This window comes from Thiofilum sp. (genome assembly GCF_016711335.1).
Classification (GTDB): Bacteria; Pseudomonadota; Gammaproteobacteria; order Thiotrichales; family Thiotrichaceae; genus Thiofilum.
In genome coordinates, this window is sequence record NZ_JADJTF010000001.1 from 3,046,919 (window position 1) to 3,104,589 (window position 57,671).

A 57,671-nucleotide genomic window follows, 5' to 3' on the forward strand; every position below is an offset into this window, starting at 1 on the left:
TCCCATAGGGCAAACTAAAACGCAGTATATCGATACCAATATCCACCCGTGCAATGTGAGCGCTCGCGGGCTTAGTTTCGTCGTCTAATTCTGCGCCTTCTGATTTCGTGCGTCCCATCACCTTTTGTTGCTCATCGACACTTTGCGCTTGCCATTTTTTCAGATCATGCACAAAGCGTTGCGCAAAAACAAAGCTACCCTCAGCACAAGCCCCCACTGCTTGAGGCAATAAAGTCACCTCATCACGTTCCTCGCGTTCCACAGGGTTTTCAATCCCATCGATAAATCCGGTCAAATCACGACGTTCATGAAAGCGAAACGCGCTACATTCATCTAATACCTTAATACCTTCCCAATCGCTCACCAAGGCATCGGCTAATTCAAAACATAAATCGGCACGGGTGCTACTGATGTGTACTAATAAATCCGCTGCTAAGGCGGGATGCGGAAAGTCGCCTTCAACGACAGGCATAGGTAAAAAATTATCAGGACCTAGTGAGTAAAGCTCCTGCCACAGTGCTTTACCAAAGGCTAAAGTCGTGGCAATGCCTGTCTCAGGTTGAGTACGAGCCAATAAATGGCGTTTAGCATAAAAAGCAGTGATCTGGTCTTGTAGAGCGCTTTTGCCTTTTTTAGTGACACGAATCATTAAAAAACGTGCGGCGGGATGATGTTCGCCTTGAATACCCGTTTGAGCTGGCATGTCGGTCTCCTAGTCATTGCATGCTAAAAAATGAATCTTAAGTGCTTAGCGTAGTAAGGCTGTCCAAGCAGCTACGCTCAGCAGTGAAAACAAGGTAGAGAGCACTACTGCTTGAGCAGTCTCGTGAGCGAAGCAATTATATTTAAGCGCAATCACATGTGCCAATGCACCCGTAGGGAGAGCGGTCAGTAATACAGCAGCTAAAAGCCAAGCCTTATCCTCAACACCCAATAGCTTAAATGTCAGATAGGTAATTAAGGGATGCAGGACTAATTTCACCGCTATTAACCAAGCCAGTTCGCCCTTATTCACTTGATTATGATGCAATTGCAAACCTGCTCCTAAACAAAACAACGCCACCGGAATCGCAGCGGGAGCGAGCATCCCTAATGCTTTATCCACCGTATTAGGCAAAGTGACATTAAAAATCGCACACAGCACCCCTAATACCGTTGAGACAAAAATAGGATTACGAATCAAGGCTCGATCTAAAATAGCCCAAACTTTGGTTAAACTTAAAGCACCCTGAGCTTGTGCCTCTATTAATAACTGCGCTCCGGCAATCAGCAATAAATTACCTGCCAAGATAATAGCAACCAATGCACCATGTGCGCTTTGTCCCAATACCCCCATAATTAGTGGTATACCCATATAGGCAAAATTTGCAAAGGTAGCCACCAAACCGCGTTGCACTAATGCATTAAAACCACGTACCTGAAAAAAGCTATAGCATCCTAGCACCGCTAAAACCGCTGTGACTAATGCCGCCACACTAAACGCGGCTAGACCCTGAATATTCAATAAGTGTTGAATATCTTGCTGACGTGAAGCATTAAATAAAAGAGCAGGGACGGCAAAGTAATACACAAAGGTATTGAGTGCGGGGAGCATTTTGCTATCTAAAACAGTACGTTTAGCTACATAGCCCAAACCCATTAAAATAAAAATAGGAATAATGGCATTCAGCCCAGAAAAGAAGCTAGCAGACATGAGCGCGTGTTTAGATAATGAGTGAGGCAGTATGTTACTGCATTTTTACTATAACTCAAACGGAGCACCACCTATGAAAGCACTGGCAATGATTGCCCATGATCAACAAAAACGCGCCTTATGCGATTGGGTTAAAACTCATCAAGCCCATTTTGTAGGGCGACGCATTGTAGCCACCGGAACGACCGCAAAACTCATCAAAGCCGAAAATCCAGCGCTAGATATTACGGGCATGAAAAGCGGACCTTTAGGGGGTGATCAACAGATTGGTGCTTTAATAGCTGAGGGGCAAATCGACGCGGTGTTTTTCTTTCAAGACCCCATGACCGCACAACCGCATGACGTGGATGTAAAAGCCTTGGTGCGTTTGGCTACGGTTTATGATGTGCCGATTGCTTGTAATGAGAGTACGGCAAATTATTTAATTACTAGCCCGTATTTTGATCATCCTGAAACAGCACCTCAACCCAAAAGTGTCGAGGTGCGTTATGGCAATTACTTAAAACGAGTAGCAGGGCAATTGCTACCCGCTTAAAGAACTGGTGTTATCGGTTCTAGCGGCGACCTTGAGGGGGAGTGTATGACTTCAGCCTTCCCAACACTGTGTTAGTAATGAAGATGGTGTGGGGGGGCGTAAAAAGATCATGGACTCATTCATACTCTCTTGAGGTTTTAGCTAATTTGGCTAATGTGGTTTTATCCCAGATATAACGCCAAGTAGCAACCATAGAACCATCTGGTGCTTGCCACTCTCCTGCCTCTGCTCGCTGAGCACCATAATGCTGGTAAATCTGTTGAGCCTTATGATTGGACTGCAACACCCATAAATACAAACCATTGTTAGCAGCGTGCGTTACGCAAGTACTCCACACCGCTTGTAGTAAAATACTACTCCAGCCTTGGCCTTGCGCACTGGAGCGTACATGCAGATTATCCAACAAACTGCCCCATTGCGGATCTTGTTGTAGATAGATACATACAAACCCCACTATCGAACCAGCTATATCTATAACCCATACCCGTTGATTGGTAACGGGTTGGGTTAGACGTTGCTGCCACAAAGCTTGACGATCTGCGGCTAAATCTTGGGCTAGATAATCAGCAGATAAATCAAAAGGGTAAGTAGCACGCCAACTGGCAGCATGCAAAGTTGCAATAGCGACTAAATCGTCAGCGTGGGCTAAACGCAATTGGTAAGAGGTAGACATACTTAACTCGTCGCTAGGTTTGAAATAACGGTTAAGCCCGACGTTTCCAGAGCGTCAATTGCGCAATACTATGCTGATATTTACGAGCCGTTTCACGAATCACAAACGGAATATCTTGCGGCTCACCAAAAGGTTCAAAGTGTGTTTTGAGGATGCGATGTAAACCATCTAAAGTCGTCAGATTTTCCCCACTTTCCTTATAGCCACCGATCCAGTGTTGTTTCTCGGTGTATTCCTCTAACCACGTATAAGGCGAGGTTAACGCTAACAAACCACCCGGTTTAATACGTTCGTGGATAGTGCTGAGAAATTTGGCCGGTTGGTATAAACGATCAATTAGGTTACCCGCAAACACCAAATCATAATCCTGATAAATGGGTTTGAGATTACACGCATCACCTTGTGAAAAGTTCACTCGGTCTGCGGTAGCTTCTAAATCTAAGGCTGCAAGGTTGGCTTGTCGAAGGATAGTTAACTCACCTTCTTGCTTAATCAAATAACGTAGTTGACCGTGTTGGCGTAGGTTAAGTGCATTGCGAATAAAGCGTGTGGAGAAATCTAAGGCATCCACATGAGGAATGGTTTTGGCCAGTTCAAAACTGCTACGTCCTACCGCACAACCAACATCAAGTGCTTTAGTAAATGGCATACCTTGTGCGAATTTGAGTATGGTAGCAATACAGGCTTGAGGATAATTGTTAACCCCAAAGTAGTTATCGCCGTAATGGAACTCTAGATATTGCGAAATGAATTCATCCGTTTCGTAACTATTAAAGGTTTGGGTAATAGCCTCACTCGATTCAACATAACGAAAGCCTGCATGTTGGAAAAAGTGGCGGCGGAAAGCATAACGGCTATCGCGTGTAGCTTCATTACCCGTCGAGATCCAACTACCGCCTTTAATGAGGTTATGTTTGCTATCAAAGGTAGGCACAGAAAAATCATCATACGCTGGATGTACTTGGAAGCCTGCAAATCCATCGATGGCGGTCTCCGTCCATTGCCAGACATTCCCCAACACATCGTAAAAATCACCTTGTCGAAACTGATTCACGGGGCAGGATGAGGCCCAATATTCCAGATTGATATTACCCGGTGCTTCCGTCCACGCCAGCTGATCTTGTTGTACCTGTGAATCGTATAGGCGATACCATTCCGCTTCGGTAGGTAAACGAATAGGTTTACCCGTGCGAGCGGTTAGCCAATTGCAAAATGCTTTTGCTTCTAAATAATTGACATCGACTGGCCAATCCCAAGGCATATCGATTTCTTGCAACATACTGCGATAACGGTAAGTGTCACCCTGCTTTACCCAAAATACTGGGTGAGTGGCAGCTTTGTATTGTCGCCATTGCCAACCTTCTTCCGTCCACCAGCTTTCAGATTGATAACCACCATCTTCAATAAAGGCTAAAAATTCCTGATTACTCACCAAAAACTTGCCTGCTTTGAAGCTAGGCACTTCCGTGATCAATGCGCCGTATTCATTATCCCAACCATAGGTAACTGCGGGTTGCTCACGCCCTTGTTTAACTGCGCCACTGGCTACCTCGATTAGCTGATTTTCAGGCGCTTTACCAGTAGAGGAGCAAATAGTCCACGCAGGATGTGGCCATACCGCCTGCAAAGGCAGTTGGCGAATTAGCACTGAAGAGGTTTCCAAATGGATACGTTCGTGTTCAATCCCCATCAAAATAATCCAGAACGGGTCTTGCCACTGTATCGGTAAAGATAAAGGCAGCTGACTGATCAAACCATCCACCAGTTGCCGCACTTGGGCGCGATAGTCCCTTACGCGCTGCACGGCTGGCCAGTCATAATGGCTTTCATTCAGATCGTCCCACGACATTTCATCTACACCGATAGCTAGCATGGATTCCAACTCGGCATCTAGGCGTTGCTCAATGATCTTAGATACGATCAGTTTGTTAATATAGAACGTGGCGGTATGCCCAAAATAGAAAATTAAAGGGTGACGCAAGGGTTCAGGGCGTTGGTAAAACACACTGTCGTCTTTGAGTACGGTAAATAATTGTTCGTATAAATCCCAGCTTGCATGAAAGTAGCGGCGAATTTCTTCACGTTTTTGTTCAATCTCACCGGAATCCAGCGCCGGAATTCTTAATGAAGCGATGCGGGACATTACCAACTCCTTGTAATTAAAAAACTATTTATACAAACATTAGCTTATCAACTCTCTGACACGTAGGGGCAGACCTACGTGTCTGCCCGCTATCTAACTCTTGTACTATCGTATTCGTGTGCCTAAAGCATTCCCTTACTTAAACACATCCTGCGTAAAGTTGTTATACCAACTATAAGCATAACTGGCATCAAACAAACGTTCTTGTGCAGTGGGATTCAAGGCTGAAGTTCCACCACTGCCTGCAATACTTTCAATCACTTTGCCATCATTCGACAAGCGATATACGCCTACCACCGAAATAGCATAATCCTTACCCACAAGACTATAGCAGCCATTTGAGAAAGAGGGACTCTCTGGCTCTAAACCATTGAGTAGTGCATGAATGGCTGAAGCACACACTTTCGCCTCAGAGTTAGCGGCAAAACCCGATTTAGGTAAAGAATCTGCCATACACGCATCGCCAATCACATGCACTTTAGGGTGGCGCGTCGATTCAAAGGTGAGCTTATTGACGGGACACCAACCCGTGCTATCCACTAAATCCGCATCAAAGGCGAGCTTGCCTGCTTTTTGGGGAGGAATGATATTGAGTACCGCAGCCGGAAAACGATCACCAAATTCAGTAATCGCGGTTTTAGTCGCCACTTCTAGTCCTACCACACCGGATGCTTGATCCGCAGAATGCCATTCGAGCAGTGCATTATCGGTTTTATAGCCATAGAGTTCAGTCCATGCTTTTTCAAACAGCGCTTGCTTGGTAAAGCTAGGCTTAGGGTCGAGTACTATTAGCTTAGAATTAGGCTTGTGTTGCTTGAGGTAATAAGCAATTTGGCTAGCACGCTCATAGGGTGCGGGCGGGCAACGATAAGGGTTAGGGGGGGCGGCTAATACGACCGTGCCACCATTGGGCATAGCCTGTAGTTGATCGCGCAATAATAAAGTTTGTGGTCCAGCTTTCCATGCGTGTGGGATTTGCTCACTCACCTCTAGGCTATAGCCATCAATCCGTTCATAGCGAAAATCAATACCGGGCGAGACTACACAACGATCATAGGGGTAACTAATCCCACCTTTAGTTCTGACTAACTGCGCTTCGTAGTCAATGGTAGTGACTTCATCAATCACTATTTTAACGCCATGTGCTTTTAAGCCCTCGTAGTTAAATTGCAATGATTCTAGTGTGCGTTCACCACTTAAGACTTCATTACTCATATAGCAAGTGGTGTAAATGGCATTCTTTTCAATTAAAGTCACATCTAAAGTTGCATCTAATAGACGCAAATACTTAGCGACCGTTGCACCCCCTGTACCTCCGCCGATTACCACTATGCGTTGTCCAGCGGCGCGTAAAATAGTAGGAAAGCCTAAGGTACTGAAAGCAGCACCTGCCGCTAAGGTTTTCAATAAGGTTCTACGTGTATGATTCATAACAATACCCCCTAACCGATCAAGCCGGGTAGAGGTCCCGGATTGCTGTCTTGATTACCAAAGCTATTAATATTCAGACCCATAAACCGAGCGACTGATACCAATACTTTATTATGTGGTGTGGCAGTAAACGGCAAACAACGCCCGCCTATAACTCCACCATTGCGCCCTCCGGCAATAATGAAAGGCATATCATCGTGGTTATGCCAGCCACCATTAGCTAGATCACTTCCTACAAAAATAATCGTATTATCTAAGAGCGTGCCATTGCTTTCAGGAATACTGGCGAGTTGCTCAATCAGCTTAGCGAGTTGATTGCTATACCATGCCTTGATTCTAATGAAATCCTCTCCACCGCCATGTGAAGCTTGGTGACAGGTTTGACCACTACCCGATTCGGTAATAATCGCTTCATTCACCGCATGCCCCCAAGTCAGGGTTACTACACGGGTGAGATCACAGGAGAGTGCATGTACCGCTATATCGCGCTGTAGGTCACTAATTATCCCCATGCGGCTAGCATCACGGTATTCGGGATTACTCCAAAAGCCGGTGCGCGTGACTTGAAATCCAGTGGGATTAAAGTTCCATGCCGCACAAGCGCCCACATTAGTATTCAGCTTTTGCTCTAATTCACGTATGGATTCTAAATGAGTATCGAGCTTAGCGCGTTCGACCGCACCTAATTGAGTGCGTAGTGCATTGAGTTCACTTAAGGACTTATCCATCACACTCAAGCGGCGTTGGGCAATAAAGTTATTGCTGGCATTAGAGCCAAATAGTGATTCAAATGCCGCCAAAGGATTAGGTTCAGGTGCGACCCTTAGGCCATTATTGTCGTAAGTGATCCCTGCACTGTCCCACACAGGCACAATATTGAGGTTTAAATGCGGTCTCACGGTTTGACTTTTAAACGCTTGTCCTAAGTAATAATCCAAACTGACCGCTCGATCCGAGCCACGTCCATCCGCTCCGGTGAGTAGCTTTAAGACTCCACCCTCGTGAGTAGAGCCTGAGCCTTTCATATCCACCCCGCGCAGGAATACGCACTGTTGGCGTACTCGCTCTAAAGGCGCGGTCATCGCAGGTAGAGTAAAAGTCGTTCCTGTCCCTTGTGGATGCCAATGTTCAGGGCGCATACCATCAGGGAAATACACGAAAATAGCCCGTCGTGGCGGTGTATCCGCATAAGCCATATTCGCATAAGGTAACATGGTTGTGCTAATGCCAGCCGCTGCTATCCATTTGAGGAAATCACGGCGTTGTTGCAAGTGAGTCATGTTCTTTCCCCTTAAGGTGCGCGACGTAAAGTAAAGTTAGGTGCATTCACAATACTAAGCAGCATGGTTTGTAAGTTATAACCATTGTCTTGATAGGTCTGGAGATAACTATTCAAAGCACAAGTGTCTGCTGAGGTTTCACGCCGCCCTGTCGCATAGCGATAGTATTGCCGTGCCACACATTGCGCAGCAGTAGGACTATCGGCTACTAAGGTACTCAAATGATTGAGGTCATTCACCGTGAGCGTTTCAGTAGGGGTATAGGTTTCCATACCGCGTAGAATGCCACTAGCATTGATAGCGTTGCCGTTTTCAAGGCTACGGAATTGACCTGCACCGTCATAGTTTTCAAAGTTAAAGCCCGGACCATCTAAGTATTGATGGCAACTAAAGCAGCTAGTCCCTGAATTACTATGGAATAAGAAACGCTGGCGTGTGGTCATGGTAGGGTCTGGATCGGGTGCTTGCACTATGCCCATATTCGCAGGCTCCGGTAGGTCATGACAGAGCACGCGCTCAAAGAAGAAGCGTCCACGCTTGAAGGGGTGCGATTCATTGCTATTAGCATAGCGAGCTAACACCGCACCTAAACTGAGTAAGCCTTTACGTGTGCCATTGGCTACAGGCGTTTTCATAAAGGTTTGATCGACAGGGCCTGTGACCTGATAAAAATCGGCTAGGGTTTTATTCGCCAGCACATAATCGGCTTGATATAGCTCACGGAAGGTTTGCGTCGAATCAAATACCACATAGTTAAAGAAATTAATTAACTCTTGTGACATGGCTAAGCGCACTGCATCGGTATAGGCGGGATAGACTGTGCTGTCTTTAGGCGGTAAGAAGTAGGGATTGGTTTTAAGGAGCCATTGACCGACGAAATTACCCACTTGTTGACGACTACGAGCCGCTGCTAATAAACGCGAGGCTTGGCTAATACGTTGTTGTGGAGTGTCTAAAGCATTTTGATCTGCTGCACTCATTAACTCCGCATCGGGCATAGTGCCCCAGAATAAGTAGGATAGATTAGAGGCAATCTCATAGGGTGTGAGCTTATAAGTACCATCGGCTTGTAAGACCCCTAGTTCGGAGCGATACAAGAAATGCGGTGACATCAGCATACCCATCACCGTTTTTTCTACCGCATCTCTAAACGCTACCCCACTAAAGTTAGCGGCATAGCTATCGACCTCAGCCGTAGAGAGGGGGCGCCTAAAGACTCGCTTACCAAAGGTTTGAATAAATTGGCGTCCGCACACTGCATCTTGTTGGGTGCAGGGCATAATCTGATTCCAGCTTTGTAATACCGCAGTCGAGGCAAGTTGCTCAGCTTGATTGAGATAAGACTCTAAGCGCAAGCTAGTGACTTGATTTTGTGCCGCATTATTATCAAAACCATCGACACGATTTTCCTCAGGCAATTTGTGTAAGAGATCAAGCTGTAAACCGAGTAAATCATTGACGGTGTTTTGATACTCTTGACGCGTGAGTAGTCTGAGGCTACGTGTGCCAGCCGGAGGTGTGCCTGCACACACTTGAGTGCCGCCCGAACCACCACTCCCTGCTGCGGGGGTGAGTACTTCGGTAATATAGCTCGCAATCGCTGAAGCGCAGCCAGTTTGGCACGCACCCGCATTCCCCGGTGGCATAGTGTCGTGAATAATGCGAGTAAGATCCGCTAATTGACTCGCTGTATACTTAGTCATCGGTAGATTCGTAAAGCCGCCGCGTCCGTCCGCACCGTGACAGCTAGCACAGCCTTGACGTTGGTATTGAGTCTGACCGTATTGCAATGCGGTTTGGAGATTAATAGTGGTAAGGCTGCTGGTGGTACTGCCTGCGGTATTAAATGCACTTACGCGATAGTCATAGCCCATACCCATACTGACATTAGTATCGGTATAAGCTTGGGTATTACTGCCTAACTCCACTAAAGTAGTCCAGTTATCAGCGCCTGTACTACTGCGTTCAATTCTAAAGCCAGTCTCATTATTGCTAGTGTCTTGCCAGCTTAAATTGACTTTGCTGTTATCGACCGCTGTGGTGGCTAAATTGCTTGGTGCTGTCGGTGCAATACTGGTATCACCCCCCGATCCACTACCTGAACCGCTACCGCCGCCAGAGCCAGAACCACCGCTGCTACTACCGCCTGCTTTTGAAGTGGCATCGGCTGCATAGTATTGAGCTAGCGCCCACAATATATCTTCACCGTATAAAGTCTTGAGCTGAATCATTTGATTCGCCATTTCAGTGGGTATATTGCTACTACGTCCGGCGTAATAGTCCTCTAAAGTGGCGTGCAAATAAGTCGCCCATTGCCCGTCTAAACGGGTACGGGTAGGTGTGGGGTTTTCACCTGTACCCACATGGCAGAATACACAATTCGATTCATGTACCGCTTTACCCCGATTCACTAGAGTCTGATTGGTGGTTTGCGGGGCGGCTTTGAAGGGAAGTTGTGCTAGGTATTGAGACATACGTTCAATGTCGGTGTCGGTATAACCTTTAGCAATGCGACTCATCACACTCGAAGCCCGTTCGCCCGTGCGATACGCTTTCATAGTGCGCACTAAATAGGTTTTATCTAAACCTGCAATCGAGGGAATGCCGGGGCCGGTGCTATAGCCTTGGGTGCCATGACAAGCCGCACAGTTATTGACTAACATCGCAGCACGAATATCAGTACGATCTTGACGCTTAGCACTCACGCTATTGGAGTAGGCAGAAGAAGCCGCGCTATTAGTCGCTTTTAAACGGTATTCATAGGTTTTGCCAATGGCTAAAGTGGTGTCTTTATAAGTCAGAGCATTAGCCTCCAGAGTCGCTAATATGCTCCAGTTGCCGCCTGCTTCACGCCGTTCTATTACAAAGTGATCTTCATTCGTGCTGTTATCTAACCAAGTAAACTCAGCCTCGGTATTATCTTTTAACACCACTTGTAAATGGCTAGGTGCTTTAGGGGGTAGTACTAAGGTATCGGCTTGACCGGAGCAGCGCGTGCCATTAATCGCTACATCAATAGGAATGAGATTTAAGCCGGTATGCGAGGCATTAAAGCCAAAAGAAATCGTGCCATTTTGGGCAATGATTTTATTGTAATCTACGTTTTTGACGGTGACTTTATCGCTGCTTTGACTAAATTGACCGTTCCAGCCTTGGGTCACGACTTGCTCAGTGGGCATAGTCCAAGTGGCTTGCCAGCCATTCCATGCTACCCCTGTGTTTTTAATGTCTACCGTTCCAGTAAAGCCATTATCCCATTGTGTTTGAATCTGATAATTCACACTGCAAGAAGGGGGCGGTGGAGGCGGTGGGTCAACTTGTCCGGCGCATTTCACCCCATTTAAGGCGACATTACCCGGAATATTATTCAGTCCCGTGTGTGAGCCATTAAAACCAAATTGCAGTTGTGCGCCCGCATTAATCGTTTTATTCCAGTCTACGGGTTTGACCGTGACTTTATCACCTGCTTGCTGATATTGACCATTCCATAGCCCCGTGATTTGTTGGCTGTTGGGCATATCCCAAGTCACAGACCAATTGCTAACTGCATCTCCGGTGTTTTTGATTTTAACATCGGCAGTAAAGCCATTAGTCCAAACACTAGGTAAGGTGTATTGCACTTCACACGCGACCACAGCGGGTTTGGGGGGCGGGGGATTGCCTTCACAGAGCACGCCATTGACAGAGACGTTAGTCGGGATTTGATTCGTGCCGCTGTGCGTGCCATTAAAGCCGACTTGAACGCTGGCGTTGTTGCCTACCGCGCCGTTCCAGCTCACGTTTTTGACGCTAATCGCTGCGCCGCTTTGAGTGTAAGAGCCGTTCCATAGCCCGGTAATGGTTTGACCGTTGAGCATATCCCATTTGGCTGTCCAACTCGTCCATGCATCGCCAGTGTTGGTGATGACGAGGTTGGCGCTAAAACCATTGTTCCATTGGTTAGGGACGGTGTAGCTGATTTTACAACTGGTCGCAGCCCATGAGGCCGAGCTAAAAAGGAGAGTAGATAACGCAACTAATCCGTAGAGTAGGTACTGCCGACAATAGTAGACCAGCCAAGCAACTAGGTTGCTTTGGTACTTATTTTTCATGTTTTTCCCTCGCGGAGACACTAACACACTCAGCCGAAGCTATAGGCACAGTGTAATTAGGGTTATCTGCTTTTTCAATAGCCATTTGTAGGAACATTCTATTAACTCTATGGATGGTAAGGCTCTGTTAGAGCGAGGGTAGGGCTAAATGGGTTATTAGTGGGCGTGTGGTTTTTGTAAGGGGGTATTGATGGGGTGTGCATGACTCTTAGGGTTGTAAACAGGTATCATAGCCACTTTGTTAATTGTGCTTTGATACTGTTATGCCCCAAAAGCTTGAACTGACTTGGGTTGGTAAAGACCAACGTCCGCAATTAGAGCCGCGTATTTTGTTAGAAGATGCTAGGTTTTCGTATCATGCGCCGCATCGGGTGACGGAGGCAGATAGCTTCGATAATAAGTTGATTTTTGGTGATAATTTATTGGCACTGCGGGCGTTGGAGGCGGAGTTTACGGGTAGGGTCAAATGTGTGTTTATTGATCCGCCGTATAATACGGGGAGTGCGTTTACGCATTATGATGATGGGTTGGAGCATTCGATTTGGTTGGGGTTGATGCGGGATCGGTTGGAGATTATTCGGCGGTTGTTGAGTGAGGACGGTTCGCTGTGGATTACGATTGATGACAATGAATGTCATTATTTGAAAGTACTCTGTGATGAGGTTTTCGGGCGGCAGAATTTTGTTGCTAATGTAATTTGGCAAAAGGTTTATGCACCAAAGAACGCAGCTCGCTTTTTTTCAGTTGATCACGATCACATCTTAGTTTTCTCTAAGGCTATAGGGGAACTTAGATTAAATCCCATGCCTCGTACAGAAAAGCAAAATAGCAATTACAAAAACTTAGACAATGATAGTCGTGGGTTATGGCGTTCAGATAATTTGCTGGCTAGCTTAACAGGAGGGCAACGTGGGGCACAATTCGCTAAATCAGGAGTTTCCAAAGATATTTATGATGTTATTGGTCCTACCGGAAAAGTATTTAGACCGCGTGCTGGTACAAGCTGGCGAGTTTCTAAAGAAAAATTTAAAGCATTAGACGAAGAGAATAGAATTTGGTGGGGCAAAGATGGAAATAGTAGCCCAGCTCTAAAACGTTTTTTAAATGAAACTAAGAATGGTCGTGTTCCGCAAACTTTTTGGTCTTTTGAGGAGGTGGGTCATACTCAAGATGCTAAAAAAGAGGTAACAGCATTTAATTCAAATGAAATTTTCTCTACACCTAAACCAGAATATTTAATTAAACGTATCTTAGAAGTAGCTACTAATCCCAACGACTTAGTACTTGACTCCTTCGCAGGCAGTGGAACAACGGGTGCAGTCGCTCACAAAATGGGACGCCGTTGGATCATGATCGAACTCGGCGACCACTGCCACACCCACATCATCCCGCGCCTACAAAAAGTCATTAACGGTACAGACCAAGGTGGCATCTCTAAAGCCGTCAACTGGCAAGGCGGGGGTGGTTTTCGCTACTACAAACTAGCACCCTCACTCCTACAACACGACCGCTGGGGCAATCTCACCATTAACCCCAGCTACAACGCCGCTATGCTCGCCGAAGCGTTGTGCAAACTGCACGGCTATACCTACGCACCTTCGGAAACATTGTTTTGGCAACACGGTTACGCGACCGAGCGCAGCTTTATTTACACCACCACCCAAACCCTCACCTTTGACCAACTCCAAGCTCTAGCAGAAGAAGTGGGCGAAGATCGAACCCTACTCATCATCGCCTCAGCATGGCGGGGTATTACAGGCGAAGAGGCAAGTACTCGCTGGCGTAATCTCACCTTAAAAAAAATCCCTCATAGCCTTCTCAATCTGTGTGAATGGGGCAAAGACGATTACAGTCTCAACATTGCCAATTTACCGTTGGCACAACCTAAACCCACCGCCATGACTCCTACGCCTAAACCGAAAAAGACCGCAGCACCGTTAGGGCAAGGTAGTTTATTTGCAGCAGATGAGGGCTAAATCATGAACCGCGAGCAAATCATTCAACAAATTAAGGGCACTTTATCGCTACGTGCTCCCCAAGCCGAATCACTGCAAAAATTGGCACTTGCTCTCGATCAAGCGCCCGCAATGCGCGATCACAGCCCTGACCGTGATTTAGTCGCCATACTCGACAGTCTTAAAACCCAGTTTCCGACTTTACAAGACTTTGAGCGTGAGTTTCCCTCGCTGTGTTTTGCTTTAGCCACAGGAGTGGGTAAGACGCGACTCATGGGGGCGTTTATTACCTATTTGCATTTAGGCTATGGCATTAATAATTTTTTCGTACTCGCACCCAATCTCACGATTTATAACAAACTGATTCAAGATTTCACCCCCAATACACCCAAGTACGTATTCAAAGGCATTGATCATTTCGCCATTAAACCACCAGAAATAGTGACGGGTGATAATTACGAGTACTTAGGTAAACAGCGTGATCTCATCAGCCCGATCCGCATTAATGTATTCAATATTTCCAAGATTAACTCTGAAGTACGTGGCGGCAAAGAGCCAAGAATCAAGCGCATGCGTGAAGTATTAGGGGATAGTTATTTTGATTATTTGGCTGCTTTAGATGATCTAGTCCTATTAATGGATGAATCGCACCGCTATCGAGCCACGGCGGGGGTGAAAGCGATTAATGAATTAAAGCCGATTTTTGGTTTAGAACTCACCGCGACTCCCTTTGTAGAAAGTACTAAAGGTGCTATCCCGTTTAAAAATGTGGTGATGGATTACCCCTTAGCGCGTGCCATGGAAGATGGTTTTGTTAAAGAGCCTGCGGTCGTGACCCAACGCAATTTTAACCCCCAAGACTACAGCGCTGAGGAATTAGAACGAATCAAATTAGAAGATGGGATTCGCTTACATGAATTGACTAAGGTCGAGTTGCTCAATTACTCGCGCGATTACAATAAGCCTTTAGTTAAACCGTTTATGTTGATTATTGCCCGTGATACCACCCACGCCAGTCAATTACTCCAAACCGTAGAAACCCTGATGGAGGGACGCTATAAAGGCAAAGTACTCCAAGTCGATAGCTCAAAATCGGGGGCGGAAGAAGAGCAAATGATCACGCGCCTATTAGCCGTAGAAAGCGTGGATGAGCCGACCGAGATTGTGATTCACGTCAATATGCTCAAAGAAGGTTGGGATGTTACCAATCTTTACACCATCGTCCCGCTACGGGCTGCGAATGCTCGCACCTTGATTGAACAATCCATTGGGCGCGGTCTGCGTCTACCGTATGGCAAGCGCACAGGTTGCGCCGAAGTCGATAGGCTTAATATCGTTGCACATGATCGTTTTCAGGAAATTATTGACGAAGCTAATCGCGGTGATTCGCCCTTACGCTTAAAACAAGTGATTTTAGAGCGCCCCGAAGATCAAGAGATTAAGGTTAATTATCAGATAACTTCTCATCTTGATAATGCGTTTGCTGATGCACCGAGTCATATAGATGCGGGAATACAAGAGACGATTAGTACTAATACAGAACCGCAGACTTCAGCGACTACCCCTAATGCGCTTAGTTCGCCAAGACCTACCTTATCTTATGCCAATGCTGCGGAAAAAGCGGTATTACAGAAAACCTTAGAAGTGAGTCAACACTACGCTACTCAACCGAGTACTGTCCCTAATACCCAAGCCTTATTAAAAGACGAAGTACAGCAAGCCATTGCTCAGCAAGTGCTGGAAGCATTAAAACCGGTGCAAAGTACCTTGTTTACTGAAGCCGATGCTTTGAATGTAGCGGAATTAGTCAATCGCGCAACTCAATTTGTGATTGACCAAACTATTGATATACCGCGTATTAGTGTTAGACCCACAGGCGAGGTTACTACGGGTGTGAATCCGTTTAAGGTGAGTTTTGAAAACTTACGGCTACAACCGAGTACGCGTGAGTTAGTAGGGCAGGAGTTACGTACTAATGAGCAATTTAAACTCACTACTGAGTCACACCAGCGCTTAACACGTCTAGAGGATTATATTGTGGGGGCGCTGATTAAGTTTGATGATATTGATTACTTCACCCAAAGCGAACTGCTTTATGGTTTAGCGACCCAAGCGGTCGAGTATTTTAAAAGCTATTTGACGGAAGACGATGCGTATATTGTCTTAAATCAGCACAGCAAAACGATTGCCCGTGAAATTCATGCTCAAATGCAACATCACGCATGGGAAAGAGCAGCAGGGTATGAGGTAGTAGTCAGTCGTGGCTTTACTCCTCTTAAACCTTGTAATTTTACTGCCAACCCTCATTATCCTGTGCGCTCTTATCGTGAAACAGTAAATGAAGTGAGTAAAATCAAACAAATGTTATTCAGTGGTTTTACGAAATGCCTTTACCCGCAACAGAAATTTGATTCGGATACTGAACGCCGTTTTGCGGTGATTTTAGAGCGTGATGCACTGAAATGGTTTAAACCCGTCAAGGGGCAATTTGATATTAGTTATAAACAGGGAGCGAAAATTGCCGAGTATATTCCCGATTTTGTGGCGGAAACCGAGCAGCACTTATTGATGATCGAAACTAAAGCGGCGAATGAATTGCAATCCCCTGAAGTACTCGCTAAAGCACAAGCTGCTAAAGAATGGTGTAAACATGCCTCAGACTATGCCAGCCAACATCAAGCTAAGGCATGGAAGTACTTAATCATTGCTCATGATCAAGTACAGGAGAATAAATACTTAGTCGATTATGTAAGCAGTAGTGAGTTCACAAACATCGAGGTATGAGCTACGGTTCAACATCTAACTATCTCATAAAAAATATACTACCCTCGATAATTTTAGGTTATTTTTAGGGCAGGCAAAAACAATAAAGGGAGTGTAGTAGTTATGTTTGATAGGCTCATGCAGCGTACCGATGGTCGTGTTGATCATACTGAAATGACCACGCTTACGTTATCCAACGATATTGGCAAAATGTCTGATCGTATCGGTGTTATGGCAGACCGCATTGGGGAGATGGCAGAACGTATAGTGAAAACACAGGAAATGCAGTCTCAGAACATGGAATTAATGCAGAAATCTATGCTAGAAACAATGCAGACTATGGTTAAGCAGATGGAGTTAAGCAATAAAATCATAGAGATAATGATTAACAGTGGGGTAAATGTTGCAGAGAAGTTACCTAATGGAAAGATGTTAACGCCTGAATCTTTATCGACCTTTGCATCAACCTCAACCTCTCTGTTTGCACACCCAGCAAGAAAATCGACAGCACAAGCCTGTGTTGGGGAGTGAGAATCTTCTCGGTAGGCGTTGCTCCTACCGTTTACAATACTTCAAAGCTAGCTAGTAGTGCATCCTCACTACTAGAGCGACTAACCCTAACCACATACTGCCCTTTTTCGACTACCCAAGCATGCTCCTCTACTGACCAAGAAGCTAAATCACGTTCCCCCAAGGTAAAACTCAATCGCTGAGTTTCGCCTACCTGTAATAGACGTGTTTTGGCAAAAGCCCGCAACTCACGCTCGGGTTTATCCATACTGAGCGCAGGCGCAGACACATAAAGCTGTACCACCTCTTTACCTGCATATGACCCCGTATTAGTCACCGCCACACTAATCGTCAGCGTGTCCTCAAACACCGCAGCACTCAATTGCAAATCACTATAAGTAAATTGCGTATAAGACAAACCAAAACCAAACGGATACGCCACCGCTACACCTTGAGTTTGATAATAGCGATAGCCCACATAAATCCCCTCACCATAATGCACAGTACGCGGCAAACCTTTAGAAATAGGGCCTACAAACTGCTCCACACCCTCAGGAATCACCTCGCCGGGGAAATAAGGCGCTGAAGGTACATCCTCATAACTCAAACTAAAAGTCACGGGCAATTTACCCGAAGGATTAATCACCCCAGTCAATACATCGGCTAATGCATGCCCCGACTCTTGCCCTCCTTGCCACGCTAATAACATCGCATCGACCTGATCACGCCAGCTAGCCATTTCAATCACATTACCAATATTCAACACGACAATAACTTTTTTACCTAGTGCATGATAAGCCGTACTGACCTCGTGAATGAGTTGTTGCTCAGCCTCAGTCAAATAAAAGTCACCTGCTAAAGTGCGATCTTGAAATTCACCCGAATTACGCCCCAAGGTAATTAATGCCAAATCAGTTTGTGCCGCCGTGCTAGCAATCACTTGGGGATCGAGTGTCATTTCAGGCAGTGGGGGCGGCAATTCAAAGAAAAATTGTTTAGGCGGGATTTTAGCCTGTTCAGCCACAATATAAGGTTGATACAGCGTTTCTAGGGCGGGATCTACCCTAAGCTGTTGTGCGCGTAGTCCTTCTACCAAAGAAACCACATAAGCCTTATTCACATCGCCGCTACCCGTACCGCCTGCAATCCACGTATAAGAACCTACTCCAAAAGCAGCGATACTAGGGCTAGTGTTCAGGGGCAAGGTATGTTCGTTTTTTAATAATACTATCCCCTCAGCAGCGGCTCGGTGGGCTATTTGAGCATGTGCTTTTAAATCGGGTTGATCAGAGTAAGCGTATTGTTGGGCTACAGGCGTTTTGAGCGATACCTTAAAAAAGCATGTGAGATTAGTGTCGAGTACTGATTCAGCTAAGCGTCCCTCTTGTACCGCTTTAAGGATAATAGCGCGTTGTTCGGGAGTGCCGGGCATGAGTAAATCATTCCCCGCCTGCATTTGTGCGGCTGCATCATTGCCCGCAAACCAGTCACTCATCACTAACCCATCAAACCCCCATTCATCCCGCAAAATCGTCTGTAATAATTCAGTATTTTCAGAGGCATAGCTGCCATTTACTTTATTATAAGCACTCATCACCGTCCAAGGCTGTGCTTCCTTAATGGCGATTTCAAACCCACGTAGATATAGCTCGCGCTGGGTACGCTCATCCATTTGTACATCGAGCACCATGCGGCTAGTTTCTTGATTATTAGCGATAAAGTGCTTAACGGAAGCTCCCACCCCAGCTTGTTGTAATCCTTGAACTAAAGCAGCGGCCATTTTGCCACTTAGATAGGGGTCTTCTGCGTAATATTCAAAGTTGCGCCCGCCTAGAGGGTTACGCTGCAAATTCATCCCCGGCGTCAGTAAAATATCAATGCCATATTCACGGGCTTCAGCACCCATTGCTTGTCCCACACGGCTAACGAGATCTATGTCCCAACTAGCCGCTAGGGTAGTGGCTACCGGAAAAGCAGTACAATAATAGGTGCGTTCTGAGTCGGGGCGTGTAGGGTTAATACGTACCCCCGCAGGGCCATCAGATAACACCATAGAGGGAATACCTAGCTCTGGAATAGCGCGGGTATTGCCTGCTGCACCAGAGACTTTTTCTTGATGCTCAGTGTTAAAGGCTCCGCTGAGGTTTAGCCCCATACCCACTAGCAGAGAAATCTTTTGCTCAAGCGTTAATGCCTGTAACCAAGCCGTGATAGTCGACTCAATAGGGTTTTTCATAAAATATTGTCTCCTAACGGCTTAAGCAAAAGTAATCGCACCTTACTGACGCATGCGCTTTAAATAACCGCTCTATCCCAGCGGTGCTAAATGACACGCTACTTGGCTACCTTGCACCTCGCGGAATTCGGGTAATTGCTCAGTGCATAGTTTTTGGGTAAAGCGACAGCGTGGATTAAAAGCACAACCCGTAGGCGGCTTTAAGGGCGAGGGTGGTTCACCTTGTAAATGAATCCGTTCACGTTTTTCCCCTACTCGTGCTTGTGGGGTAGCGGAAAACAAGGCTTGAGTATAGGGATGCTGCGGATGAGCAAAGATGGTCGCTTTGGGGGCGTGTTCCACCACCCGCCCGAAATACATCACCACCACTTGATCGGCAATCCGCTCTACCACCGACAAATCATGGGAAATAAACACATAGGCTAAGCCTAGTTCTTGCTGTAGCTCAGTCAGTAGATTCAGAATTTGCGCCCGTACTGACAAATCCAAAGCAGATACTGGCTCATCCAATACCACAATTTTAGGTTTGAGCATTAAAGCGCGGGCAATCGCAATGCGTTGGCGTTGCCCCCCTGAAAACATATGTGGATAGCGCTCGGCATATTCAGGGCGTAACCCCACACGCTCTAGCATAGTGGCTACGGCTTGACGGCGCTCTAGTTTGCTCATGTGGGTATTGAGCAATAGCGGTTCATCCAGCATTTGTTGAATGGTTTGGCGTGGATTGAGTGAACCATAAGGATTTTGAAACACGATCTGAATTGTGCGGCGTAATTCAGCACTAGGTTTTTGGCTAAAATTAACCGCTTTACCATCAATCCATAGCTCCCCCGCCGTTGGCGTTTCAATCAACGTCAAAGCACGCGCTAGGGTTGATTTACCACAACCGGATTCACCTACAATCGCTAGTGTTTCACCTGCTTGCAAACTAAAACTAACCCCATTTAAGGCGCGTACAATAGCTTTAGGTTGTGTCAAACCTTGGGAGACTGAGTAATAGCGACATAATTGTTGCGCCCGCAATACTTCGCTCATGGTCTAGTCTCCAAAGGATAAAAACAACGAATCCAGCCTTGTTGATAAGGTTCTAAGGTTGGCGTTTCTGTTTGGCAACGAGCTTGCTGAGAAGAGCAGCGTGGTGCAAATAAACATCCTTGCGGGCGATCCTGTTGTCCGGGCACTAACCCCGGAATAGTCGGCAGTAAACCCGTCGGGGGCGCACGTTCGGGTAAGGCAGATAGTAGTGCAGCGGTATAGGGATGGTGGGGATGATTGAATAGTTCATAAGCTACATGTTTTTCGACCTGTTGCCCTGCGTATTGCACCACGACTTGTTGCGCAGTTTCGGCGACTACACCCATGTCATGAGTAATTAAGATCAGCCCCATATTGAATTGCTGTTGCAGTTTCATCAGTAGCTCAAGGATTTGAGCTTGTACCGTCACATCGAGGGCTGTGGTGGGTTCATCTGCTATGAGCAGCTTAGGTTGCCCGGCTAATGCCATTGCAATCATAGCGCGTTGACTCATGCCGCCCGACATTTGATGCGGATAAGCATGATAACGCCGTGCAGGGTCGGGAATACCCACCGCTTCTAATAAACCTAATACGTGCTCTTTACGTTCCTTACTAGAACCACCTAAATGAGTTTTGACTGCCTCATCGATTTGATAACCCACCGTAAAACACGGATTGAGGCTAGTCATAGGCTCTTGGAAAATCATGGCGACCGTGCCGCCATTTAAACGCCGCCGTTCGGTTGCATTGAGCTGCAAGAGGTTTTTACCATCGAGAATGAGTTCGTCACAGGTAATACGAGCTTGAGGCGGCAATAGGTTCATCAGTGCCAGCATAGCAACCGATTTACCAGAACCGGACTCACCCACAATAGCTAGTATCTCATTAGGATTGACACTGAGATTAATGCCTTCAACCGCTTGAAACCAACCGTTTTGAGTCGGAAAAGCAACCGATAGATTACGTACACTTAATAAACTCATGAGCGGCGCATCCTTGGGTCTAACGCATCGCGTAGAGCATCACCCACCAAATTAATCGAGAGCACAGTCAATAAAATCGCTAAGCCCGGAAAGGTGACGACCCACCATGCACGCGTGATAAATTCACGCGCTTCAGCCAGCATAGCGCCCCATTCTGGAGTAGGCGGCTGAGCACCCATGCCTAAAAAGCCTAATGCGGCGGCGTCTAAAATAGCGTTAGAGAAGGAGAGGGTGGCTTGTACAATTAAAGGAGCCATACAATTAGGCAGAATGGTTTTAAACATTAAGCGCATATTACCCGCGCCTGCGACCCGACTGGCAATCACATAATCACGATTTTTCTCTCCCATCACATTAGCACGCGTTAAACGCACAAAATGGGGTAGCATCGTCAGAGCAATCGCGTACATAGCATTGATTAAACTAGGACCTAAGACCGCCACCATGCCCAGCGCTAGTAATAAACTTGGAAAGGCAAGGATAATGTCCATAATGCGCATAATCACGGTATCTAGCCAGCCTTGATAGTAGCCTGCAATCACACCGAGCAATGTGCCGATAATGACTGAAAGACTCACCACCACACAGCCAATAAAAATAGAGTAGCGAGCGCCATAAATCAGCCTTGAGAGTATATCGCGCCCGACTGCATCGGTTCCGAGTAGATAGGGTAAGTGACCTGCCTCAGTCCAAGCGGGAGGTAAGAGTAAGGCTTGGCGGTTTTGTAAAGTAGGATCGAAGGGGGCGATAATATCCGCAAAGATAACCACCAGTAAGAGTATGACTAGGAAGGCTAAACCGACCATACCGCCGCGACTGGTTTTAAAGTAGCGCCATGTGATTTGCCAACTGCTTTGATCGAGTGGAATACTCATTTGCCATCCCTCACTCGTGGATTAATCCACCCATATAAGACATCCACCAAGAGATTCACCACCATTACGGCGACAGCAATAAATAATAAGCCCCCTTGCACCGCTGGATAATCGCGCCGTGCAATCGCTTCAATCATCCATTTACCAATCCCCGGCCAAGCGAAAATAGTTTCAGTCAGTACTGCACCCGCCATCAGGCTACCCACTTGTAGACCGATAATAGTAACGACAGTGATTAAGGCATTGCGCAGCGCATGTACCATAATGACACGCGTAGGACTTAAACCTTTGGCATAGGCGGTACGAATATAATCTTCTCCCAATACCTCCAACATCGCTGAGCGCGTTTGCCGCGCAATCACTGCCATAGGAATAGTAGAAAGCACCAGAGCAGGTAAGACTAGATGATGCACCACTGAGCCAAAAGCACCCGCTTGACCAGAGCGCCACGCATCAATCAGCATAAAATTAGTATCCGCATCAAAATAGTATTTGATCAGATCAATGCGCCCCGAAACCGGAGTCCAGCCCAAAGTGGTCGAGAACAACATAATCAGTAGTAAGCCCCACCAGAAAATGGGCATAGAATAACCTGTCAGTGCTACCCCCATCACTACATGATCGGGCCAACGCCCGCGCTTAATAGCGGCTAAAATACCCGCAGGTACTCCAAGCAAAACAGCAATTAAAATCGCCGCGAAAGCCAATTCTAAAGTGGCAGGTAAGCGTGAAAAAAATTCATCAATGACAGGCTTATGAGTGGCAATGGATTGTCCAAAGTCACCGCTGAGGACATTTTTTAAATAATACCCGTATTGCAATAATAGCGGCTGATCTAAACCTAATTGCGCCATGAGTTCAGTTTTACGCTCGGCTGAAATTCCGCGCTCTCCGGTTAAAATCGTGACTGGATCCCCCGGTAATAAGCGTACAAATAAAAAAGCAGCCAGTGTGATACCCAAAAAAGTAGGGATCAACATCAATAGTTTATTAAAGATAAATTTCAGCACTGAGTATGCTCCTATCAGGGCATTAAGTACTTAATGCCCAGAAGTTGCGACACTCACAACTTCTGGGCAAGCTTAGCGCTAACAGACAGTTATTCGCTTAAATCTACATATTTGAATTGATGCAGACCAAAGGGAGATTGTTTGTAACCCGTAACATTTTTGCGTGCCACTTCATGCACCACAGAGTGAGCAATCGTCGCCCAAGGTGCTTCTTTTTTGAATACTTCCTGAGCTTGCATGTACAATTTGGCGCGCTCTTCTTGCGAACTGAGGGTTTTAGCTTTCATGATTAAATCATTGAACTCTTGATTACACCAGAAGGCACGATTAGAACCATCTTTAACCGCATCACAACCTAACAGAACGGCTAGGAAGTTGTCAGGATCACCATTGTCACCTGTCCAGCCTAGCAGCAAAGTATCGTGTTCGCCTTTTTTGGAGCGCTCTAGATACTCTGCCCATTCGTAGGTAACAATTTCAGCCTCTACTCCTATCGCTTTCCAATCGGCTTGAATCATTTCAGCCATACGCCGTGCATTAGGATTATAAGGGCGTTGTACAGGCATAGCCCAAATATTGGTCTTGAGATCTTTGACACCTGCTTCAGCTAGCAGCTTTTTAGCACCTTCTACATCATAAGGGTCGTCTTGTGTGGCTTCGTTATAGCTCCACATGGTCGGAGGGATAGGGTTTTTAGCAACTTTACCCGCGCCTTGATACACCACATCAATAATGGCAGGTTTATTAATAGCCATATTCAGGGCTTTACGCACGCGCACATCATCAAATGGTTTTTTCTGCGTATTGTAAGCAAAATAACCAATATTTAAGCCTTCTTGTTCTAAGACCTGCATGTCTGGATTTTTGCGCATGGCTTCAAGATCGGCGGGATTAGGGAAGGGCATTAAATGACATTCACCCGCTTGTAATTTTTGCCAACGCACCGCGTTATCAGGGGTGATAGCGAAGACTAGATTATCGATTTTAGGTTTGCCTTCCCAATAGTCAGGGTTAGCTTTGTAGCGAATCATGGCATCTTTTTGATAGGCCACTAATTGGAAAGGTCCCGTACCGACCGGATCATTATCGACCTTTTCTGGTGAGCCTGCTTTCATCATCGCATCCGCATATTCAGCCGATAGAATCGAGGCAAAGTCCATCGCTAGATTCGCCATCATCGGTGCTTCAGGGCGCTTGAGGGTGAAGCGTACTGTGGAGTCGTCGACTTTCTCTACTGATTTCAGTAAATCGGGCATAGACATGCCCGTGAAATACTCATATGAACCATTAGATACTTTGTGATAAGGGTGATCCGCTAGGAGTTGGCGATTAAAAGAAAAGACCACATCGTCTGCATTCAGCTCGCGCGTGGGCGTGAAATCTTTTGTGGTATGAAATTTAACACCTTTGCGCAGTTTGAAGGTGTATTGAGTGCCATCAGCACTAACCTCCCAAGACTCCGCTAGAGCAGGGCTAACATTGGTTTCACCCGGCTTGAATTCAACGAGTCGATTATAAAGGGCTTGACCCGCCGCATCGAAGGTAGTGCCATCAGTATAAAATTGCGGATTGAAGCCTGAAGGGGAGCCTTCTGCACAGTAGACAAAGGTTTTATCAGCGGCAAAGCTGGTAGAGAAGGTGGCTAAAGTACTTAGTAACAAAGTAGTAATGATAGAGCGTTTCAGACTCATAAAAGGTTTCCTCCAGTTTATATACGTATAGAGAGACTATGCGCGTAAAGATTAAAATTGGTCAAGGTTTTTATAAAAAATCTTATAATTTAAATTATGTTAAATAAATAAAGAAATAAAAACAGAAAATCAAGTAATAATAGCACCACCCAAACAAACCTCGTCCTGATACCAAACAATCGATTGCCCCGGAGTAACCGCTCTTTGAGGTTCTTCAAATCTTACTTGCAAACAATCAGAATCAGACGCCTGCACATAGCATTCTGAATCCAACTGCCGATAACGAATTTTAGCAGTGCACGCCAAAGGCAAAGCAGGGGATCTTTCTGAAATCCAATGTATTTGTTCAGCTTCCAGCGTAGACCTCAATAACCAATCATTCTGATGCCCTTGAGCAACCACTAAACGATTAGTATTCAAATCCTTATCGACTACAAACCAAGGGTTTTCTGTGGCATGTTTCACCCCGCCAATACCTAAACCTTGGCGCTGTCCAAGCGTGTAATACATTAAACCTTGATGCTTACCTAATACTTTTCCCTCAGGTGTTACTATCTCGCCGGGTTGAGCGGGTAGGTACTTTTGCAAAAAATCTCTAAATTTGCGCTCGCCAATAAAACAAATGCCGGTACTATCTTTTTTGCGTGCTGTAACAAAACCTTGCTCTTCAGCGATACGGCGTACTTCTGGTTTTTCTAACTCACCAATAGGGAAGAGGGCATGACTTAACGCATATTGCCCAATGGCATGTAAAAAATAACTTTGATCTTTGTTTTGATCTAAACCCCGCAATAATTGAAACTCACCCGATGCTAATGGTCGCACCCTTGCATAATGCCCTGTAGCAATACCATCTGCTCCTAGATCTAAGGCAAAATCCAAGAAAGCCTTAAATTTAATTTCTCGATTGCACAAAATATCGGGGTTAGGGGTACGTCCTGCTTGATATTCAGCTAAAAAGTGTTCAAAAACATGATCCCAATATTCAGCAGCAAAATTAACGGTGTGCAGCTTAATACCCAACTTATCGGCTACTGCCTGAGCATCCGCTAAATCCACATGTGCCGCACAATAGGTTGCAGTATCATCTTCTTCCCAATTTTTCATGAACAGCCCTTCAACCTCATAACCCTGTTGAAGTAACAAGTAAGCAGCCACTGAAGAATCAACGCCCCCAGACATCCCTACTATAATTCGGCGCATTTACTCAGCCCCACCTTGATAATAATGCAAACATTCCAACGGATAGCGTATACCAGCTCGATAGGCATTTAAAGTCTCCATCACTAGAGGACTGCGCAATTTAAAATACTGCTCAGATACAATCTCATCCCATGTTAACCAATGCACCGCACGAATATCAGAGTCAATAACAGCATTTTCAACCGCCTCAATCGCTTCTGCCAAGAAACTAAAGCGCAAATAAACACGGTCTGGATCATCGCGTTGCCAATGCATAATGCCTAATAAGGCTGTTGGTTTAATCCGCCAACCTGTCTCTTCGAGTGTTTCACGATACACTGCTTCTAAGAGTGACTCACCATGCTCCATGTGACCAGCGGGTTGATTAATGACAACTTTGCCTTGGCTCAGCTCTTCAACCATTAAAAATTTATTATTTTGCATTACTACACTGGCAACAGTGACTCGTGGCTTCCACACCATATAATTGATACTCCAACAGATTCTCGTATTGAGCTAGATGATTTACGATAAATTCGCTTATTTTGCATCCTTTCTCCGATGATTATGCTTTATAATGCGGATCGCATGTCGAGAACAAATGCCAAAACTTTAGGAGAGATTAAAGTAATGTATCAGAAAATCAAAGTTCCAGCGGGCGATAAAATTACCGTTAATGCAGATTACTCATTAAATGTTCCTGATAATCCTATTATTCCCTTTATTGAAGGGGACGGCATCGGTGTCGACATAACCCCTCCTATGATAAAAGTAGTGGATGCAGCAGTAGCAAAATCCTACGGCGGTAAACGCAAAATTAGCTGGATGGAAGTCTATGCAGGTGAGAAAGCCAACCAAGTGTATGGCGAAGATGTGTGGTTACCCGAAGAAACCACTAGAGCTGTACAAGAGTTCGTGGTTTCGATCAAAGGACCACTTACCACACCAGTAGGCGGTGGTATCCGTTCTCTTAATGTGAAATTACGCCAAGATCTCGACCTTTATGTTTGCTTACGTCCTGTACGTTACTATGATGGTGTACCTAGCCCCGTTTGCGAACCTGAAAAAGTCGACATGGTAATCTTCCGCGAAAATTCTGAAGATATTTATGCGGGAATTGAATGGGCTGCTGAAACACCTGAGGCTAAGAAACTGATTAAGTTCTTAACCGAGGAAATGGGTGTTACAAAAATTCGCTTCCCTGAAACCTCAGGTATTGGGGTAAAGCCTGTATCACGCGAAGGTACTGAACGCCTTGTGCGTAAAGCGCTGCAATACGCGATTGACAATAACCGCAGCTCGGTCACTTTAGTCCACAAGGGCAATATTATGAAGTTCACCGAAGGCGCGTTTAAAAACTGGGGCTATGAGCTAGCCAAACGTGAGTTTGGTGCGGTTGAAATTGATGGTGGACCTTGGTGTCAGTTTGCCAATCCAAAAACCGGTGCGACTATCACAGTCAAAGACGTGATCGCGGATAATTTCCTGCAACAAATCTTACTACGCCCCCAAGATTATTCCGTTGTAGCTACATTAAATCTCAATGGCGATTTCATGTCTGATGCTTTAGCCGCTCAGGTGGGGGGTATTGGTATTGCCCCAGGCGCTAATCTGTCTGATAGTGTCGCTATGTTTGAAGCGACTCATGGTACAGCTCCCAAATACGCAGGCTTAGATAAAGTCAATCCTTCTTCTATTATTCTCTCGGCTGAAATGATGTTACGTCATATGGGCTGGGTTGAAGCAGCGGATTTAGTTAATAAAGGGGTAGCAGGTGCTATTGCTTCAGGTAAGGTAACTTACGATTTTGCTCGCTTAATCGATGGGGCAACAGAGCTGAACTGCTCTGAGTTTGGCGATAATATTATTGAGCATATGTAGTCACTTATTGGTGATCACTCATTTAAGTACTAAGTTTGCTAGATAATTAAGATTATCCTTATACAAAAGCCCCAATTGGGGCTTTTGTACTTTAACCGTATTTGCTCTACTAACAGAACTAAATACACTAAACTCAATACCAAGCTTTCATCCAAGTCTCTTGAAATTGCATCAGGGCATCGTATTTAGGCGATTCTGCACGCGCCTTATTTAAATGCTCTTTAATCCCCCAGCTTCCCCACTGATGGAAACTTTGAGGTAGGGTATAGGCTACAAATAACTTTCCGCCCGCACTCTTCCACTCAGTCAGCAATTTTGTATACGCATCGCCCATACGCGGATCACGATTTGCCGCTTCAAATAAGGCACGAACTGTATTAAGCCTAGTTATCTCTGTCTCGTAGGCTGCTAAAGCAGCATTAAACTCGGCATCACTACTGTAATTACTACGTAAAGGTTTACTAGGCCACTTGACTGCTAAATGTTGTCCGCCTTCATACGCAATCAGACTAACATTTTTAGCCACTGCAACTGCTTGTTGTAATTTTATTTTCTCAATAATTGCATTTAAACCATAAGGGTCTTTAGCGTTATTAATAATCTCAAAAATATCATCTACCTGAGTCACTTGAGAAAGTAGTTTAGGCGCATTAGCTTCTGTACAGGCACTAGGAACGCGATCCCAACAGCCTTGAAAATACGGTGCAATTGCCAAGGCGTCTACCACACTTGCAGTATTGTCGTAATTAAGCATGTTGCGCGATAAATCGACATTATTATAAAAACTCCCTAATACCCGTACAAAGCGACTATTAGTGCCAAATACATCAGTCCAAATAGCGAATATTTCTTTCGAGCGCTTAGCGGTATAAAGCGCTCCCGCCCAAAACTCAGGTGCACTCGGATAAAGCGCACCTAGACCTAAGTCCATACCTTTTTTACGTACATAAAGCGCTGCCCAAAAAATGCCGTTCCACGTTTCGTTGCTATATTCGATATAAGGTTTTAGGGTAGGATCAAGACGAGCATTGACCATAGTAGCGAATTGACGCACATAGTCATCATCAGCATTATGAGGAATATTAAACCAAGGATCGACTTTGAGAGTATTAGCTAATTGAATAATGACCTCTAAGGGTACACCGCGCCCATAACGTTCTAGTAAGGGTGAATCAGAATCCCCAGAAGCCCCCCAGACCGCATTATCTAATGTGCTGCGTTGTGACCATGTAAAGGGTTGCAACAAGCAGGTATTGTATACGTCTCCAGTACCAGAGCAGGCATGTGCAGGGCTTGCCTTCATAAAGTTCATCGTGCGTAATACTTTGAAGTTACGCAGCTCACGTAAAAAATCAGGGTTGAAAACAACAGTATTACGATTAGCTAAAGACGTTTCAAAGGACTGATAGTCGCCACTCGCACAGTCTGTAGCACTATTAACACGCTTATAGATATTACTAGCGCAAATACCACCGGGCATCACAATACGGATATTGCGAAGTGGATTAGCAGGGTCAGTAGCAGTAATTTGTAGACGAATGCCTGCTGACTGATCAGAAGCAGAACGACTACTAATCGCTACTTCAATCACATCTCGTCCGGTCTGAGTATTCGTACCCCGCGCTAGTCCAGAATAAGCCAATGTACCTGAACCCTCATAAAGAACAATATATTGCCCTTCTGGTATAGCTCCTACAGGCACATTGCGTAGCGCTCCAGTTGTAGCAGATTTTAAAAAGGCATTGGCTTGAGAGGCACAACTTGTAGGTATAGTCGTTGGCCAGCCATTGCTATCATAAGTAATATCAGGGCAGGAGTATTCTTTGAAAGGACGTGCTACACGAAATACATCCACAAAAGGTAAAGGTTGACCTCCTACACTGTCATGTTCGGGCTGAGGTTCTTCTAAATTAATGCCTAAAAAGGGCGTAAAGCTTGGTATTAAGGTAACGCCTGCGGCTTGTAATGTATCTGCGAATAAAGCCGTTGACTGGGTAAAATTTAAATTAGGTAGAGTAGTTTGTTGTGTAGAAAGCACATAACCATTAGTTCCATTCGCATCGGTATCTAATGAGGCGGCTAAGTTTTTAATATTAGACTCTACATTAGCTGCACAATTAGGCTGAGTAGAACCCGTGCATAAAGCAGAGGCTAACTGCTTATGGGTCATGGAGGGTTGTGCTGCAATCGGACCAAAAGTTGTGCCCGCTATACTAAAACTAATATTACTGCCTGAAAGGTAAGTAAATGAGCCATCGTTAGTGGTAGCTGCATTGGTTGAATTAGAGTAACTAACATTGCCAAGTGGCAATAATTCTAAACCACTTGACACCGCATCCAAATACAATTTTCCTGTTAGAGGTGTAGGTGTAGGTGTAGGTGTAGGTGTAGGTGTAGGTGTAGGTGTAGGTGTAGGTGTAGGTGTAGGTGTAGGTGTAGGTGTGGGTGTAGGTGATCCACCACCGCCCCCACCTCCGCAGCCTGTAACAGTTGCTAACAGTAAAATACCCAGACCTTGTTGCCAGCCTACCTTCTGAGTACTTAAGCCACGACAAAGCTTTGAACGCTGTTGGATATTTTTTAGTGCTATGGTTAACGGCTCAGCTTGTAACTGCTGTTGAGCATGTTCAGCGCAACTACTTAAACCTAATTGGGTACGACAAGCGCATGCATAGCCCTTAGTAGGTGATAGATCCGTTTGGTAATAAGTCACCGCTCGCCGTAGTGCGCGTGAGATACCATTTATTAAAGGTTTTGTTATAGACATGAGTTGTGTCCCTTATAGCGTCTTAAATAGAGGCTGCAAAATCTAGTTAATCTATAATAGCTGATAAGTATAGACTAGGATAATACGATGAAAATTCCCACAAGCATCATTATATTGGTATCTTTTTTACTGAACCCTGCGTGGAGCGCTGAACGTCGACCTATTGCTCAATTTCAAGTCGCTCCATTGATACAAGCTAAGGTCATCGTTGCAGATCGTATGGTGCTAGTAAGCATTAATAACCAAGCCCTAAAACCTGTCGCTCCTGTGAATCCTTTCTTATGGCAGGAGTATCAAGGCGGCTATATTAAATATGGCGATTTTGATAAGGATAAAGTTCGAGAATTAGCCTTATTAACCAGTATTAGTTATGGCGGTATTAATCCTTGTTACTACATTTACCACTATAATAAACAACAACAGCGCTTTTTACGTAGTGGTGAGCCGATGCGGTGTAATTTATGAAAGCTCTTCAGAGTGCTCACTAGATTCATGAGGGTTAAGATGACGTATTGAGCCTAACACTAATAATAATCCTAACAGTCCAGTACTCAGCACTATCCCCAAAATACCATAAGCGGGCAGGGTAGTCAGGTAATAAAAACTCATCAGCACGCCACTATAAAGTATGCCCGCAATAACTAAGGCACGACCACCCAAGACTAAGCCAAGAATAATACTATTGAAGCCTATCAAAGCAGCTAGGCTTAATTGCAAAGCACTCGCAAAAGGTAAAAGCGCCTCTAATGCCATTAGCAGTAAATACATTAAACTTACACTCACACCTACTATCACGTAGTGTAGCCAGTGTAATGTTCGACCCGACAATAATTCTAGTACTAAAGCCACTAATAGGACTAAACCCAATAAAACAAAACTCCACTGTATTAAACGTCCCCAAACAATTTCCAAAGGATTCGTTGTCTTTTGCTCAATCCCAAACGGGGCTTGATGTAAATCAAAGGGTTTTATTTGATCTAGTACCCAATAAGCCGGATAACCTCGAACAAGAGCAGGAATCTGCCAAGTCCAAATCTGCATAGTGTTATTGAGCGCCTTACCTTGAGGCTTTCTAACACCAGTTGCTTGAATATTGAGTTGTTGGGGTATGGAAAGCGTCAACTCAGTTTTTTGTCCCACTGGCGTAAACGTTAAAGAGGAGCCTAATTGCAGGGGTAATTGAATTTCAAACGGTTGAAAGCGGGCTTGTTCTTTAGTTTCCGGTAAACGTACATGAAAACCCGCTCCTAATGCAGGTAAAACTTGGGTATCGGCTTGTAAGTCTAAGTGTTCATTATTCCAAAACATTTTGACTTGATTTTGTAAGGCTCCCAAATCTTTGAGGCCCACGAGTAGTTGTACTTTATCCCAGCGAATATTGCGTTCATTATCCAAATTGGGGTCAGTCAACGTTTGATAATCAAATTTACCGGTCAAAATAACTAAAGCACTTTGATCCGTATTGATGGTAGTGCGAATATTTAACTCAGTGGGCAGTAAAACCGCCGTATGATCGGTGTAAACATCTTTACTGACCACTTTAGAAGCACCTTCTTTATCGGTCACCGTTTCAACACTAACAAAATGATCGACATAAGGAATGACTAACAGGGGAGCGGTAATATGTTGCGGCTTAAGGTTTTCTAGGTTAGTCACTGTACTTTTAGGGGCTTGCTGCAAGTAGTGTAGGGTAGCCATGAGGAATAGGGTGGAAATAACAGCAGCCCATGCTACCAAACCAATCCGAGCACTAAGTGTATTGAACAATGACAGCATAATTCCCCAAAAGACTAACGCACAAGATGCCAACTATAGCAGCAAAAGACGCTCCCAGACGGGAAAATATAAGGGGCTACCAATGATAAATACCGTTATAATATGTAATAATTAACTTTAATATATGGTTTTAAGTTATTGATATTTAATAATATTAATTCTTATCAATCTTACGTAATTGAGGCTCAAAAGGGTAGACTATACTGTGCTTGACTCAGAACCGATAGAGCTTCAATTTATTAGGAACTAGACAACTTAAGCCATAGAGCTAAAGTTTTTTTGCATCTATCTAACATAACAAATTGATTTTTTATGGCGGCACGATGGTACGAATACAAAAAATTTCGGTTCTTGTGTACTGAAATGATCGCTTATATGGCTCGCTAAAAATTGGTGCAACATTTGTTCTAATAATGCTGTGTGATTTATTGACCAAAAGACCCAAGAGACAGAGTTCGTGGCTTATATAAATGAGTCGTCTTGATAAAAAGGTAGGTGTTTAGCCCAGTTGAGGGTATGCCCTAAGCCTATATTGGAGTCTAATTACATTATTTTACATAATATACATTATAATGAAAAGTGATAAGTATTAGATTGGTAGCCTTACATAGTAAAAACCTTGCTTAAGAGGACGTTTTTTGCTCAATTTTAGTATACAGGGACTAGATTAGGATTGGGGCTTAGCAGACGTTTACCAATTAATGTCTCGATATAGCGCTTTACGGTAGCTTTTTGTTCACCCGCGAAACGTACTCCAACGCCGCCTCTAGCATGATTCGGTGGCGTAATCCAGACCACTATACCCGGCACTAGAATCTTTTTATTTTCAGACTGCAATGACACCTGAATCACCACATTCTCATGAAACTCTAGTGCTTCTTGTGTAGGTACAAATAATCCCCCGTCCTTAATATGCGGCATGTAATGACAATATAATTGATCTGCATTATCTAATAATAAAGCTAAACGTTTAGGTGGAATAATAGCCATAGTTAACTCTAAGTTATTGTTATGATTTAATTAACTGCCATTGAGCAATAATAGTTTCTATAAAAATCTGATTATTAATCGGATGATCAGCTAAAGGTTTTAAAGTTTCCCAATGCTGCATGAGCTTCCATAATTGCCCGCTAGAACAACTACTTAACCATACTTGTAAGGGATGGTTAGATTGCTCCCCTAAGCCATAAGTTACTTTTAATTGCTGCTGTAAGATTATATAAAGCCAATTTAATAGCTCGTGACGCGAGTATTTTTGCCATGTCTGAGCAAAGGCTATCAGGCTCCCCTGTCTCATCAGCACTTGAGCCAGTTGTGTCATAAAGGCTTGCTGTTGAGTAACCTGCTCTCCTTGGTCTAAAGTGACAGCATACAAGGGACGACCTAAGGCTTGGCTTAATAGCACTTCAGGTTCATGCTGAAGTGTTTGAGTCTTTAGCCATATTATCGCTTGCTCAGTACTGGGTAAGGCTAAACGTAATTGTTGGCAACGACTGCGAATAGTAGGCAATAGCCGACCGGGCTGATAGCTCAATAGTAGCAAATGAGTATTAGGCGTCGGCTCCTCTAGCATTTTAAGCAGGCTATTAGCCGCATTAGTATTTAAGTACTCGGCGGGGCTAATGACAGCCACTCGCACAGGGCTATAGCTAATACTTAAAGTTAGAAAATGCCCTAGCTCTCTAACACTATCCACACTAATTGTTGTTTTATCTTCAGCAGGTTTAATCCAGAGTTGATCGGGGTGTGCACCTGCTTGATAAACCTCACAACTACGACAGTGACCACAAGCAAACCCTTCATGAGTGGGGTTGAGGCATAGTAAGCTATGTCTCAGTGCCTCAATAAAAGCCTCATGACCACAGCCATCTTCTCCACTAAACAATAACGCATGAGGTAAGCGTTCGGCTAATTTAGCGTGTTGTACTAATTGCCATGTACTTTCATGCCAAGGGTAAATCACCGCCCTACCTCAGCCATAAACTCATCTAAATAGTGCAACATTTGCGCGGTCACCTGTTCGAGTGAATGTTCGGCCTGAACAATACGATATTGTTGTGGGTATTGTTGTGCGCGTGCTAAGTACCCTGCTCTGATACGCTCAAAAAAAGCTAAGTGCTCTTGCTCAAAACGATCCGCTGCCCCGCGCTTTTTGGCTCGCCCCATCCCTATATCCACAGCCAAATCAAATAATAAGGTATGATCAGGACGTAATACGCCTTGCACCCATGTTTCAAGCTTAGCAATACGGTCTTGATTTAAGCCGCGCCCAAAGCCTTGATAAGCATAAGTAGCATCGGTGAAGCGATCGCATAATACCCACTGCCCTTGATTTAAAGCGGGTAAAATAGTGCGTTGAATATGTTCATTACGAGCAGCAAACATGAGTAAGAGTTCAGTATCGGGGTGCATAGCGGGTAGTTCTGGATTAAGTAATACCGCACGGATACTCTCCCCTACTACGGTTCCCCCCGGCTCTCGTGTCATAATCACTGCAATCCCTTGTTGGCGCAGATACTCCGCCGCTATAGGTAACTGAGTGCTTTTCCCCCCTCCTTCGCCGCCCTCAAAGGTAATGAATAATCCACGTTTCATTCTTGCACCTGTAACTCAAGAACCTCTGCATTAGCATTAGGCTGAGTGGTCGTGTCTGTGGTGGTATTAGCAGTAGGGGGCGCGGAAGATTCGCGTTTTGACTGGCTACGAATTTCTTTTAAATAACTCGCTACCGCTCTTTGATGTTCTGCATAGGTTTTGGAGAAATTATGCCCACCATTGCCTGTCGCCACAAAATAAAGCGCATCCGTTTGCGCAGGATGCATCACGGCATCAATCGCTGCTTTGCTAGGTGTAGCAATCGGTGTAGGTGGCAAGCCTTTGCGGGTATAACTATTGTAAGGAGTATCACGTTGCAAATCGGCTTTACGCAAATTGCCAGCATATTGATCACCTAGACCATAAATGACGGTAGGATCGGTTTGCAGCAGCATACCTTTAGCTAGGCGATTTAAAAATAGCCCTGCAATCAAAGGACGCTCTTCAGGTACTCCAGTTTCTTTTTCTACCACTGAAGCGAGAATTAAGGCTTCGTAAGGGGTGTTAATATGGGTATTAGGTTGGCGTTTATCCCATGCCTGCATGAGATACTCATACATGGTGTTATAGCTACGCTGTAAAAACTCTTTGTCAGTCATATTGCGCGGAAAGTGATAGGTATCGGGATAGAACCAACCTTCGGGATGAGGGTATTGTGTTTGACCTAATAAGGGCATGAGATTGGCATAATCAGCATCAGTGAGTGTCTGCTGTAGATCTGGGTGGGTTTTGATAGTACGCACAATATCTTTAAAGGTCTTACCCTCAATAATCGATAGTTGATACTGCACGGTTTGACCCGAAATAAAACGCTTGAACACATCATCAATCGTCATGCCCGGAGTCAGTTCATACTCCCCTGCTTTGATTTTACTCGCATACTCTTCATGCCGTGCATGAGCTTGAACTAGCCACTCGGAGGTATCCAAAGCACTCGGGGGTAATAAATTAGCCTGACGCAAATCTTGCGCAACCCGTTTGACACTACTGCCCTGCTTCACAGTGAAATGAGTAGTTTGTGTGATGGGTAATGGGGTATCTAAAAATTGCTGATAGTGCCAATAAGCGTAGCCAGCACCTAAAAGTGCCAACAGTAAAACCACACTAAATCCGGTCAATAATGCTTTTTTCATAAACAGTAAGGTTGTAATTGCTGTTGTAAGGTTTGAATACTATCGGCTATGACATAGTGTTGCTGTCTAAATTCCCTAACCGGCCATAAACCAATGACCGAGTTAGTCATAAACACACTGTGAGCATTGAGCACGTCCTGTACTCGTAAGTTTTGAATTCGTACATCCATCCTGCTCTGCTGAGCTAGTTTTAGTACTTGCGCTCGCATAATGCCTGCAATTCCACAAGCTTCTATTGGAGGGGTTATCAGTACTTGGTGTTGAGTATAGATAAAAAGATTACTCATAGTACCCTCAATCACATGATGATGATGATCCATGACCAATCCTTCCTGCCAGTGAGCCTCACATTCAGCGCGTGCCAATACCTGCTCTAAACGATTCAGATGTTTAAAACCTGCTAGATAAGACTGATAAGCAAGGCGTATCCCTGTCACTAAGCCTAATACAATGCCCTGACTCGCATACTCTGGGGGGTAACGGGGGGCTGGACTGAGTTGTATAATAGTGCGTGGTTCATTTAAACCCACAGGATTATAACCGCGTTGCCCACTACCGCGAGTGACGATGACTTTGAGCACACCGCGCTCAGTAGCGCTACAGGCTTCTAATAGTTGTTGTTTTAATAAAGTTAAATCCAACCCTTTTAGTCTTAACGCTTCTAAGCCCCATTGCAAGCGAGCTAAATGCTCCTCTAATAGCAAAGGGTTTCCTGCTTTAACTGCAATCGTTTCCCATACTCCATCCCCATAGGCTAGCCCTCGATCATCGACGGGGATACTAAGCATGATAATCCCCTAAGGCACGTAATAAGCCACGCGCCTTATGACGAGTTTCTTTTAATTCATTCTGAGGTACTGAATCCATCACAATCCCTGCTCCGGTTCTAAATACGAGATGCTGATTTTTAAGCGTTAGAGTACGAATGAGAATATTAACATCCATTGAGCCATCATGATTAATATAGCCCATAGACCCCGTATAAGCACCGCGTCCGGTTTGCTCTAATTCAGCAATAATCTCCATACAGCGTACTTTTGGGCATCCAGTAATAGTTCCCCCCGGAAATACCGCCTGTAGTACCTGAGAAGGGGTAATCTGTGCAGCTAATTCGCCGCGAATATTAGAAACAATATGATGTACATGTTGATAGCTCTCAATCACCATCATTTCATCCACTTTAATCGAGCCATAGCGACAAATACGCCCCATATCATTACGCTCTAGATCAATTAACATGACATGCTCGGCACGTTCTTTAGGGTGATTAATCAATTCTTGTAATAGGCGTAAATCCTCGGCTTCATTTTTACCGCGTGAACGTGTCCCTGCAATAGGGCGAGTCTCTACAACACCTGCACGTACCCGTACTAAGCGTTCAGGTGAGGAACTGATAATACTAAAATCACCAAAATCAGCGAGTCCAGCAAAGGGGGCGGGGTTTGCTTGGCGTAATTGTTGATAGAGAACACTAGCACTTAAATCCGTATAGCCTTGCCAAGCGCGTGATAAGTTCACTTGAAACACATCACCTGCTGCAATGTACTCTTTAGCCTGCTCTACCCCCTGTATGAATCGTTCGGGTGCATCTTCTTGCATTAACACGCTTTGTAATGCGGTTTGCTCGGCTACTAGCCCCACAACTTGATTAGAGAGCATCTGCTTTAGTTCATTAAATTCCTCAGCAAAATCCGGCTCGGCTATAACATGCGTTTTATGTAGCTGATGGTCAACTATCACAGCCACAGGAATTCGCACTGCACAAGCAAGCGGTAAGGTTTGTACATCGGGAGTTAGACGCAATACTGGCTCAATACTTTGCGCCATTTCATAACCCAGATAGACGAACCAGCCTCCTTTAAACGGCAACTCATAAAGATCAGGTATTGAGTTATTTAGCTTTGGTTGTGCGGCTGTTTGTTGCCACTGGTTTTGTAACTCAGTTAAAAACTGTGCATCACCGATGACATGACTGGCTAAGCGTTGTTGGGGATAAGCAAACAAAATACTAAAACGCGCATTAGCACCTTTAGCAACGCTCTCTAGTAAGAAGGGATAGAGTGTGGAGTTGTGTTGATGCAGGGCAAGTAATGAATACTCGCCCGCTAAGACGTAATGCAGCACTAGCCGATGTGCCCCATTAGATACACTTGAAAATTAAAGTACCATTAGTACCACCAAAGCCAAAGGAGTTGCTCATAGCAATATCTACCTTGGTTTCGCGTGCTACATTCGGCACGTAGTCGAGATCACATTCTGGATCGGGATTTTCTAAATTAATAGTAGGCGGCAACACTTGATCACGCAAAGCTAGCACGCTGAATACTGCTTCCACGCCTCCGGCTGCACCTAATAAATGCCCTGTCATAGATTTAGTAGAGCTAACCGCAACCTTATAAGCATGATTGCCTAAAGCAGCTTTCACCGCCTGCGTTTCGGCTTTATCACCTGCTGGAGTCGATGTGCCGTGTGCATTAACATAACCAACTTGGTCTGCATTAATACCTGCATCACGTAACGCATTACGCATACAACGCGCAGCACCCTCACCACTTTCTGAGGGAGAGGTCATATGATAGGCATCACTGCTCATACCATAGCCAATTAACTCACAGTAAATGCGTGCACCGCGTGCTTTAGCGTGCTCATATTCTTCTAACATCAGAATACCCGCACCATCCCCTAGTACGAAACCATCCCGATCTCGATCCCAAGGACGACTCGCTAATTCCGGCGCATCATTACGTATAGACAGCGCCCGCGCTGCGGCAAAGCCACCAATACCTAGGGGCGTAGAACCCATTTCAGCCCCACCCGCTAGCATGGCATCTACATCGCCATAAGCAATCATACGCGCTGCATCACCAATACTATGAGTAGCAGAAGCACACGCTGATACAATTGACATATTAGGGCCTTTTAAACCCAACATAATAGACAGATTGCCCGCTACCATATTAATAATGCTACTCGGCACAAAGAAAGGAGAAATCTTGCGTGAGCCACCATTTAAAAAAGCTTCATAGTTACGCTCGATGGTTTCCAAACCACCAATACCAGAGCCTACTAATACTCCAATACGCTCGGCATTCGCCTCAGTGACTTCTAAACCAGAGTCTTTAAAGGCATCTATACCCGCCCCGATACCATAATGAATAAAGGTATCCATTTTTTTCAGGTCTTTGGACTTAATATAATCCGTGGCATTAAAGCCCTTTACATTGCCAGCGATTTGTACCGAAAATGCGCTAGCATCAAATAAATCTGCACTAATACGGTTAATACCACTACGACCTGCTTTGATATTATCCCAAGCTGCTTCTAACTTAGAACCGACAGGGGATACAATACCCAGCCCCGTTACTACTACACGTCGTTTAGACAAACTAATCGCCCCTTAGCTAGGTCAATACGTAGTTGCAGCCCTAACAAGCTGCAACCCAATCACACAACTCTCAATTAAGCATCTTGTTGGTGTGCTTCAATATAATCAATAGCTGACTGTACCGTAGTAATTTTTTCAGCTTCTTCATCTGGAATCTCAATTCCAAACTCTTCTTCAAAGGCCATTACCAGCTCAACGGTATCCAGTGAATCCGCGCCTAAGTCTCCAGTGAAAGAAGAAGTTAATTGAACTTCATCCTCGTCCACACCTAACTGTTCAACCACGATAGATTTGACGCGCTCTGCAATACTCATAATCTTATGTTCCTCATTAAAAAACTTGTCCAGTACTTACTTGGGCGTATTCTAGTGAAAACCGTTTACACTCGCTAGCAAGAACAATAACAAAATTAGCACAATAATAACGTTTCTGTCACATATCCTAAGGTTTTAAACCATTAGCATACCGCCATTGATATGTAAGGTCTCACCTGTAATATACCCCCCAGCAGGGGAAGCTAAGAATAGCACAGCACTGGCAATTTCTTGAGCCTGTCCTAAGCGACCTAAAGGAATATTAGCCAACATGGCATTTCGTTGCGCTTCGTTTAATTCCCGTGTCATGTCGGTATCAATGAAACCAGGCGCTACCACATTAACTGTAATTCCCCGTGAGCCAATTTCGCGTGCTAATGATTTACTAAAACCGACTAGACCCGCTTTAGCAGCCGCATAATTAGCTTGTCCAGCATTACCCATAGTGCCTACGACCGAGGATATAGAGATAATACGACCTTTTTTAGCCTTCATCATGCCACGCATACACGCTTTACTCATGCGGAAAATAGAGGTCAGATTAGTGGCAATAATGTCATCCCACTCCTCATCCTTCATACGCATCAGTAAATTATCACGCGTGATACCTGCATTATTGACCAATATCGTTATTGTACCGTGAGCTTCGGTCACTGCTGCCATAAAAGCCTCAATCGAAGCAGCATCAGCAACATTTAATACGCGCCCTTCCCCTTGAATCCCCGCTTCGGTCAAGTAAGCCGTAATAGCTAAGGCTCCTGATTCACTCGTAGCCGTGCCAATAACTTTTGCACCGTATCGCCCTAATGTTTCTGCAATGGCTCGCCCTATACCGCGACTTGCACCCGTAACAATCGCCACTTCGCCCGTTAAATCAAATAAGTTCATACTGTTCCCTCACTTACTGCCTTTAATGCTGCTTCTAAGCTGGCATTATCATAAATCGCTAAAGCATTCAGTTTACGATCGATGCGGCGATTGAGGCTCGTTAATGTGCGCCCAGGTCCAAACTCTAATAATAAAGTAGTATTGTATTGATCACGCAAAGCTTCAATCGTTTGTGTCCAGCGTACTGGTTTATAAAGTTGCTCGGCTAATGCTGCGCGTACCCCAGCCGAGCTAGTACGGGGTTGCGCATCCACATTATGCAATACCGTAAATTCGGGGGCGTTTAATAAAGTTTGGCTTAATTCCTTGGCTAAAATAAAAGATGCTTCCTGCATTAAACTGCAATGCGAAGGTACACTAACCGGTAACTTTACGGATTTTTTTGCCCCTAGTTCGACTAAAGCAGCTAGCGCTTTGTCTACAGCGGCGGTTTGTCCAGCAATCACTACTTGTCCGGGCGAGTTAAAATTAACTGCTTCAACGATTTCACCTTGAGCACTAATGTCAGCACAAACTTGTATAATCTGAGCATCTTCAGCACCTAATACCGCAGCCATTGCACCTGCCCCAGCAGGAACAGCACTTTGCATTAAACGGGCACGCTCGGTGACTAGGTGTACAGCATGTACAAAATCCAGACAATTAGCAGCGACTAAAGCGGAATACTCTCCTAAACTATGACCTGCTCCCGCTTTAGGCTCTATGCCCCCTTGCTGTAGCCATACTCGCCAGACCGCTACCCCTGCGGCTAGCATTGCGGGTTGAGTAATAGTCGTTTTATTTAGCTCACTGTCAGGTCCTTCTTGAACTAAATGCCAGAGGTCATAGCCTAAGGAATCTGATGCTTGTTGGAAGGTTTCGGTTACAATGGGAAAACTATTAGCTAATTCCGCTAACATACCTACTGATTGAGAACCTTGACCGGAAAAGAGTGCTGCAATAGCCACTGTTAGCCTCCATAACCCTACAAAAGTTAGTAAATCGGGCTATCCTAATCGAAACCTAACGCTAAATCACGCGCTGGACGTAAAAAGAACTTGTTATCTTAGCAAGTCAAGCGATAATACGCGCATCTTTTAATTAGTAACTGAGTTATGGCACGAGAAGATTATATTGAAATGGAAGGGACTGTGGTTGACACCTTACCTAATACGACATTCCGCGTTGAGCTAGATAATGGGCATAATGTGATTGCTCATATTTCGGGGCGCATGCGTAAAAACTATATCCGCATATTAACGGGCGACCGCGTGACGGTACAATTAACCCCTTATGATTTAACTAAGGGACGCATTAGCTATCGTAGTAAGTAGGCTATTATTGTTATCCGCTTAGTAAATATTTGGTTTAGAAGGATTAGTGATAGGATACCCAAGCTCAATAGGTTGGGTATCCTATCAAACTAGATTAGACAGCCGCTTCTTCTGGTTGTTTATGCTGCATACTAATGTATTTTAAGCACAAACTATCTTTATCCTCACACACAAAGACTTCCGCCCGCCCACCATGAACTAAATCACCGAATAGTATTTGTTCCGCTAGCGGCTTTTTAATGTGCTCTTGAATGACACGCTCCATAGGTCTAGCGCCCATGAGACGATCATAGCCCTTCACCGCTAGCCATGCACGCGCATCCTCATTGACTATCAGTGTGACTTTCTTAGGCTCTAATTGAGCTTCCAATTTAATAATGAACTTATCTACTACTGATTTAATCACGGTTTCAGTTAATGGATTAAATTGGATAATACCATCTAGGCGATTACGAAACTCTGGACTAAACATACGTTTGACCGCTTCCATCGCATCGCTGGTGTGATCTTGATGCGCAAACCCTAAAGACTTACGACTAATGTTTTCCGCTCCTGCATTGCTGGTCATGACTAAGATCACATTGCGGAAATCCACTTTACGCCCATTGGTGTCGGTCAAGGTTCCGTGATCCATCACTTGCAGCAATAAGTTGAAAACATCAGGATGTGCTTTTTCGATCTCATCCAGTAACAATACCGCATGCGGATGTTTATTCACTGCATCGGTGAGCAAACCACCTTCATCATACCCTACATATCCGGGGGGCGCTCCAATCAAGCGCGATACGCTATGACGCTCCATATACTCCGACATATCAAAGCGTAAGAACTCAATACCTAAACGTTGAGCGAGTTGTTTAGTCACCTCGGTTTTACCTACACCCGTAGGTCCAGCAAATAAGAAGGAACCAATAGGACGAGTATCTTCACGTAACCCCGAACGTGCCATTTTTATCGCCGAAGTCAGTTGTACAATGGCGTCATCTTGACCAAAAATGACCATCCTAAGATCGCGGTCTAAATTACGCAATACATCCACATCTGAACTAGACACGGTTTTGGGTGGAATACGCGCAATCTTAGCAATGATTTCTTCAATATCATTAACTGAGATGGTTTTCTTACGATTAGCTGCTGGCTTTAAGCGTCGATTCGCACCTGCCTCATCGATCACATCAATGGCCTTATCTGGCAGATGGCGATCATTGATATATTTAGCCGATAACTCAGCGGCAGCACGCAACGCCGTTTGGGTATAGCGCACATCGTGATGTTCTTCAAAGCGTGTTTTTAAGCCTTTGAGAATTTCATAGGTTTCATCAACGGTCGGCTCAACTACATCAATCTTTTGGAAGCGTCGCGCTAAAGCCCGATCCTTTTCAAAAATGCTGCGGTACTCTTGATAGGTGGTGGAGCCGATACACTTCATCTCACCATTTGATAGCACGGGTTTAATTAAATTAGAGGCATCCATTGTGCCACCTGAGGTTGCACCGGCTCCAATAATGGTGTGTATCTCATCAATAAACAAAATAGCATTAGTTTCTTTTTTCAACTGATTGATGACCGCTTTCAGGCGCTTTTCAAAATCACCCCGATATTTAGTGCCTGCTAATAAAGAGCCTAGATCAAGCGAATAGATCACCGCATCGGCTAAAATTTCAGGTACTTCACCATCTACTATACGTTTAGCTAGACCTTCTGCGATGGCTGTTTTGCCTACTCCTGCCTCACCTACTAACAAGGGGTTATTTTTACGCCGACGACAGAGCACTTGTACAGTACGCTCAATTTCATTATCGCGCCCAATTAGAGGATCGATTTTGCCTTCTAGCGCTTGTTGATTGAGATTAGTAGCATATTTTTCTAGCGGCTTTTCGCCACCTTCTTCGCTATTAGCTTCAGCGGCAGGTGTATTGGATTCTTGATCATCCCGATCTTCATCCGAGTTATCGCCTTTGCGAATGCCATGAGCAATGTAATTTACTAGGTCTAGGCGCTCAACATTGTGCTGCTTCAGGAAAAATACTGCATGTGATTCGGGTTCACCAAAAATGGCTACAAGAATCATATCGCCAGTAACCTCACCTTTACGCGTGGATTGAGCACTGTAGACGGCACGATGAATCACACGTTGAAATCCAATGGTTGGTTGCACATCACGTTCTTGTCCCGCCGGAATCAATGGGGTGTTGTCATGGACAAATTGAGTAATTTCATTACGTAAAGTAGATATATCCACTTGGCAGGCACGTAATACATCCGCTGCGCTGGGGTTGTCCAACATAATTAACAATAAATGCTCAACCGTTACGAATTCGTGGCGCTTAGCGCGTGCGTCACGGAATAACGCATTGATGGAGTATTCGACTTCTGCACTTAACATAGATATTTACGCCTCTTCCATCGTACACAATAAGGGATGACTATTTTCCCGCGAGAACTGGTTCACTTGGGCTACTTTCGTTTCTGCTATTTCCCGAGTATAGACGCCACAAACCCCCTTACCTTTAGTATGAACTAATAACATGATGCGGGTTGCCGCTTCGTGATCGAGATGAAAAAAAGTTTGTAGAACCTCAATCACAAAGTCCATGGGGGTAAAATCATCATTTAACAGTATAACTTTAAACCGTGCTGGTTCTTTCACCTTCGGACGGGATTCTTGTACCACTACACCAGAATCATGATCTTGCTTTTGAGACATTCAACAAGCTCGCTGTGTTGTTTAACGGAGCAATCGTTATTGCTGATTTACTAATGCCCTAGAGCTTAGGGAATATGAATATGGTGGCGTATTTTTGGTTCTAAAGGAAGTTTCGCGTATTTTTGGTTGTTATTGTTTGATTTTCTGTTTTTATTTCTTTTATTATTTAACATAAATAAGATTATAAGAATATATATTTACTGTGATAATGGCATCTCATCTAGTTTGACTTACACATCTTGAGATCGAGGCACTAACATTAGAATCAAACCACCTAACACAAACAAAATCAGTAACACCAGCAATCCCATCCTTGATGAGCCTAATACCAACCCTGCCCACCCTACCAACATAGGACCAAAGATAGCGGCAAACTTCCCCAGCATATTGTAAAAACCAAAAAACTTGGCTGCCTGTTCTACTGGAATAAGCGTCGCAAAATAAGAACGACTTAGTGCCTGAATACCCCCTTGAAACAGCCCAACACTACAGGCTAACCAATAAAAGTGCGTTGCGGTCTGCATTTGGGTAGCACCCAACACTATTAGAACATACCCCAAAATCCCGATTAAAATCCCTGCTTTAGCATTATAACGTGTCCCAATCCAGCCAAAGAGTAAAGCAGCAGGAAAAGCGGTAAACTGGGTAATCAGAATAGCTTGAATCAAACTATCCGAGGGCAAACCCAAACTCTGACCATAATCCACCGCCATAATGACAATCGTATCCACACCGTCAATATAGAAAAAGTAAGCCAGCAAAAATAAGGCGACGGCTCGGTGTTGGCGAATCTTCTTAAAAACATCGATTAGATCCCGCCCTGCCTGAGCTAACAGACTTGGCAATGACTGTTGAGTACGAGCTACCGGACGCTCACGCACATACAGGAATAAGGGGATAGAAAAAATTGCCCACCATACGGCAGTTAAAGCGAAAGCAACTTTTACTCCAGTAGCTTTATCCGCCAAGCCAAACCACTCAGGATGTAAGGAGAGTAAGATACTTAATACTAAAAATAACCCGCCCCCCAAGTAACCAAGCCCATACCCTAAGGCCGATACACGATTAAAGGCAGGTTCCTCAGCCACATCAACTAATAGTGAGTCATAAAAAATATTGCCCCCAAAAAACCTATAAAGGCTAAGGCAAAAGCAAATAAGGCTAGCTGCCATTGATTCTCACCAATAAAGGCTAAGGAGAAGGTCGCCACCGCGCCCAATAACATAAAACTGGCTAATAAACCTTTTTTCTTACCACTGCGATCTGCGATAGCGCCTAAAAAGGGCGCTAATACTGTAATGATGAGACTAGCAATAGAATTGGTATTGCCCCAATGAAAAGTAATCTGCTCAGAAGGTAAGTCTTGCGCCCAATAATTGCGTAAGAAAACGGGAAATAATGCTACCACGACCGTCGTTACAAAGGCCGAGTTAGCCCAATCATAAAATGCCCAAGCCCAGCGCTCCCGCCACGAATGTGCTACTAATTGACTCATTATTATTCCATCTGCTGCGCTGAATAAATTGCATCATAGCCCTAACTTTTTCTAAGTGTCATGCTCTTTTTATGAAAGCTAAGTGAAAAATCGGAGGATCTACTCCCTACTCACCCCACCCTACTCTAGTCGTACCTCTGATTCTCTGGCAGGCTTAGCTCTTACTCTTTAACTGTAGGCTCACAATTATGCGCTCTCTCATTATTAGCAGTATCAGCCTTGCAACCCTCTTACTTAGTATGAGCACCTCGGCTCAAGTCTTGATCAGTGGTGAATTAACTGCGACCCAAGCCTGTGCTGCCACACCGTCTATTCGTCAACCCCATAACCCGGGGCAGATTAAATTAGTGATAGGTACGCACTACTCCGTTATAGCCAAAAACCGTGCCGATCAAGCCACCCACTACCTAGTCAACATAGAGGGTGCTAACCCCAAACAACGATGGGTAGCTATGGATTGTGGCGTATTAGCGATGACAGACCCTTTACCCGCATTAGGTGCTGCTCCCCTGATTCCCCCTGCTATAGATCCCGCTCCTACTAGCGCCCCTGCTTCAGAGGCTAAAAAAGTCTCTGGGCAATACGTTTTTGCCTTTAGCTGGCAACCCGCCTTTTGCGAAGGTGCTTCAGGTAAAAAAGAATGCAAAAGCCAAACAACCTCACGCTTTGATGCCACCCATTTTACTCTACACGGACTCTGGCCTGATCGTGCCTCCTATTGCAATGTACCCAAAGACCAACAAGCCAAAGATAAACAAGGCGATTGGGCAGCTCTGCCTAGTAGTACCGTATCCGCAGGGGTAAAAGCTCAACTTGATCAAGTCATGCCCGGTACACAGTCACTACTGGAACGCCATGAATGGATTAAGCACGGTACTTGTTATGGTACGAATGAAGAACAGTATTACGCAGACTCTATCAAAGTACTGTCTGATATTAATCAAAGCGCGGTACAAAGCTTATTTGCTAAAAACATCGGGCAAAATTTAACGAGTCAACAAATTCGTGCTGCTTTTGATCAAGCCTTCGGTAAAGGCGTTGGTGAGCGTGTCAAGATTGCCTGTAAAGACGATGGTAGTAGACGCTTAATCACTGAATTAACCTTAGGCTTGAAAGGCTCAATAGCCCAGCAAGACTTAAGTACTTTGGCATTAGCCTCACGTCCGGTAGAGGCAGGTTGCCCTAGCGGAATAGTAGACCCTGTTGGATTACAGTAGTGCTCATACCCTTAGCGGATGGCACTTATTTTTATAATGCTGCGGTGGGGATAATCATCTACCTATCCCACTGCTTTTAAAGGACACGGTATGTACCAAACCCTGATCTCTGTACCCGATTTAGTTGAAAACTTAGCTAATCCTAATTGGTTAGTCTTTGATTGTCGTTTTAGCCTAGCCGATACTGAGCTAGGGTTATTTATGTATGAGGGTAATCATATTCAAGGGGCTTATTATCTGCATTTAGATAATGACCTCTCCTCACCCATTACCCCCACTACTGGGCGTCATCCTATGCCCGATGCTGATCAATTGATTGCCAAATTACGCGCTTGTGGTCTGAATAATGACACTCAGGTCGTGGTCTATGATGATAACTTTGGAGCTATGGCAGCACGCGCTTGGTGGTTATTGCGCTGGTTAGGCCACGATCAAGTAGCTGTGCTAAATGGTGGTTTTGAGGCATGGCGTAAAGCTCAAGCGCCTATGACTAGCCACGAACCTGAACCACGCCAAGGTCATTTTACGGCTCATATGCAACCTGATTTTATTGTCGATGTGGATGATTTGATGCAGCCTAATCACCCTTGGCAATTAGTGGATGCACGCTCAGTTGAACGCTTCACAGGTGAAAAGGAATTAATCGACCCCATAGCAGGGCATATTCCGGGGTCATGGAATCGCCCCCTGACCGATAATGTCGAGGGTATTTATTTTAAAGCACCCGAAGTATTGCGAGCTGAGTGGGAAGCGCTATTAAAAGCCACACCCTTAGAGCAAATTGTGCATGTGTGTGGCTCTGGCGTGACCGCTTGCCATAATCAATTAGCGATGGAATATGTCGGTTTAACAGGCTCTAAACTCTATCCGGGGTCATGGAGTGAATGGATTCGTGATCCTAGTCGCCCTATTGCCCTAGGTAAGGATTAAACATTACGTAGGGGCAAACCTATGTGTTTGCACTCTTATGTACCCTCCTCTGTGCCACCTAACGGTGAGACACCTAGGTCTCCCCCTACATTGCATCTTGTCAATACCTAACGGGATGGCGACAATACACCCTTATTCATTGGAATGAGGGTTTGCTATGTCCTTACGCGATCAATTGCTCAAAAGTGGTCTTGCTAATCAAAAACAAGCCAAGAAAGCTGAAAAAGAAGTGAGTAAACAAAAATATCAAGAAGCTAAAGGCAATGCTCAAGCCGATGATGAGGTGAAACGCTTAGCCGAGCAAGCCCGCCTAGAACAAGCCGAGCGATCACGCGAACTCAACCGCCAACAGCGCGAACAAGCCGAAGCTAAAGCTATTCAGGCGCAAATTCGGCAATTAATTGAGATGAATAAAATCAGTACCGCAGGCGCTGAGATTGCTTACCAATTTGCCGATCATAATAAAGTCAAAAGCATCTACGTCACCCCTAAACTACAAGATCAGCTTATTCACGGCGTAATCGCTATCGTGCGCGAAGGTGAAAGCTATGCGCTTATTCCCAAACAAGTGGGTGACAAAATTGCTCAGCGTGACCCTTCTCATATTGTGCTGCTCAATACCAAAACCCCAAGCCCTATAGCCGAAGAAGAGGATCCTTATGCAGCCTATCAAGTACCGGATGATTTAATGTGGTAAAAGTTTTATTGCAATATGTGAGTACCGTAGTACTTGCCCTAGGTTTAGTAGGTTGTGATTGGTGGAACACTCCACCTAAACCCCAAACACCACCTGAGCCTAAGGTAGTCACTTGGGCTGATCTTCCGGGTTGGGAGCAAGATGCACATGAGCAAGCTTGGCCTGCCTTATTAAATAATTGCCAAGCCATGCTAAAGAAAAATGAATTAGCGTGGGTCACTATTTGCCAACAAGCGCAAGGCATGAGTCCCGACCGCGCCACTGCTAAAGCCTTTTTTGAACAGCATTTTCAGCCAGAGCAATTAGTCAGTACTGAAGGCAAAACCACTGGCTTTATGACGGGTTACTACGAACCTGTGTTGATGGCTAGCTATACGCCTGATGAGCGCTTTAAGTATCCGATTTATAAAACCCCCGCTGATCTACTCACCATTGATTTGGGTTCACTCTACCCCGAACTACAAAATAAACGAGTACGTGGACGCTTAGAGGGTAATCGCGTTATACCCTATTATGATCGTGCGGTGATTGAAGGAACGACTAAACCTTTAGCAGGCAATGAGATTCTTTGGACTGATAAGCAAGATGATGTGTTTTTTCTCCATATCCAAGGCTCAGGGCGAGCGCAACTACCCGATGGCTCTATTGTGGGTGTGGGTTATGACAATCAAAATGGTCACAAGTACTTACCTATTGGCAAAGTATTGATCGAGCGTAAGCTCATTGAGCGCGAACATACTAATATGTTCACTATTAGGGAGTGGCTCAACACTCATCCTGATCAGGCTGAAGAAATACTCAATCAAAATCCCAGCTATGTGTTTTTTAAACTGCGCACTAATGTCGAAGCAGGTCCTATAGGCTCTTTAAATGTGCCGCTGGTAGCCGAGCGCAGTATCGCTATTGATCCTAAAACTATTCCTTTAGGTTCCTTACTTTGGGTCGATAGTCACTACCCTGACAGTAAAACATTGCTCCAAAAGCTGGTCTTTGCTCAAGATACGGGGGGAGCTATTACGGGAGAATTACGCGCTGATTTCTTCTTTGGCACAGGTGTACAAGCGGAGCAATGGGCAGGAAGAATGAAGCAAAACACGCAATTTTACCGTTTAATCCCGCGCTAATTTAACTCTCCTCATAAAAATGACTACTTTTATTTCAATCAGTAGTCACTTCAGCAAACGTCATATTAAATATTAATCTATCAGCAATCACTGCTTTTATTAACTATTAACATTAAATATATAATAAATAAATTTATAATTATTTCATGTTTATTAGATAACGTGCTAGAATTCACCTATAAATTTTACTTATATAAATCTAAGAAAGTAGTCTGGCTAGTCATTTAGCTATTATCTTTAAGCTATTGATATACATAATAAAAAACATGTTCATTAATTTATCAAGGGTTATAAAGTTGTCAACACTATCATGCTTAAAAACAAAGCATAATTAACTACCTAGTATAATGTTAATTAAAAATAAAACGTACTTATAAAAATATAATAGGTAGCAGGAGTTCTAGATGTATTAACCCATACCCTTCCACACACTGATAGTTAGGCTATCACTATAGTGAATCCCAAATCATTCAATAATTAAAATACTAAATATTTGGAGTAATGGTTATGAAACTAAAAAAAAGCTGTATTGCTAGCCCTCCCCTATTTAAATATGGTGGATGGTACTTACAACTCTTACTCACCTTGACGTTACTGACGTTTTCTCAATTCGCTCAGGCAGCTCTCGTACCCAATGTCACCACACCTTGGGTACAAAGCACTTATAATGTTTCCGCTTCTAGCTCACGCTCACCTAACTTTTTGTGTACCTCACTGACCTGTCCGGTCGTGAATAACCCATCCAATGCGACCGACGCTAACTTAACTAACTATTCGAGTATTACCTTTCCCCTCATCAGTGTATTTGCCTATGCAGAACTAGGGGTCAAAGAAACGGGGACTACTTACCCTGCGGGCACATTTGCGGGCTTTCGCATTGAAAAGATTGGTGGACTACTCGATGCTGGCTTGTTTGATAATATGACGGTGACCACTTATTTAGGGGGTGCTCAACGCGAAAGTATTGGTGGTAGTTCCTTAATTGATGGTTCGTTATTAGGTTTAATTGGTGGTGGTAGTGCAGGTCAATTCAATGTTGGCTTTTGGACTACTCAATCATTTGACGAAGTACGTTTTAGATTAAGTCAACCCGTAGGCATTGGTCTAGGCGGTGAGACACGCGTTTACTCGGCTCTTTTGGAGCAAGCGGCAGCCGGCCCTACTCCCACTTGTAATAGTGATCAAGGCACTAGCTGGACTAAACCGACTTATCCAGTACGCGTCAGTGAAAGTAATACGGGTATTTCAGGGATTTGCGTAGGCTGTGAGGTGACAGGCGCATCTAATATTATCGATAGCAATGCTAGTAATTACGCCAATATTAATATTCTCGCCGGACTATTAGCCTCTGGTAGTGTATCAGTCGTTGATCCACTCGTAGGCTCCTATCCCGGAGGTACATTTGCGGGTTTCTCGGTTGAAGATACCGGAGGGTTAGGCGGTAGTTTACTCAATGCCTTTACGCTAACTACTTATTTAAACGGCGTACAACAAGAATCTGTAGGTAGTGGTAGTCTATTTGATTTACCCGTTTTTGTGGGTAAGCATGTGGTCGGCTTTAAAACGACTCAGCCTTTCAATGAGGTTAAACTGTCCGCAGGTTCACTAGCAGGGCTGAATACGAATGTACATATTTATGAAGCTATTTTAGCGCCTGATGGCTGCTTTACGCCTTATTTAAACAATAGCCCTATTATCACTAGCAACGGTGGCGGCAATACCGCTGCTATCAATGTTGCTGAAAATACCACAGCAGTTACGACTATCAGTGCTTCAGATGGTGATGGTGACCCATTAACTTATTCGATTTCTGGTGGAGCGGATGCTGCAAAATTCAGTATTAATGCCAGTACCGGAGTATTGACCTTTATCAGCGCCCCCGATTATGAAAATCCTACCGATAGCGGTGCTAATAATGTGTATGACGTGCAAGTCACGGTATCTGATGGCACGGCTAGCGATACACAAACCATAGCGGTGACTGTTACTAATGTGGCTGAGGGTAGCGCCATTACTTGCCCTGCTGGTTCTATCTCAACAGGCTCTGGTTATGCTACAGGGGGTACTGGTCTTTATAAGAAAGATATTTTCTGGTTGGATTGGTCTTGCGGTGCTGTCACGCAATTTAATGCAGGTGATACCATTACTAAGACATGGACAATACCAAATGGACTGGCTATCACTGGACAAATGAGTAATCTCACGGCTGCCGTACAAACTTATAATACAGGTGCTTGGAGTGGCGACCGCTTAGTAAGTATGTACTCAGGGGTTAATCCTATTGGCTTAACTAATGTTACTGCCAGTCAAGACCCACAATTCCAATTGACTTTTACTACTACACTAAATGGCGTAGCTTTACCTAATCAAATAGTGATCGCTGATGCTGAGGATCTGGATAATACTAATGAATCCTTAACAGTCACTACCGACGGTAATGCCTTTGAAGCATTAGAAAGCCAAGGTGCTGTTGATGTCGTATTCTCTAATGCAGGTAAAACTATTCAATTGAGTGACACTCTGTCACTAGGTAGCGGCACACTATTAGCTTTAACCCAAAATGTTAATAACCTATCCGTCAATATGTTAGCGGGTGGTAATGGCGCGGTTGCTTTTGGTGTCTTCGCTCCCTTTGATTATGGTGATGCCGTAACCACTACCAGCAATCCTAGCCATTATCTGCCTATCTCCGCTAGCGGTGGTGGAAAACCTATTATTGCTACCAATGGAACACTCTTAACTAAAACCACAGTAAGTGTGATGACTCCCACTTACTTAGGTACTAATAAACCAGACTCTGACCTCAGTACTATTGCCAACTCAACTGCAACGGGTGACGATACGACTGGCAGCGCTGATGAAGATGGAGTATTTACCAATAGTGGTCTTAGTACTAGCTTGCAAGGCACAACACTTAATCCAGAGCAAAACTTCTCTCTACATATTCCTGTTAAAGGCACAGGACAGCTTTATGCTTGGTTTGACTGGGATAATAACGGTGTATTCGGTAATCATCCCGATGAGTTAGTGATTGATAGTTTAAGCGGCACTAATCAAACCCTTACCGAAGGCATTTTAGTTCCTATGTATGCTCACATTGGCACTATTAATGCGCGTTTCAGATTTTCTAGTGACACTGCTATAGCCTCGCCCACTGATACCGCTACCGATGGTGAAGTCGAAGATTATCAAGTACAAATTGCTCAACCTGCTAGCTCCACTAATCCACCTAGTGCGGTTGCTCCAGCGACCTGTAGTGCAACCGGAACCAGTAGCAACTGGACAGCGGGCGGCGGTGGCTATCAAACCACTACTACACAAGGTTTAGTGATTACTGCTATAGGTACGGCTCCATCAGGTGCTAATTGGTCATTTACACCTAACGATGTCATGAATACCGTTGGTGATTTTGGTAATCCGGGTATTAATGGCACTCGCTCATTAGGGACTGTGTTCTACTGGGATACCACACCTGAAAGCGGACGCACTGCTAATGCTAGTACTGATGGTAAAACAGGTACTCTAACCTTCAATTTCAGCTCTTTGGTGCATGATCCTGTTATCTATATTGATCGCATGGGCGGCTATGGCGGTAAGAGTAATGCCACACCTAAATTATTAAGTAGCTCAGCGCGTATCACGCCTAATGCGGCTAATGCCGGTATTACCTTTACCAAAGTAGGCGGGGGTAGTCACTTTGAAGTGACTGCTAATAGTATCCAACGCACACCTAACGAAGCGATGGTTTGGGGCGAAAGTACCGGAGAAGCAGGCGCTGATAGTACTCGTCAAATGGCAATGGGTGGAGTACAAATCCTCGGCTCTTATAATAGCCTAAGCTTTGATTTAGTCGGTACAGGCGTTGAAGGGGCGGGTGGTGACGGTATGGAGTTTGTCATCTGTGCGGATGCTAGCTCCAATGCAGCTCCTGTTATTACCAGCAATGGGGGAGGTAGTACCGCTGCACTTACTCTATCTGAAGGTAGTACCGCTGTGACGACAGTCACTGCCACTGACGCGAATGCTGGTGATACCCTCACCTATAGCATTACAGGTGGAGCGGATGCTGCACAATTTAGCATTAACGCGACTACCGGTGTACTCACCTTTAATAGTGCTCCTAGCTATAGCAGCCCAACCGATGCCAATAGCGATAATGTCTATGAAGTACAAGTGACCGTTAACGATGGTAATGGTGGTACTGATACTCAAGCACTAGCAGTAACTATCACTCAGACCAATAGCAAGGTACTAGAATATACCATTCGCCGTGGTGTGGATGGTCGCTATCATGTGTATATGCGTCCTACTAGCACTCCCACTAATAACCTTAACTTGACCGGTCAAATCACTCTCACCGTACCTACTGGTAGTGGTGCGAATCGTTTCTTAATCAATGATCTGCAATCCACTGTAGGTAGTGTAACGTGGGCATTGAATTCACGCGTAGATGCACCTACCGAAAATACCGCACAGGATTATCTATCCTTTACCTTTACCCCCTTAGGTAATGGTAACTTTAACTGGCAAGCCGGTCTTGAGATTGAAGTCTTTAACTTCATTAATCCTAATACTTGTACAGGTCTAGTGGATGTGATGGATGATACTGATCCCTTCAATATTCCCACCAACTCGGCTGGAAGTGTACCTGCTAACCAATTCACTAATACCGGTTGGGGCGCAACCACTGATAATAATTACCTTGGCAACTACGGTAGTCCAGTGGATTGCTCTACTGCTAATAATCCTCCCGTGATTACTAGCGATGGAGGTGGTGCAACGGCTGCTCTCAGTGTTGCGGATGGTGCGACTACAGCTACGGCGGTTAGTGCTACTGATGCGGATAATCACACGCTTACTTATAGTATTAGCGGTGGAGCCGATGCTGCTAAATTCACGATTAATCCTACGACTGGCTTACTAAGCTTTGTCAATCCTGCTAATTACGGTTCTAACTTCTTATTAGATCCACCCGAAGATAGTGATGGTAATAATATTTATGAAGTGACTGTGACCGTAGACGATGGTCATGGCGGTACTGATACTCAAGCGATTAGCATTACTGTGACTAGCAGTCCCTTGTTAGGTTTACAGTTGCAAGTGCGGGTATTATTACAAGGTGCTTACAATAGCTCGACCGGACTAATGAATAATACCTTAGCTCAACTAGGCTTATTACCTACCGTACAACCTTATACCGGTTTAGTAGGCTCCTTAGGTCTAGAAACGGTTACTTCTGGTGTATTAAATCTGCTCGGTAATGATGCGCCTGTTGATTGGGTATTATTAGAAATACGCTCCGCTTCTAATCCTGCAACGGTCTTACTCAGTATTCCTAGCATTCTGCAACGGGATGGTGATGTGATTAATCCGGCTACTGGTAGCAGCTTGTTGAGTGTGACTGGATTAGTATTAGGTAGTTATCATGTCTCTATCCGGCATCGTAACCACTTAGGCATTATCACCTCTACCCCTGTATCACTACTGTCAGGTAGTAGCAACTTAGTGGACTTCTCAGTAGGTTCAGTAGGGGTGGGTAGTAGTACACGTCTGACCACTGGCACGGGTAAAACCTTGCTCTGGGCAGGTGACGCCACAACGGACGATAGAGCGATTGCTAACGGTCCTGATAATGACGTAAGTCCAATACTCAGCGACGTGTTATTAGTACCTGCTAATACCACTTTAAATGCTAACTATATTAAGTCAGGTTACGCCAAAACTGATTTGAATATGGATGGTAAAACTATCTTCGCGGGTCCTAATAATGACATCAACCTATTAGCAGGCAATGTATTAATTCATCCTACTAATAACACTTCGGACAGTTTACGCGGCGATAGCACCATAATTACATAGGTCTGCGAAGGCTGGGCTGGATTTTATGGCGCTGAAGTCGAGTTTTAAGTGGCGAGAAAAGCGTTCGAGCAGATGGGCATTGAAGTGGCGGATCTTCCCACTGGCAACGGAGAGGACACTGCGCCCGTTGCCCCCGGCATCCCAGTTCTGCTGGCGATCTTCCAGCCGGAGCAGGTTAAGTGCCGTCAGTGAGGTATTGAAGTGGAAATCCAGCTTTTCTTTGCGGGTCGTTTGGCAGTCACACAGCCCGGTGTGTTGCTTGGCATCCCGGAACAAAAATTCTATCTGGAAACGCGCTTGGTAGTAACGCAGGATGTCTAATGCAGGGCAATCCGTGTCGGTACTGAACAGCAGTGCGCTAGCGGTCTTGCCGTTTGCTTCGCGCACCAGATAGACGATGCGCACTATCTGTTTGAACGTCGGGCTGTTAACAGTAGCGGTGTAAACACGCTGCCCGTCCAGCTCTCCGACCCGTTCAAAACGTGATAAGTCGTCAAAACTGACTTTGCCGCTGTACTGGCGGTGACGACCCTTGGGTTTTTGTGCGCCCGTGTACAGCCACCGTAAGTCGGCGTCCTGACGTAACTTGCTGATCAAATGCAAGTTGAGTTCCCTGATGCCACTGACAAACTTAGTTTTGGCATAAAAGCTATCCGCGACGAGATAACGGATGCCACACCCCAGCAGGACTGTGATGGCGTGTTGAAGCTGTCCAAGGTAGCTATCCATCCGCGTGGGGAGCGGCGCACCAACGAAGGGTGGGTGTTTCACCTTGGTTTTGTCTTTGGTGTTGGCGGGTTGGCTTTGACCCTTGCGGGTTGAGCGCGGCAACGTAGGCGTTTGGCGGGCGGATAAGGTGTAGTACCGTGTTGTGGGTCACGTCCACCAGCGCTAACAAGGATAATTCTTGTCCGCGTTGCGCCTGCCCCTGTGAGCCGTTCCAAAACCAGTCTAAGTATAACTCTTGCGCCCGCTTTTAGGCACGAAACTGGCATCAATAGCCGCAATACGTTCCCCCTTGCCATGCAGGACATCCTGTAAGATCAGCAGGTTGAACGCTAGAAAATCAAAGGAACGTGAAAACCAGCGTGAAAAAGTCTTTTCATGGCAGTCACTGTAACGTCCAAGGTTGCGGAAGTTGACACGGCTGGGCAGGTACATCAGCGCATTGAACAAGGTCAGCAAAAACTGGCGCTGCGGTTTCGCCACACTGGACATTTGGCTCAGAATCGTTTCTATTGTGGACATGGAAGCTTCTGGGGTGAGGGGTTGTTATCGTGGTTGACGACATCTTCCCACACTGGAGGCTTCCAGCCTATTTTTCAATCATGCCCAAACTGTCCGAAGTATTGCTACTAATAGTACCTTTTCTGGTAACTACGTCATTAATGGTGTGATTCCTAAATAACGTACTGCCTAAATAGTAACCCTACTAAGCCCTATACCTTAAAACCGTATAGGGCTTTTGTATTTAAGTGGGGATAATCAGTGTTAAACTAGGTTTACCTCATTTTGCGGAGAC

Annotated in this window: 45 protein-coding genes (1 of these 45 cut by a window edge); 12 read left to right on the forward strand and 33 right to left on the reverse strand. The window is 44.9% G+C overall.

Going from position 1 to position 57,671, the window contains the following annotated elements; all coding sequences use genetic code 11:
* Positions 1 to 703, reverse strand: partial view of a Dyp-type peroxidase gene (locus tag IPL34_RS14455; protein WP_296842154.1) — the 5' portion only. Its footprint begins 206 nt before the window's first position; only the first 703 of its 909 coding nucleotides appear in the window; it begins with the start codon at positions 701 to 703; its stop codon lies off the left edge, out of view.
* Positions 704 to 748: 45 nt separating this feature from the next.
* Positions 749 to 1,693 (reverse strand): AEC family transporter, encoded by a 945-nt coding sequence (locus tag IPL34_RS14460; protein WP_296842155.1) that lies wholly within the window; start codon positions 1,691 to 1,693, stop codon positions 749 to 751.
* Positions 1,694 to 1,766: 73 nt separating this feature from the next.
* On the opposite strand from IPL34_RS14460, the gene IPL34_RS14465 reads away from it, so the two are divergent.
* Complete coding sequence (locus tag IPL34_RS14465) at positions 1,767 to 2,228, forward strand: methylglyoxal synthase (protein WP_296842156.1); 462 nt, start codon at positions 1,767 to 1,769, stop codon at positions 2,226 to 2,228.
* Positions 2,229 to 2,343: 115 nt separating this feature from the next.
* On the opposite strand, the gene IPL34_RS14470 is transcribed toward IPL34_RS14465, so the two are convergent.
* From IPL34_RS14470 to IPL34_RS14490, 5 genes are all read right to left on the reverse strand, one after another.
* Positions 2,344 to 2,901, reverse strand: coding sequence for a GNAT family N-acetyltransferase (locus tag IPL34_RS14470; RefSeq protein WP_296842157.1), 558 nt, complete (start codon positions 2,899 to 2,901; stop codon positions 2,344 to 2,346).
* Positions 2,902 to 2,932: 31 nt separating this feature from the next.
* Positions 2,933 to 5,044 carry a 5-histidylcysteine sulfoxide synthase gene (ovoA, locus tag IPL34_RS14475; protein ID WP_296842158.1) on the reverse strand — a complete coding sequence of 704 codons (2,112 nt, stop codon included), beginning with the start codon at positions 5,042 to 5,044 and terminating at the stop codon, positions 2,933 to 2,935.
* A 135-nt stretch (positions 5,045 to 5,179) separates the two neighbouring features.
* Complete coding sequence (locus IPL34_RS14480) at positions 5,180 to 6,475, reverse strand: NAD(P)/FAD-dependent oxidoreductase (RefSeq protein WP_296842159.1); 1,296 nt, start codon at positions 6,473 to 6,475, stop codon at positions 5,180 to 5,182.
* An 11-nt stretch (positions 6,476 to 6,486) separates the two neighbouring features.
* Positions 6,487 to 7,755: a DUF1552 domain-containing protein gene (locus IPL34_RS14485; RefSeq protein ID WP_296842160.1), complete on the reverse strand. Its 1,269-nt coding sequence runs from the start codon at positions 7,753 to 7,755 to the stop codon at positions 6,487 to 6,489.
* Between the two features lie 11 nt (positions 7,756 to 7,766).
* Positions 7,767 to 11,846, reverse strand: a complete 4,080-nt coding sequence (locus tag IPL34_RS14490; protein WP_296842161.1) for a cellulose binding domain-containing protein — start codon at positions 11,844 to 11,846, stop codon at positions 7,767 to 7,769.
* 263 nt (positions 11,847 to 12,109) lie between these two features.
* On the opposite strand from IPL34_RS14490, the gene IPL34_RS14495 reads away from it, so the two are divergent.
* The 3 genes from IPL34_RS14495 (at position 12,110) to IPL34_RS14505 (ending at position 17,095) form a co-directional block, all read left to right on the forward strand.
* Positions 12,110 to 13,822 (forward strand): site-specific DNA-methyltransferase, encoded by a 1,713-nt coding sequence (locus tag IPL34_RS14495; protein WP_296842162.1) that lies wholly within the window; start codon positions 12,110 to 12,112, stop codon positions 13,820 to 13,822.
* Positions 13,823 to 13,825: 3 nt separating this feature from the next.
* Positions 13,826 to 16,585 carry a DEAD/DEAH box helicase family protein gene (locus tag IPL34_RS14500; protein ID WP_296842163.1) on the forward strand — a complete coding sequence of 920 codons (2,760 nt, stop codon included), beginning with the start codon at positions 13,826 to 13,828 and terminating at the stop codon, positions 16,583 to 16,585.
* 117 nt (positions 16,586 to 16,702) lie between these two features.
* On the forward strand, positions 16,703 to 17,095 hold the full coding sequence (locus tag IPL34_RS14505) for a hypothetical protein (RefSeq protein WP_296842164.1): 393 nt from the start codon (positions 16,703 to 16,705) through the stop codon (positions 17,093 to 17,095).
* A gap of 31 nt (positions 17,096 to 17,126) precedes the next feature.
* Here IPL34_RS14505 and IPL34_RS14510 read toward each other — a convergent pair whose 3' ends face one another.
* The 8 genes from IPL34_RS14510 to IPL34_RS14545 all read right to left on the reverse strand — a co-directional run bounded on the left by IPL34_RS14510 (position 17,127) and on the right by IPL34_RS14545 (position 26,551).
* Entirely contained in the window at positions 17,127 to 19,310 is a 2,184-nt protein-coding gene (locus tag IPL34_RS14510; protein WP_296842165.1) for a glycoside hydrolase family 3 C-terminal domain-containing protein, read from the reverse strand.
* 72 nt (positions 19,311 to 19,382) lie between these two features.
* Positions 19,383 to 20,345 (reverse strand): dipeptide ABC transporter ATP-binding protein, encoded by a 963-nt coding sequence (locus IPL34_RS14515; RefSeq protein WP_296842166.1) that lies wholly within the window; start codon positions 20,343 to 20,345, stop codon positions 19,383 to 19,385.
* On the reverse strand, positions 20,342 to 21,310 hold the full coding sequence (locus tag IPL34_RS14520) for an ABC transporter ATP-binding protein (protein ID WP_296842167.1): 969 nt from the start codon (positions 21,308 to 21,310) through the stop codon (positions 20,342 to 20,344). Before IPL34_RS14520 ends, IPL34_RS14515 begins: the two co-directional genes overlap by 4 nt.
* The gene (locus tag IPL34_RS14525; RefSeq protein ID WP_296842168.1) at positions 21,307 to 22,185 is read right to left on the reverse strand and encodes an ABC transporter permease subunit; all 879 of its coding nucleotides are present in this window, start codon (positions 22,183 to 22,185) and stop codon (positions 21,307 to 21,309) included. The genes IPL34_RS14520 and IPL34_RS14525 overlap by 4 nt, the downstream gene beginning before the upstream one ends.
* A complete protein-coding gene (locus IPL34_RS14530) occupies positions 22,182 to 23,195 on the reverse strand; it encodes an ABC transporter permease (protein ID WP_296842169.1) in 1,014 nt (337 codons plus the stop codon). Before IPL34_RS14530 ends, IPL34_RS14525 begins: the two co-directional genes overlap by 4 nt.
* 89 nt (positions 23,196 to 23,284) lie before the next feature.
* A complete protein-coding gene (locus tag IPL34_RS14535) occupies positions 23,285 to 24,886 on the reverse strand; it encodes an ABC transporter substrate-binding protein (RefSeq protein ID WP_296842170.1) in 1,602 nt (533 codons plus the stop codon).
* Positions 24,887 to 25,015: 129 nt separating this feature from the next.
* On the reverse strand, positions 25,016 to 26,089 hold the full coding sequence (gene mnmA, locus IPL34_RS14540; protein WP_296842171.1) for a tRNA 2-thiouridine(34) synthase MnmA: 1,074 nt from the start codon (positions 26,087 to 26,089) through the stop codon (positions 25,016 to 25,018).
* Positions 26,090 to 26,551, reverse strand: coding sequence for an NUDIX hydrolase (locus tag IPL34_RS14545; protein WP_296842172.1), 462 nt, complete (start codon positions 26,549 to 26,551; stop codon positions 26,090 to 26,092). It abuts the gene before it with no gap.
* A gap of 147 nt (positions 26,552 to 26,698) precedes the next feature.
* On the opposite strand from IPL34_RS14545, the gene icd reads away from it, so the two are divergent.
* On the forward strand, positions 26,699 to 27,949 hold the full coding sequence (gene icd, locus IPL34_RS14550) for an NADP-dependent isocitrate dehydrogenase (protein WP_296842173.1): 1,251 nt from the start codon (positions 26,699 to 26,701) through the stop codon (positions 27,947 to 27,949).
* Positions 27,950 to 28,082: 133 nt separating this feature from the next.
* Here icd and IPL34_RS14555 read toward each other — a convergent pair whose 3' ends face one another.
* Positions 28,083 to 30,716 carry a hypothetical protein gene (locus IPL34_RS14555; RefSeq protein ID WP_296842174.1) on the reverse strand — a complete coding sequence of 878 codons (2,634 nt, stop codon included), beginning with the start codon at positions 30,714 to 30,716 and terminating at the stop codon, positions 28,083 to 28,085.
* 87 nt (positions 30,717 to 30,803) lie between these two features.
* Between IPL34_RS14555 and IPL34_RS14560 the strand changes: the two genes are divergently transcribed.
* Entirely contained in the window at positions 30,804 to 31,181 is a 378-nt protein-coding gene (locus IPL34_RS14560; protein WP_296842175.1) for a hypothetical protein, read from the forward strand.
* Here the strand turns inward: IPL34_RS14560 and IPL34_RS14565 are convergent.
* From IPL34_RS14565 to fabD, 11 genes are all read right to left on the reverse strand, one after another.
* Positions 31,176 to 32,483: an inner membrane CreD family protein gene (locus IPL34_RS14565; RefSeq protein ID WP_296842176.1), complete on the reverse strand. Its 1,308-nt coding sequence runs from the start codon at positions 32,481 to 32,483 to the stop codon at positions 31,176 to 31,178. The genes IPL34_RS14560 and IPL34_RS14565 overlap by 6 nt on opposite strands.
* 657 nt (positions 32,484 to 33,140) lie before the next feature.
* Entirely contained in the window at positions 33,141 to 33,482 is a 342-nt protein-coding gene (locus IPL34_RS14570; protein WP_296842177.1) for a PilZ domain-containing protein, read from the reverse strand.
* A 19-nt stretch (positions 33,483 to 33,501) separates the two neighbouring features.
* A complete protein-coding gene (holB, locus tag IPL34_RS14575) occupies positions 33,502 to 34,455 on the reverse strand; it encodes a DNA polymerase III subunit delta' (protein WP_296842178.1) in 954 nt (317 codons plus the stop codon).
* Positions 34,452 to 35,087, reverse strand: coding sequence for a dTMP kinase (gene tmk, locus IPL34_RS14580; RefSeq protein WP_296842179.1), 636 nt, complete (start codon positions 35,085 to 35,087; stop codon positions 34,452 to 34,454). Before tmk ends, holB begins: the two co-directional genes overlap by 4 nt.
* Positions 35,084 to 36,220 carry an endolytic transglycosylase MltG gene (gene mltG / locus IPL34_RS14585; protein ID WP_296842180.1) on the reverse strand — a complete coding sequence of 379 codons (1,137 nt, stop codon included), beginning with the start codon at positions 36,218 to 36,220 and terminating at the stop codon, positions 35,084 to 35,086. The genes tmk and mltG overlap by 4 nt, the downstream gene beginning before the upstream one ends.
* Entirely contained in the window at positions 36,217 to 37,008 is a 792-nt protein-coding gene (gene pabC / locus IPL34_RS14590; protein ID WP_296842181.1) for an aminodeoxychorismate lyase, read from the reverse strand. Before pabC ends, mltG begins: the two co-directional genes overlap by 4 nt.
* On the reverse strand, positions 37,001 to 38,344 hold the full coding sequence (locus IPL34_RS14595; RefSeq protein WP_296842182.1) for an aminodeoxychorismate synthase component I: 1,344 nt from the start codon (positions 38,342 to 38,344) through the stop codon (positions 37,001 to 37,003). Before IPL34_RS14595 ends, pabC begins: the two co-directional genes overlap by 8 nt.
* Before the next feature lie 16 nt (positions 38,345 to 38,360).
* Positions 38,361 to 39,605 (reverse strand): beta-ketoacyl-ACP synthase II, encoded by a 1,245-nt coding sequence (gene fabF / locus IPL34_RS14600; RefSeq protein ID WP_296842183.1) that lies wholly within the window; start codon positions 39,603 to 39,605, stop codon positions 38,361 to 38,363.
* A gap of 74 nt (positions 39,606 to 39,679) precedes the next feature.
* Complete coding sequence (acpP, locus tag IPL34_RS14605) at positions 39,680 to 39,922, reverse strand: acyl carrier protein (protein WP_296843073.1); 243 nt, start codon at positions 39,920 to 39,922, stop codon at positions 39,680 to 39,682.
* Positions 39,923 to 40,054: 132 nt separating this feature from the next.
* Positions 40,055 to 40,807, reverse strand: a complete 753-nt coding sequence (gene fabG / locus IPL34_RS14610) for a 3-oxoacyl-ACP reductase FabG (RefSeq protein WP_296842184.1) — start codon at positions 40,805 to 40,807, stop codon at positions 40,055 to 40,057.
* Positions 40,804 to 41,754 carry an ACP S-malonyltransferase gene (fabD, locus tag IPL34_RS14615; RefSeq protein ID WP_296842185.1) on the reverse strand — a complete coding sequence of 317 codons (951 nt, stop codon included), beginning with the start codon at positions 41,752 to 41,754 and terminating at the stop codon, positions 40,804 to 40,806. The genes fabG and fabD overlap by 4 nt, the downstream gene beginning before the upstream one ends.
* Positions 41,755 to 41,901: 147 nt before the next feature.
* Here fabD and infA point away from each other — a divergent pair, with 147 nt between their 5' ends.
* Complete coding sequence (gene infA, locus IPL34_RS14620) at positions 41,902 to 42,120, forward strand: translation initiation factor IF-1 (RefSeq protein WP_296842186.1); 219 nt, start codon at positions 41,902 to 41,904, stop codon at positions 42,118 to 42,120.
* Positions 42,121 to 42,214: 94 nt separating this feature from the next.
* Here the strand turns inward: infA and clpA are convergent, their stop codons facing one another.
* The 4 genes from clpA to IPL34_RS14640 form a co-directional block, all read right to left on the reverse strand.
* Positions 42,215 to 44,506 (reverse strand): ATP-dependent Clp protease ATP-binding subunit ClpA, encoded by a 2,292-nt coding sequence (gene clpA / locus IPL34_RS14625; RefSeq protein ID WP_296842187.1) that lies wholly within the window; start codon positions 44,504 to 44,506, stop codon positions 42,215 to 42,217.
* Positions 44,507 to 44,512: 6 nt separating this feature from the next.
* Positions 44,513 to 44,827, reverse strand: a complete 315-nt coding sequence (clpS, locus tag IPL34_RS14630; RefSeq protein ID WP_296842188.1) for an ATP-dependent Clp protease adapter ClpS — start codon at positions 44,825 to 44,827, stop codon at positions 44,513 to 44,515.
* 230 nt (positions 44,828 to 45,057) lie between these two features.
* Entirely contained in the window at positions 45,058 to 45,915 is an 858-nt protein-coding gene (locus tag IPL34_RS14635; protein WP_296842189.1) for an MFS transporter, read from the reverse strand.
* A gap of 5 nt (positions 45,916 to 45,920) precedes the next feature.
* Positions 45,921 to 46,322 carry an MFS transporter gene (locus IPL34_RS14640; RefSeq protein ID WP_296842190.1) on the reverse strand — a complete coding sequence of 134 codons (402 nt, stop codon included), beginning with the start codon at positions 46,320 to 46,322 and terminating at the stop codon, positions 45,921 to 45,923.
* Between the two features lie 188 nt (positions 46,323 to 46,510).
* Here IPL34_RS14640 and IPL34_RS14645 point away from each other — a divergent pair, with 188 nt between their 5' ends.
* The 5 genes from IPL34_RS14645 to IPL34_RS14665 all read left to right on the forward strand — a co-directional run bounded on the left by IPL34_RS14645 (position 46,511) and on the right by IPL34_RS14665 (position 56,149).
* On the forward strand, positions 46,511 to 47,539 hold the full coding sequence (locus IPL34_RS14645) for a hypothetical protein (protein WP_296842191.1): 1,029 nt from the start codon (positions 46,511 to 46,513) through the stop codon (positions 47,537 to 47,539).
* Between the two features lie 90 nt (positions 47,540 to 47,629).
* Positions 47,630 to 48,469, forward strand: coding sequence for a sulfurtransferase (locus tag IPL34_RS14650; protein ID WP_296842192.1), 840 nt, complete (start codon positions 47,630 to 47,632; stop codon positions 48,467 to 48,469).
* 157 nt (positions 48,470 to 48,626) lie between these two features.
* A complete protein-coding gene (locus IPL34_RS14655; RefSeq protein ID WP_296842193.1) occupies positions 48,627 to 49,166 on the forward strand; it encodes a DUF2058 domain-containing protein in 540 nt (179 codons plus the stop codon).
* Positions 49,160 to 50,290 (forward strand): MltA domain-containing protein, encoded by a 1,131-nt coding sequence (locus tag IPL34_RS14660; protein WP_296842194.1) that lies wholly within the window; start codon positions 49,160 to 49,162, stop codon positions 50,288 to 50,290. Before IPL34_RS14655 ends, IPL34_RS14660 begins: the two co-directional genes overlap by 7 nt.
* 507 nt (positions 50,291 to 50,797) lie before the next feature.
* Positions 50,798 to 56,149, forward strand: coding sequence for a CshA/CshB family fibrillar adhesin-related protein (locus IPL34_RS14665; RefSeq protein ID WP_296842195.1), 5,352 nt, complete (start codon positions 50,798 to 50,800; stop codon positions 56,147 to 56,149).
* Here the strand turns inward: IPL34_RS14665 and IPL34_RS14670 are convergent.
* Together IPL34_RS14670 and IPL34_RS14675 are read right to left on the reverse strand one after the other, a co-directional pair.
* Positions 56,120 to 56,920 (reverse strand): transposase, encoded by an 801-nt coding sequence (locus IPL34_RS14670; protein WP_296841410.1) that lies wholly within the window; start codon positions 56,918 to 56,920, stop codon positions 56,120 to 56,122. The genes IPL34_RS14665 and IPL34_RS14670 overlap by 30 nt on opposite strands.
* Before the next feature lie 180 nt (positions 56,921 to 57,100).
* Positions 57,101 to 57,397 (reverse strand): hypothetical protein, encoded by a 297-nt coding sequence (locus IPL34_RS14675; protein WP_296836435.1) that lies wholly within the window; start codon positions 57,395 to 57,397, stop codon positions 57,101 to 57,103.
* Positions 57,398 to 57,671: the final 274 nt, after the last annotated feature.

What these genes read in the sequence shown, in the direction of transcription:
- icd (WP_296842173.1), top strand. Translation starts at nt 26,699, where the DNA reads ATGTATCAGAAAATCAAAGTTCCAGCGGGCGATAAAATTACCGTTAAT.
- IPL34_RS14470 (WP_296842157.1), bottom strand. Translation starts at nt 2,901, where the DNA reads ATGTCTACCTCTTACCAATTGCGTTTAGCCCACGCTGACGATTTAGTC.
- IPL34_RS14500 (WP_296842163.1), top strand. Translation starts at nt 13,826, where the DNA reads ATGAACCGCGAGCAAATCATTCAACAAATTAAGGGCACTTTATCGCTA.
- IPL34_RS14525 (WP_296842168.1), bottom strand. Translation starts at nt 22,185, where the DNA reads ATGAGTATTCCACTCGATCAAAGCAGTTGGCAAATCACATGGCGCTAC.
- IPL34_RS14480 (WP_296842159.1), bottom strand. Translation starts at nt 6,475, where the DNA reads ATGAATCATACACGTAGAACCTTATTGAAAACCTTAGCGGCAGGTGCT.
- IPL34_RS14485 (WP_296842160.1), bottom strand. Translation starts at nt 7,755, where the DNA reads ATGACTCACTTGCAACAACGCCGTGATTTCCTCAAATGGATAGCAGCG.
- IPL34_RS14650 (WP_296842192.1), top strand. Translation starts at nt 47,630, where the DNA reads ATGTACCAAACCCTGATCTCTGTACCCGATTTAGTTGAAAACTTAGCT.
- tmk (WP_296842179.1), bottom strand. Translation starts at nt 35,087, where the DNA reads ATGAAACGTGGATTATTCATTACCTTTGAGGGCGGCGAAGGAGGGGGG.
- IPL34_RS14555 (WP_296842174.1), bottom strand. Translation starts at nt 30,716, where the DNA reads ATGTCTATAACAAAACCTTTAATAAATGGTATCTCACGCGCACTACGG.
- mltG (WP_296842180.1), bottom strand. Translation starts at nt 36,220, where the DNA reads ATGAAAAAAGCATTATTGACCGGATTTAGTGTGGTTTTACTGTTGGCA.
- IPL34_RS14520 (WP_296842167.1), bottom strand. Translation starts at nt 21,310, where the DNA reads ATGAGTTTATTAAGTGTACGTAATCTATCGGTTGCTTTTCCGACTCAA.
- clpS (WP_296842188.1), bottom strand. Translation starts at nt 44,827, where the DNA reads ATGTCTCAAAAGCAAGATCATGATTCTGGTGTAGTGGTACAAGAATCC.
- IPL34_RS14460 (WP_296842155.1), bottom strand. Translation starts at nt 1,693, where the DNA reads ATGTCTGCTAGCTTCTTTTCTGGGCTGAATGCCATTATTCCTATTTTT.
- IPL34_RS14490 (WP_296842161.1), bottom strand. Translation starts at nt 11,846, where the DNA reads ATGAAAAATAAGTACCAAAGCAACCTAGTTGCTTGGCTGGTCTACTAT.
- IPL34_RS14510 (WP_296842165.1), bottom strand. Translation starts at nt 19,310, where the DNA reads ATGAAAAACCCTATTGAGTCGACTATCACGGCTTGGTTACAGGCATTA.
- IPL34_RS14515 (WP_296842166.1), bottom strand. Translation starts at nt 20,345, where the DNA reads ATGAGCGAAGTATTGCGGGCGCAACAATTATGTCGCTATTACTCAGTC.
- IPL34_RS14570 (WP_296842177.1), bottom strand. Translation starts at nt 33,482, where the DNA reads ATGGCTATTATTCCACCTAAACGTTTAGCTTTATTATTAGATAATGCA.
- clpA (WP_296842187.1), bottom strand. Translation starts at nt 44,506, where the DNA reads ATGTTAAGTGCAGAAGTCGAATACTCCATCAATGCGTTATTCCGTGAC.
- IPL34_RS14675 (WP_296836435.1), bottom strand. Translation starts at nt 57,397, where the DNA reads ATGTCCACAATAGAAACGATTCTGAGCCAAATGTCCAGTGTGGCGAAA.
- fabG (WP_296842184.1), bottom strand. Translation starts at nt 40,807, where the DNA reads ATGAACTTATTTGATTTAACGGGCGAAGTGGCGATTGTTACGGGTGCA.
- IPL34_RS14545 (WP_296842172.1), bottom strand. Translation starts at nt 26,551, where the DNA reads ATGGTGTGGAAGCCACGAGTCACTGTTGCCAGTGTAGTAATGCAAAAT.
- infA (WP_296842186.1), top strand. Translation starts at nt 41,902, where the DNA reads ATGGCACGAGAAGATTATATTGAAATGGAAGGGACTGTGGTTGACACC.
- IPL34_RS14655 (WP_296842193.1), top strand. Translation starts at nt 48,627, where the DNA reads ATGTCCTTACGCGATCAATTGCTCAAAAGTGGTCTTGCTAATCAAAAA.
- IPL34_RS14645 (WP_296842191.1), top strand. Translation starts at nt 46,511, where the DNA reads ATGCGCTCTCTCATTATTAGCAGTATCAGCCTTGCAACCCTCTTACTT.
- ovoA (WP_296842158.1), bottom strand. Translation starts at nt 5,044, where the DNA reads ATGTCCCGCATCGCTTCATTAAGAATTCCGGCGCTGGATTCCGGTGAG.
- IPL34_RS14505 (WP_296842164.1), top strand. Translation starts at nt 16,703, where the DNA reads ATGCAGCGTACCGATGGTCGTGTTGATCATACTGAAATGACCACGCTT.
- pabC (WP_296842181.1), bottom strand. Translation starts at nt 37,008, where the DNA reads ATGCTTAGTATCCCCGTCGATGATCGAGGGCTAGCCTATGGGGATGGA.
- IPL34_RS14560 (WP_296842175.1), top strand. Translation starts at nt 30,804, where the DNA reads ATGAAAATTCCCACAAGCATCATTATATTGGTATCTTTTTTACTGAAC.
- IPL34_RS14495 (WP_296842162.1), top strand. Translation starts at nt 12,110, where the DNA reads ATGCCCCAAAAGCTTGAACTGACTTGGGTTGGTAAAGACCAACGTCCG.
- IPL34_RS14640 (WP_296842190.1), bottom strand. Translation starts at nt 46,322, where the DNA reads ATGAGTCAATTAGTAGCACATTCGTGGCGGGAGCGCTGGGCTTGGGCA.
- mnmA (WP_296842171.1), bottom strand. Translation starts at nt 26,089, where the DNA reads ATGCGCCGAATTATAGTAGGGATGTCTGGGGGCGTTGATTCTTCAGTG.
- IPL34_RS14535 (WP_296842170.1), bottom strand. Translation starts at nt 24,886, where the DNA reads ATGAGTCTGAAACGCTCTATCATTACTACTTTGTTACTAAGTACTTTA.
- IPL34_RS14665 (WP_296842195.1), top strand. Translation starts at nt 50,798, where the DNA reads ATGAAACTAAAAAAAAGCTGTATTGCTAGCCCTCCCCTATTTAAATAT.
- IPL34_RS14465 (WP_296842156.1), top strand. Translation starts at nt 1,767, where the DNA reads ATGAAAGCACTGGCAATGATTGCCCATGATCAACAAAAACGCGCCTTA.